General features: G+C 67.0%; 47 protein-coding genes and 1 tRNA gene. 24 read left to right on the top strand and 24 right to left on the bottom strand.

Annotated features, from left to right (window positions below):
- Window positions 1-87, bottom strand: a tRNA-Leu gene (locus ACWIQA_RS05180).
- 150 nt (window positions 88-237) lie between these two features.
- On the opposite strand from ACWIQA_RS05180, the gene ACWIQA_RS05175 reads away from it, so the two are divergent.
- From ACWIQA_RS05175 to gltB, 6 genes are all read left to right on the top strand, one after another.
- Window positions 238-1,191, top strand: coding sequence for a complex I NDUFA9 subunit family protein (locus tag ACWIQA_RS05175; protein WP_448582005.1), 954 nt, complete (start codon window positions 238-240; stop codon window positions 1,189-1,191).
- A gap of 10 nt (window positions 1,192-1,201) precedes the next feature.
- Window positions 1,202-2,008 (top strand): undecaprenyl-diphosphate phosphatase, encoded by an 807-nt coding sequence (locus ACWIQA_RS05170; protein WP_448582004.1) that lies wholly within the window; start codon window positions 1,202-1,204, stop codon window positions 2,006-2,008.
- A gap of 149 nt (window positions 2,009-2,157) precedes the next feature.
- A complete protein-coding gene (locus ACWIQA_RS05165) occupies window positions 2,158-3,609 on the top strand; it encodes an NAD(P)-dependent oxidoreductase (RefSeq protein ID WP_448582003.1) in 1,452 nt (483 codons plus the stop codon).
- Window positions 3,609-4,187 carry a DUF2059 domain-containing protein gene (locus ACWIQA_RS05160; protein ID WP_448582002.1) on the top strand — a complete coding sequence of 193 codons (579 nt, stop codon included), beginning with the start codon at window positions 3,609-3,611 and terminating at the stop codon, window positions 4,185-4,187. The genes ACWIQA_RS05165 and ACWIQA_RS05160 overlap by 1 nt, the downstream gene beginning before the upstream one ends.
- The gene (locus ACWIQA_RS05155; protein WP_448582001.1) at window positions 4,184-4,723 is read left to right on the top strand and encodes a DUF2059 domain-containing protein; all 540 of its coding nucleotides are present in this window, start codon (window positions 4,184-4,186) and stop codon (window positions 4,721-4,723) included. Before ACWIQA_RS05160 ends, ACWIQA_RS05155 begins: the two co-directional genes overlap by 4 nt.
- 11 nt (window positions 4,724-4,734) lie before the next feature.
- The gene (gene gltB, locus ACWIQA_RS05150) at window positions 4,735-9,282 is read left to right on the top strand and encodes a glutamate synthase large subunit (RefSeq protein WP_448582000.1); all 4,548 of its coding nucleotides are present in this window, start codon (window positions 4,735-4,737) and stop codon (window positions 9,280-9,282) included.
- A 216-nt stretch (window positions 9,283-9,498) separates the two neighbouring features.
- On the opposite strand, the gene ACWIQA_RS05145 is transcribed toward gltB, so the two are convergent.
- Genes ACWIQA_RS05145 through ACWIQA_RS05135 form a run of 3 tightly spaced genes read right to left on the bottom strand, consistent with a single transcriptional unit; the run spans window position 9,499 to window position 11,593 of the window.
- Window positions 9,499-9,849, bottom strand: coding sequence for a putative quinol monooxygenase (locus ACWIQA_RS05145; protein WP_448581999.1), 351 nt, complete (start codon window positions 9,847-9,849; stop codon window positions 9,499-9,501).
- Window positions 9,849-10,277 carry an acyl-CoA thioesterase gene (locus ACWIQA_RS05140; protein ID WP_448581998.1) on the bottom strand — a complete coding sequence of 143 codons (429 nt, stop codon included), beginning with the start codon at window positions 10,275-10,277 and terminating at the stop codon, window positions 9,849-9,851. Before ACWIQA_RS05140 ends, ACWIQA_RS05145 begins: the two co-directional genes overlap by 1 nt.
- Entirely contained in the window at window positions 10,268-11,593 is a 1,326-nt protein-coding gene (locus ACWIQA_RS05135) for a cytochrome P450 (RefSeq protein ID WP_448581997.1), read from the bottom strand. Before ACWIQA_RS05135 ends, ACWIQA_RS05140 begins: the two co-directional genes overlap by 10 nt.
- An 81-nt stretch (window positions 11,594-11,674) precedes the next feature.
- Here ACWIQA_RS05135 and ACWIQA_RS05130 point away from each other — a divergent pair, with 81 nt between their 5' ends.
- Window positions 11,675-12,373: a glutathione S-transferase N-terminal domain-containing protein gene (locus ACWIQA_RS05130; protein WP_448581996.1), complete on the top strand. Its 699-nt coding sequence runs from the start codon at window positions 11,675-11,677 to the stop codon at window positions 12,371-12,373.
- 198 nt (window positions 12,374-12,571) lie between these two features.
- Here ACWIQA_RS05130 and ACWIQA_RS05125 read toward each other — a convergent pair whose 3' ends face one another.
- From ACWIQA_RS05125 to ACWIQA_RS05110, 4 genes are all read right to left on the bottom strand, one after another.
- The gene (locus ACWIQA_RS05125; protein ID WP_448581995.1) at window positions 12,572-13,162 is read right to left on the bottom strand and encodes a TIGR02594 family protein; all 591 of its coding nucleotides are present in this window, start codon (window positions 13,160-13,162) and stop codon (window positions 12,572-12,574) included.
- Window positions 13,163-13,225: 63 nt separating this feature from the next.
- Window positions 13,226-13,432 (bottom strand): hypothetical protein, encoded by a 207-nt coding sequence (locus ACWIQA_RS05120; RefSeq protein WP_448581994.1) that lies wholly within the window; start codon window positions 13,430-13,432, stop codon window positions 13,226-13,228.
- A 31-nt stretch (window positions 13,433-13,463) separates the two neighbouring features.
- Window positions 13,464-14,261 (bottom strand): TrmH family RNA methyltransferase, encoded by a 798-nt coding sequence (locus ACWIQA_RS05115; RefSeq protein WP_448581993.1) that lies wholly within the window; start codon window positions 14,259-14,261, stop codon window positions 13,464-13,466.
- Between the two features lie 10 nt (window positions 14,262-14,271).
- Window positions 14,272-14,886 (bottom strand): DNA-3-methyladenine glycosylase family protein, encoded by a 615-nt coding sequence (locus ACWIQA_RS05110; protein ID WP_448581992.1) that lies wholly within the window; start codon window positions 14,884-14,886, stop codon window positions 14,272-14,274.
- 79 nt (window positions 14,887-14,965) lie between these two features.
- Here ACWIQA_RS05110 and ACWIQA_RS05105 point away from each other — a divergent pair, with 79 nt between their 5' ends.
- Window positions 14,966-15,283, top strand: a complete 318-nt coding sequence (locus ACWIQA_RS05105) for a 2Fe-2S iron-sulfur cluster-binding protein (protein WP_448581991.1) — start codon at window positions 14,966-14,968, stop codon at window positions 15,281-15,283.
- Window positions 15,284-15,360: 77 nt separating this feature from the next.
- On the opposite strand, the gene ACWIQA_RS05100 is transcribed toward ACWIQA_RS05105, so the two are convergent.
- Window positions 15,361-15,819: an MmcB family DNA repair protein gene (locus tag ACWIQA_RS05100; RefSeq protein WP_448581990.1), complete on the bottom strand. Its 459-nt coding sequence runs from the start codon at window positions 15,817-15,819 to the stop codon at window positions 15,361-15,363.
- Between ACWIQA_RS05100 and ACWIQA_RS05095 the strand changes: the two genes are divergently transcribed.
- Window positions 15,819-16,517: a DJ-1/PfpI family protein gene (locus tag ACWIQA_RS05095; RefSeq protein ID WP_448581989.1), complete on the top strand. Its 699-nt coding sequence runs from the start codon at window positions 15,819-15,821 to the stop codon at window positions 16,515-16,517. The genes ACWIQA_RS05100 and ACWIQA_RS05095 overlap by 1 nt on opposite strands.
- On the opposite strand, the gene ACWIQA_RS05090 is transcribed toward ACWIQA_RS05095, so the two are convergent.
- The gene (locus ACWIQA_RS05090; RefSeq protein WP_448581988.1) at window positions 16,499-17,908 is read right to left on the bottom strand and encodes a UdgX family uracil-DNA binding protein; all 1,410 of its coding nucleotides are present in this window, start codon (window positions 17,906-17,908) and stop codon (window positions 16,499-16,501) included. The two genes, ACWIQA_RS05095 and ACWIQA_RS05090, sit on opposite strands and share 19 nt — an antisense overlap.
- A 5-nt stretch (window positions 17,909-17,913) precedes the next feature.
- Window positions 17,914-19,137, bottom strand: coding sequence for a putative DNA modification/repair radical SAM protein (locus ACWIQA_RS05085; RefSeq protein WP_448581987.1), 1,224 nt, complete (start codon window positions 19,135-19,137; stop codon window positions 17,914-17,916).
- A 156-nt stretch (window positions 19,138-19,293) separates the two neighbouring features.
- On the opposite strand from ACWIQA_RS05085, the gene dnaN reads away from it, so the two are divergent.
- From dnaN to ribH, 6 genes are read left to right on the top strand one after another with little or no spacing between them, the layout of a single operon-like run.
- The gene (gene dnaN, locus ACWIQA_RS05080) at window positions 19,294-20,406 is read left to right on the top strand and encodes a DNA polymerase III subunit beta (protein ID WP_448581986.1); all 1,113 of its coding nucleotides are present in this window, start codon (window positions 19,294-19,296) and stop codon (window positions 20,404-20,406) included.
- Complete coding sequence (locus ACWIQA_RS05075) at window positions 20,406-20,798, top strand: hypothetical protein (RefSeq protein ID WP_448581985.1); 393 nt, start codon at window positions 20,406-20,408, stop codon at window positions 20,796-20,798. Before dnaN ends, ACWIQA_RS05075 begins: the two co-directional genes overlap by 1 nt.
- 14 nt (window positions 20,799-20,812) lie before the next feature.
- A complete protein-coding gene (ribD, locus tag ACWIQA_RS05070; protein ID WP_448581984.1) occupies window positions 20,813-21,766 on the top strand; it encodes a bifunctional diaminohydroxyphosphoribosylaminopyrimidine deaminase/5-amino-6-(5-phosphoribosylamino)uracil reductase RibD in 954 nt (317 codons plus the stop codon).
- Window positions 21,767-21,775: 9 nt separating this feature from the next.
- Window positions 21,776-22,384, top strand: a complete 609-nt coding sequence (locus ACWIQA_RS05065) for a riboflavin synthase (RefSeq protein WP_448581983.1) — start codon at window positions 21,776-21,778, stop codon at window positions 22,382-22,384.
- 43 nt (window positions 22,385-22,427) lie between these two features.
- Window positions 22,428-23,699, top strand: a complete 1,272-nt coding sequence (gene ribB / locus ACWIQA_RS05060; RefSeq protein ID WP_448581982.1) for a 3,4-dihydroxy-2-butanone-4-phosphate synthase — start codon at window positions 22,428-22,430, stop codon at window positions 23,697-23,699.
- Between the two features lie 11 nt (window positions 23,700-23,710).
- On the top strand, window positions 23,711-24,124 hold the full coding sequence (ribH, locus tag ACWIQA_RS05055) for a 6,7-dimethyl-8-ribityllumazine synthase (RefSeq protein WP_448581981.1): 414 nt from the start codon (window positions 23,711-23,713) through the stop codon (window positions 24,122-24,124).
- A gap of 55 nt (window positions 24,125-24,179) precedes the next feature.
- On the opposite strand, the gene aroB is transcribed toward ribH, so the two are convergent.
- Both aroB and ACWIQA_RS05045 read right to left on the bottom strand, forming a co-directional pair.
- A complete protein-coding gene (gene aroB, locus ACWIQA_RS05050) occupies window positions 24,180-25,289 on the bottom strand; it encodes a 3-dehydroquinate synthase (RefSeq protein ID WP_448581980.1) in 1,110 nt (369 codons plus the stop codon).
- The gene (locus ACWIQA_RS05045) at window positions 25,286-25,840 is read right to left on the bottom strand and encodes a shikimate kinase (RefSeq protein ID WP_448581979.1); all 555 of its coding nucleotides are present in this window, start codon (window positions 25,838-25,840) and stop codon (window positions 25,286-25,288) included. The genes aroB and ACWIQA_RS05045 overlap by 4 nt, the downstream gene beginning before the upstream one ends.
- A gap of 336 nt (window positions 25,841-26,176) precedes the next feature.
- On the opposite strand from ACWIQA_RS05045, the gene ACWIQA_RS05040 reads away from it, so the two are divergent.
- Window positions 26,177-27,610 (top strand): hypothetical protein, encoded by a 1,434-nt coding sequence (locus ACWIQA_RS05040; RefSeq protein ID WP_448581978.1) that lies wholly within the window; start codon window positions 26,177-26,179, stop codon window positions 27,608-27,610.
- On the opposite strand, the gene ACWIQA_RS05035 is transcribed toward ACWIQA_RS05040, so the two are convergent.
- A complete protein-coding gene (locus ACWIQA_RS05035) occupies window positions 27,607-28,059 on the bottom strand; it encodes a nucleoside deaminase (protein WP_448581977.1) in 453 nt (150 codons plus the stop codon). The genes ACWIQA_RS05040 and ACWIQA_RS05035 overlap by 4 nt on opposite strands.
- A 10-nt stretch (window positions 28,060-28,069) precedes the next feature.
- A complete protein-coding gene (gene typA, locus ACWIQA_RS05030; protein ID WP_448581976.1) occupies window positions 28,070-29,890 on the bottom strand; it encodes a translational GTPase TypA in 1,821 nt (606 codons plus the stop codon).
- Between the two features lie 324 nt (window positions 29,891-30,214).
- Between typA and ACWIQA_RS05025 the strand changes: the two genes are divergently transcribed.
- The 3 genes from ACWIQA_RS05025 to tilS all read left to right on the top strand — a co-directional run bounded on the left by ACWIQA_RS05025 (window position 30,215) and on the right by tilS (window position 32,961).
- On the top strand, window positions 30,215-31,042 hold the full coding sequence (locus tag ACWIQA_RS05025) for a helix-turn-helix domain-containing protein (protein WP_448581975.1): 828 nt from the start codon (window positions 30,215-30,217) through the stop codon (window positions 31,040-31,042).
- 66 nt (window positions 31,043-31,108) lie between these two features.
- Window positions 31,109-32,005 carry a tol-pal system protein YbgF gene (gene ybgF, locus ACWIQA_RS05020; protein ID WP_448581974.1) on the top strand — a complete coding sequence of 299 codons (897 nt, stop codon included), beginning with the start codon at window positions 31,109-31,111 and terminating at the stop codon, window positions 32,003-32,005.
- Window positions 31,993-32,961, top strand: a complete 969-nt coding sequence (gene tilS, locus ACWIQA_RS05015) for a tRNA lysidine(34) synthetase TilS (protein WP_448581973.1) — start codon at window positions 31,993-31,995, stop codon at window positions 32,959-32,961. The genes ybgF and tilS overlap by 13 nt, the downstream gene beginning before the upstream one ends.
- Here tilS and ACWIQA_RS05010 read toward each other — a convergent pair.
- Window positions 32,958-34,211: a penicillin-binding protein activator gene (locus tag ACWIQA_RS05010; RefSeq protein WP_448581972.1), complete on the bottom strand. Its 1,254-nt coding sequence runs from the start codon at window positions 34,209-34,211 to the stop codon at window positions 32,958-32,960. The two genes, tilS and ACWIQA_RS05010, sit on opposite strands and share 4 nt — an antisense overlap.
- An 11-nt stretch (window positions 34,212-34,222) precedes the next feature.
- Between ACWIQA_RS05010 and rsmI the strand changes: the two genes are divergently transcribed.
- From rsmI to ACWIQA_RS04985, 5 genes are all read left to right on the top strand, one after another.
- Entirely contained in the window at window positions 34,223-35,107 is an 885-nt protein-coding gene (rsmI, locus tag ACWIQA_RS05005) for a 16S rRNA (cytidine(1402)-2'-O)-methyltransferase (RefSeq protein ID WP_448581971.1), read from the top strand.
- Window positions 35,100-35,486: a YraN family protein gene (locus tag ACWIQA_RS05000; RefSeq protein WP_448581970.1), complete on the top strand. Its 387-nt coding sequence runs from the start codon at window positions 35,100-35,102 to the stop codon at window positions 35,484-35,486. The genes rsmI and ACWIQA_RS05000 overlap by 8 nt, the downstream gene beginning before the upstream one ends.
- Window positions 35,483-36,301: a SirB1 family protein gene (locus ACWIQA_RS04995; RefSeq protein WP_448581969.1), complete on the top strand. Its 819-nt coding sequence runs from the start codon at window positions 35,483-35,485 to the stop codon at window positions 36,299-36,301. Before ACWIQA_RS05000 ends, ACWIQA_RS04995 begins: the two co-directional genes overlap by 4 nt.
- Before the next feature lie 113 nt (window positions 36,302-36,414).
- Complete coding sequence (gene gshB / locus ACWIQA_RS04990; RefSeq protein ID WP_448581968.1) at window positions 36,415-37,386, top strand: glutathione synthase; 972 nt, start codon at window positions 36,415-36,417, stop codon at window positions 37,384-37,386.
- Entirely contained in the window at window positions 37,383-38,792 is a 1,410-nt protein-coding gene (locus ACWIQA_RS04985) for an aldehyde dehydrogenase family protein (protein WP_448581967.1), read from the top strand. The genes gshB and ACWIQA_RS04985 overlap by 4 nt, the downstream gene beginning before the upstream one ends.
- Here the strand turns inward: ACWIQA_RS04985 and dapE are convergent.
- From dapE to ACWIQA_RS04945, 8 genes are all read right to left on the bottom strand, one after another.
- Entirely contained in the window at window positions 38,776-39,915 is a 1,140-nt protein-coding gene (gene dapE, locus ACWIQA_RS04980; protein ID WP_448581966.1) for a succinyl-diaminopimelate desuccinylase, read from the bottom strand. The two genes, ACWIQA_RS04985 and dapE, sit on opposite strands and share 17 nt — an antisense overlap.
- Before the next feature lie 162 nt (window positions 39,916-40,077).
- On the bottom strand, window positions 40,078-41,013 hold the full coding sequence (locus ACWIQA_RS04975; protein WP_448581965.1) for an acetyl-CoA carboxylase carboxyltransferase subunit alpha: 936 nt from the start codon (window positions 41,011-41,013) through the stop codon (window positions 40,078-40,080).
- Entirely contained in the window at window positions 41,010-44,720 is a 3,711-nt protein-coding gene (locus ACWIQA_RS04970) for an SDR family NAD(P)-dependent oxidoreductase (RefSeq protein WP_448581964.1), read from the bottom strand. Before ACWIQA_RS04970 ends, ACWIQA_RS04975 begins: the two co-directional genes overlap by 4 nt.
- Window positions 44,717-50,248 (bottom strand): AMP-binding protein, encoded by a 5,532-nt coding sequence (locus ACWIQA_RS04965; RefSeq protein ID WP_448581963.1) that lies wholly within the window; start codon window positions 50,246-50,248, stop codon window positions 44,717-44,719. Before ACWIQA_RS04965 ends, ACWIQA_RS04970 begins: the two co-directional genes overlap by 4 nt.
- A gap of 273 nt (window positions 50,249-50,521) precedes the next feature.
- Window positions 50,522-51,694 (bottom strand): alpha-hydroxy acid oxidase, encoded by a 1,173-nt coding sequence (locus tag ACWIQA_RS04960; RefSeq protein WP_448581962.1) that lies wholly within the window; start codon window positions 51,692-51,694, stop codon window positions 50,522-50,524.
- Window positions 51,691-52,587: a polysaccharide deacetylase family protein gene (locus tag ACWIQA_RS04955; protein ID WP_448581961.1), complete on the bottom strand. Its 897-nt coding sequence runs from the start codon at window positions 52,585-52,587 to the stop codon at window positions 51,691-51,693. The genes ACWIQA_RS04960 and ACWIQA_RS04955 overlap by 4 nt, the downstream gene beginning before the upstream one ends.
- The gene (locus ACWIQA_RS04950; protein ID WP_448581960.1) at window positions 52,584-53,456 is read right to left on the bottom strand and encodes a polysaccharide deacetylase family protein; all 873 of its coding nucleotides are present in this window, start codon (window positions 53,454-53,456) and stop codon (window positions 52,584-52,586) included. The genes ACWIQA_RS04955 and ACWIQA_RS04950 overlap by 4 nt, the downstream gene beginning before the upstream one ends.
- Before the next feature lie 50 nt (window positions 53,457-53,506).
- The coding region (locus ACWIQA_RS04945; RefSeq protein ID WP_448581959.1) for an N-acetylmuramoyl-L-alanine amidase family protein at window positions 53,507-54,511 on the bottom strand (1,005 nt) is incomplete at its 5' end.

Genomic DNA, 54,511 nt, shown 5'->3' with positions numbered 1-54,511 from the left:
TGGTGCCCAGGAAAGGACTCGAACCTTCACGGCCTCTCGGCCACTGGTACCTGAAACCAGCGCGTCTACCAATTCCGCCACCTGGGCATCGGCGCGGCCGGGCCGGACCCCGGGAAGGCGCGGGCCTACCGCTCGCGGCTGCTGCCGTCAACGGCCAAGCGCGCATCGGAAAGACGCGGGTGGCGATGCGGCACGGGCATTTGCCGGGCGCGGGCATGATCGCTAGAGCCTGCGCCCATGCAGCTTGTGACCATCGTCGGAGGGTCCGGATTCGTCGGCCGCGTGCTCGTTGAGCGGCTTGCCCGGCGCGGGACCCGGCTTCGCATCGCTGTCCGCAACCGCGCGCGTGCCATGCGCCTGAAGCCGCTCGCCGATGTCGGCCAAATCGAGATCCGCGCTGCCGATCTCCTCGATCCGCCATCGCTTGCGGCGGCCATGGAAGGGGCGGATGCCGCCGTCAATCTTGTCGGCATTCTCGCACCTTCGGGCCGCTACGGGTTTGACGCGGTGCAGGCCGAAGGCGCCGGTGCTGCCGCGCGCGCTGCGGCCGGGGCGGGCGTGCGCGCTTACGCCCATGTCTCAGCAATCGGCGCAGACCCGGCCTCGCCTTCGGCCTACGGGCGCAGCAAGGCCGAAGGGGAGCGACAAGTGCGCGCTGCCATTCCCCATGCTGCCATCCTGCGGCCCAGTCTCATCTTCGGGCCCGACGATGGCTTCACCAACCGCTTCGCCGGGCTGATTGCAGCGGTCCCGGTCGTGCCCGTGATCGCTGGCAAAACCCGCTTCCAGCCAGTCTATGTGGTCGATGTGGCAGACGCGATCGTCGCTGCCCTCGAGCGCCAGCTCGATGGCACCGCGCCCGCGACGGGTGAAACCTTCGAGCTCGGCGGGCCGGAAATTCTGACAATGCACGAAATCAACGCCTGGCTGAACGCCGAGACTGGGCAGAACAAGCGCCTGGTCAGCGTGCCCGACTCTGCCGCGCGGCTCTTGGCCGGGTTCGAGTTTCTGCCGGGTGCGCCGCTTACGATGGACCAGTACCGGATGCTCAAGCGCGACAATGTCGCCAACCCTGAATTGCCAGGCCTTGCTGCCCTTGGAATTACGCCCACGCCGCTTGCTGCAGTCGCACCGCAGTGGCTCGACCGCTATCGCCCGGGCGGCCGCTTCGCAGCAACGGCCGCCCGTTAGGCTCGTCCCCTTGGACCAGGGCACCCTCTTGCAGGCAATCCTGCTTGGCCTTCTTGAAGGCTTGACGGAATTCCTCCCGGTCTCCTCAACCGGCCATCTCATCCTCGCCTCCGAGCTCATCGGATTTACGGGCGAAGGCTCGGTTGCCTTCAAGATCGCGATCCAGTTCGGCGCCATCCTCGCTGTCATTCTGACCTACTGGAGCCGCTTCTGGGGGGTCGCCGCCGGGCTCCTTGCGCTCGAGCGCGGCGCCATCGCCTTCACTCGCAATATCCTCCTCGGCTTTGCGCCAGCCGTGGTCGTCGGAGTGCTTGCCTATGATGCGATCCGGGCGCTGCTTGAGAGTCCGCATGTGGTCGCTGGCGCCCTCATCCTCGGCGGAGTCGCCATTCTCCTCATCGAGCGAATGGTGAAAACCGTCCGCGCCACGTCAGTTGAGACCATGCCAGCTGGCCTCGCGGCCGGCGTGGGCGTGGTCCAGTGCCTCGCCATGGTCCCAGGCGTCTCCCGCTCGGGCGCAACCATCATGGGTGGCCTGCTGATGGGCCTCGACCGCCGCACCGCTGCCGAATACAGCTTCTTCCTCGCCGTCCCGACCATGCTTGGCGCCGCCGTCTATGCGCTCTGGAAGGAACGCGACCGCCTCACACTCGACGATCTCAGCCTCATCGCTGTCGGCTTCGTCACCGCCTTTCTTGCCGCGCTCGTCGTAGTCCGCTCGCTTGTCGCCTTCGTGAGCCGGCACGGCTTCGCCCCCTTTGCTTGGTACCGGATTGCTGTGGGCTCCGCAGCGCTGCTGTGGCTCCTCGCAAGATAGGCCCAAGACGGAACCAACGGCGCACTGGTGACGAGCCTGGTGGCGCCCCTCCCTCTTCAATGGCTCAGGGAGTGGCAGCAATACTGACTTTTCCGGTGGAAATCTGTGCTTGGCCCTGATAGGGCACGCGCCGGAAAGGTTGACCGCCCATGGCTGAATCGTCCATGCTTGCCTTCATCCACCGCGACCAGGCGTATCCGGCAAAGCGGGCAGCAGCCGAGCGGGCGCATGACTTTGCCGAGATCAGCAGCGCCTGGGCCGAGCCGGAGGCCTTGGCGCAGGCTGCGCGTTGCTCGCAGTGTGGCGTGCCTTTCTGCCAGGTTCATTGCCCGCTGCAGAACAATATTCCTGACTGGTTGCTGCTTGCAGCCGAAGGCCGCCTTGAGGAAGCCTATCAGCTCTCGGCCGCCACTTCGACCATGCCCGAGATCTGTGGCCGCATCTGCCCGCAGGACCGGCTGTGTGAGGGCAGCTGTGTTATCGAGCAGTCTGGCCATGGCGCCGTCACCATCGGTGCAGTCGAGAAGTTCCTGACCGACACTGCCTGGGAGCGGGGCTGGGTCGCGCCGCTGGTGCCGGGGGCGCCGAGCGGCCAGTCGGTCGGAATCATCGGTGCGGGGCCTGCTGGCCTGACAGCCGCCGAGCTCCTCCGCCAGCAAGGCCATGACATCCACGTCTATGATCGCCACGACCGCGCCGGTGGCCTCCTCACCTATGGAATCCCGGGTTTCAAGCTTGAGAAGGCAGTCGTGATGCGGCGCATCGCCCGGCTCGAGGCGGGCGGAATCCGCTTCCATCTCAGAACGGAGGTCGGCCGCGACGTCGGCTTTGCAACGCTCCGCGCGCGCCATGACGCCGTCTTGATTGCAACCGGGGTCTATCGCGCCCGCGAGGCTGGCGTTCCCGGCGCGTCGCGGCCCGGTGTTGTGCGTGCGCTCGATTATCTCATTGCGTCCAACCGCAAGGGCTTCGGTGACAAGGTGCCCGGCTTCGATTCGGGCGCGCTCAACGCGACCGGCCGGCGTGTGGTGGTGGTCGGCGGCGGCGACACGGCGATGGACTGTGTCAGGACCGCCGTCCGCCAGGGTGCCAGGTCGGTCACCTGCCTCTACCGGCGCGATCGCGCTAACATGCCCGGCTCTGTGCGCGAAGTGGCCTATGCGGAAGAGGAGGGCGTCCTGTTCGAGTGGCTGGCAGCGCCCGTCGCTTTCGAGGGCGACGGTGCCGATGGACCGGTCACTGCCGTGCGCGTCCAGCGCATGCGGCTGGGTGCTGCCGATGCGTCGGGCCGGCGCCTGCCCGAGCCCGAGGCGAACACCCAGTTCACGCTCGCCGCTGACCTTGTCATCGAGGCGCTCGGCTTTGATGCTGAGGATCTGCCAACCGCTTTTGCCGCACCCGATCTTGCGGTCACCCGCTGGGGCACCATCCGGACGGCCGGCGGTTTCAGGACGAGCCTTCCCGGCGTCTTTGCAGCCGGCGACATCGTCCGCGGCGCCAGCCTGGTCGTCTGGGCGATGCGCGAAGCGCGTGACGCAGCGGCCGAAATCCAGCACTATCTCGCTACCGCCGCCTCCCGCGGCGCAAAGGAAGCTGCCTGATGCCGTCCCCTGCCCTTCATGCTGCGGCCATTGCTGTGATCGCGCTCGCTGCCGCCAATCCCGCCGCCGCCCAAGATGCCACGGCGGCGGCCACCACGCTTGTCGATCTCATCGCGCCCCTGCCTGCTGCCCAGGCGCAGCTGGAAGCGCAGCTTGGCGAAATGCGGAAAGGCGCCGCCGTACGCGCCATGCTTGGTGGCAATCCGCGCTATCAGATGGAGGCAGCCAAAAATCAGCCCACTTTCAACCAGGGGATTGCCCGCATTGGCGCAATGCAGGCTGACACGCTTGGACCCATCATGCGCGAGATGGTGCCAGCAACGCGCAAAGCGACGATCGCGGCCTATGCTGCCGCCTTCACCCCCGCCGAACTTGCCGCCATCACCGCCTTCTACAAGTCATCGGCCGGCCAGAAGCTGCTGCGCCAACAGCCCCAGCTCCAGGCGCGAGTCAATCAGCAGATGGCGCAGCAATTCGGGCCGCGGATGACGTCTGCCCAGCAATCGCTGGCACCCAAGATCGATGCCGAGCTGCGCAAGCTGTTTCCGCCCGCGCCGGCAGCGGGTGCGCCAAAGTGAGGCGCGCCGTCGTCGCTGCGTTCCTCGCTGTCGCCCCGGTCGCGGGTGCCGGCAGCGCGATGGGAACCCCGGCGGCCGAGCGGCCGAAGGAGATGGTCAATGACCTTGCCGAGCGCCGGGCGCTGGCTGACCGGCTGAATGTCCTGACCGGTGCCGAGGCGCTGACCCGCGACGCCATGCGGATCCAGGTCGAGGCAACCATTCCCGTCTTCCTCAAAGGCAATGCGGACCGGATGGACGAGGTCCGCCGGATCGTGACCGAGGAGCTGATGGCGGAAATGGACAAGACCGTTCCCTTCCTGCTCGCGCACAGCCGCGACCAGCTCGCCGCTGCCTTCTCAGTCGCCGAGCTCGCCGAGATCATCCGCTTCTATGAAAGCGACGTGGCGAAAAGGCTCGTCGCAGCGCTTCCGCGGTTTCAGCGGGAGGCCGCCGAACTCGGGGCCAAGCTGGGGCTTGCCGCGGTGCAGGCCGCAATCCCGCGTATTATCGACCGGCTCCGCACCGCCAACCTCGCCACGCCAGAGAAGCTCTGAAGGGCCCGCCCATGTTCGACCCCGTGCAGGAATCCGCCCGTTCCCGCCTTGCCCGCGATGGCATGTACCGTCCCGAGTTCGAGGGCGATGCCTGCGGGGTCGGGCTGGTGGCCGCCATTGACGGTGCCCCCTCGAGGCGGGTGGTCGAAGCCGGGATCGAAGCACTGAAGGCGGTCTGGCATCGGGGGGCAGTCGATGCCGATGGCAAGACTGGCGATGGCGCAGGGATCCACCTCGACCTGCCCATTGCCTTCTTCCACGATTGCGTGGCGCGGGCCGGGCAGAAGCTCCGGCCAGGTCTCACTGCAGTCGGCATGGTGTTCCTGCCGCGCACCGATCTTGCCGCCCAGGAGACATGCCGCACCATTGTCGAAGCCGAGATTATCGCTGGCGGCCACGCCATCTATGGCTGGCGCCAAGTGCCAGTCAATGTCGCCGTCATTGGCCGCAAGGCAGCGGAAACCCGGCCCGAGATTGAGCAGATCCTGATCGCCGGGCCGGAAGACACGAGTGCGGCTGGCCGCGACGCGTTTGAAAAGCAGCTCTACATCCTGCGCCGGCGGATCGAGCGGCGGATCATCGAGGCCCAGATCCAGGGCTTCTACATCTGCTCGCTGTCGTGCCGGTCGATCATCTACAAGGGCCTGTTCCTGGCTGAGAGCCTCTCGGCGTTCTATCCCGACCTCCTCGACCCCCGCTTCGAGAGCCGATTTGCGATCTACCACCAGCGCTATTCCACCAACACCTTCCCGCAATGGTGGCTCGCCCAGCCGTTCCGCTGCCTCGCCCACAATGGCGAGATCAATACCATCCGCGGCAACCGCAACTGGATGAAGAGCCACGAGATCAAGATGGCAGCTGACAATTTCGGCGAGGCTTCCGAAGACATCAAGCCGCTCATCCCGGCTGGCGCTTCTGACACCGCCGCCCTTGACGCCGTGTTCGAGGCCCTCGTCCGCGCTGGCCGATCGGCGCCGGAAGCAAAGGCGATGCTGGTCCCCGAGGCCTGGGCCAATGACAGCGCCATGCCCGAGGCCCACCGTGCCATGTATGCCTGGTTTGCAAGCGTCATGGAGCCTTGGGATGGCCCAGCTGCGCTTGCCATGACCGATGGCCGCTGGGTGGTGGCCGGCATGGACCGCAATGCGCTGCGGCCCATGCGCACCCTCGAGACGGCCGACGGCCTCCTGGTTGTCGGCTCTGAGACCGGGATGGTCCTCCTCCCCGAAGACCGCATCCGCGCCAAAGGCCGGCTCGGCCCCGGCGAAATGATTGCTGTCGATCTCGAGGAAGGCCGGCTCTACCGCCATCGCGCCCTCATCGACCGGATTGCGCGCTTGCACCCTTACCAGCAATGGGTGGGGGACTTCACCGACATGGCTGCCATCCTGCCCGCCGGTGGCCCAGTCCATGCGCCCGCGCTCGCGCCCGAGACGTTGCGCCGCTTCCAGGTCGCCGCCGGCCTCACGCTTGAGGACATGGAGCTGATCCTCGCTCCCATGGTCGAGGATGCCAAGGAAGCGGTCGGCTCAATGGGAGATGACACGCCGCTTGCCGTCATCTCGGCCAATCCGCGCTGCATGAGCCACTTCTTCCGGCAGAATTTCAGCCAGGTGACAAACCCGCCGATCGACTCTTTGCGCGAACGGCGGGTGATGAGCCTGAAGACCCGCTTCGGCAACCATGGCAACATCCTCGACAGCGAGAACGGCCAGCCAGGCGTGATGGTGCTTGAAAGCCCGGTCCTGCTCAACGCGGAATGGACAGCGCTCAAGGCCCATTTTGGCGCCTCGGCGCAGGAAATTGACTGCAGCTTCCCAGTCGCCGATGGGCCTTCGGGCCTGCGCGCGGCAATTGCCCGCGTGCGCGCCGAAGCCGAGGAAGCCGTGCGGCGCGGCAAGTCCCAGCTGTTTTTGACTGACGAGCACCAGTCGGCAAGCCGCGCCGGCATCACCATGATCCTTGCTGCCGCCGCTGTCCACACCCATCTCGTGCGCAAGGGCTTGCGTACCTTCGCCTCGATCAACGCGCGCTCAGCGGAGTGCCTTGACCCCCACTATTTCGCCGTCCTCGTCGGGATCGGTGCGACCACGGTCAACGCCTGGCTTGCCGAGGAAGCTATCCACGCCCGCCATGCCAAGGGCCTCTTTGGCAGCCGCAGCATCGCCGAGTGCCTCGAGCGCTACCGCACCGCCGTCAATGACGGCCTCTTGAAGATTATGGCCAAGATGGGAATTGCCGTCATTTCCTCCTATCGTGGCGGCTACAATTTCGAGGCCGTCGGCTTGTCCCGGGCGCTGGTTGAGGATTTCTTCCCTGGCATGCCGTCCAAGATCTCGGGCGAGGGCTTCGCGTCCCTCTTCCAGTCCGCCCGTGACCGCCATGCCCTCGCCTTTCGCGAAGGCGCCGTCAGCTTGCCCGTCGGCGGCCTCTACCGCTACCGCGCTGGCGGCGAGCCCCACGCCTGGGAGGCCGGCCTCATCCACACCCTGCAAGAGGCGGTGGCAACGGACAGCTATTCTGCCTACCGCCGCTTCTCCGAAGGCGTGCGCCAGCTGCCGCCCATTTATCTTCGCGACTTGCTCGACTTCCGCCCTGCAGCCGAACCCCTCCCCGTCGATGCTGTCGAATCGATTACCGAGATTAGGAAGCGCTTCGTCACCCCTGGCATGTCGCTTGGCGCGCTCTCGCCTGAAGCGCATGAGACGCTCGCAGTTGCCATGAACCGCATCGGCGCCAAGGCCGTCTCGGGCGAGGGTGGCGAGGATTCGGCCCGCTTCCGCCCCTATCCCAACGGCGACAATGCCAACTCAACAGTCAAGCAAATCGCCAGCGGCCGCTTTGGGGTGACAGCGGAGTATCTGAACGCGGCAACCGAGATCGAAATCAAGATCGCCCAGGGCGCCAAGCCCGGTGAAGGCGGCCAGCTTCCCGGCTTCAAGGTGACCGACATGATCGCCCGCCTGCGCCACGCAACGCCAGGGGTGAGCCTCATCTCGCCGCCCCCCCACCACGACATCTACTCGATCGAGGATCTGGCCCAGCTCATCTACGACCTGAAGCAGGTGAACCCGGATGCCCGCGTGTGCGTGAAACTCGTCTCGCAGGCCGGGATCGGCACCGTCGCCGCCGGAGTTGCCAAGGCCCATGCCGATGTCATTCTCGTCTCCGGCCATGTCGGCGGCACGGGCGCTTCCCCCCAGACCAGCATCAAATATGCGGGAACGCCCTGGGAAATGGGCCTGACCGAAGTCAATCAGGTGCTCACCTTGAACGGTCTCAGGCAGCGGGTGCGCCTGCGGGTCGATGGCGGCCTCAAGACTGGCCGCGACATCGTGATCGCCGCCATCCTCGGCGCTGAGGAGTTCGGAATCGGCACGCTCTCCCTCGTTGCCATGGGCTGCATCATGGTGCGCCAGTGCCATTCCAACACCTGCCCGGTTGGTGTGTGCACCCAAGACGAGCGGCTGCGCGCTCGCTTCCGCGGCACGCCCGACAAGGTCGTGAACCTGATGAGCTTCATCGCCGAGGAAACCCGCGACATCCTTGCCCAGCTTGGCGTGCGCTCGATTGACGAAGTGATCGGCCGCACCGAGCTGCTCACCCAGGTGTCGCGCGGGGCCGAGCATCTCGACGACCTCGACCTCAACCCCATCCTCGCCAAGGTCGACGCGCCGGACCATCTGAGGAAGCCCCCCGCCGACTTCACGCGCAACCCCGTGCCCGACAGCCTGGATGCCGAGATCCTGAAGGACGCCCGCGCCCTGTTCGAGCGCGGCGAGCGGATGCAGCTCACCTATACGGTCCGCAACACCCACCGGGCGGTCGGAACCCGGCTTTCGGCCGAGATTACCCGCCACTTCGGCATGACTGGCCTCAAGCCCGGCCATATCGAAGTGCGGCTGCGCGGCTCCGCTGGCCAGTCGCTTGGCGCCTTCGCAGTCCAGGGGGTCAGGCTCGAAGTGTTCGGCGACGCCAATGACTATGTCGGCAAGGGCCTCTCCGGTGCCACGATCGCAGTCCGGCCGATGGTCTCCTCGCCGCTCGCAACCAATGCAAACGCAATCATTGGCAACACGTGCCTCTACGGCGCAACAGCAGGCGAATTGTTCGCAGCCGGCCAGGCCGGGGAGCGCTTTGCCGTCCGCAATTCGGGCGCGGTCACCGTGGTCGAAGGCTGTGGCGCCAATGGTTGCGAATATATGACCGGCGGCATCGCCGTTATCCTCGGCCCGGTCGGTGCCAATTTCGCCGCAGGGATGACGGGCGGCATGGCCTTTGTCCTCGACGAGGACGAAAGCTTTGCTGGCCGCGTAAACCCGGAGTCCGTCGTCTGGCAGCGCCTTGCCTCGGCGCACTGGGAGGAGGTGGCCCGGTCGCTGATTGCCCGCCATGTGGCGGAGACCGGCTCGCGCTTCGCCGAGAGCCTCCTCCTCGACTGGGAAGGAACGCGCGCGAGGCTCTGGCAGGTGGTGCCGAAGGAAATGCTCGCCCGGCTCGAGCACCCGCTCGACGATGCCGCCGCGGGGAGGGGACCTGAGCTGGTGGCGGCCGAATGATGTGCCAGCTTGCAGCCACCCTGCTGCTGGCCCCGGCCGGCCTTGCTGCCCCAAAAACATAGGCAAGGGCGGCGCTGCCGCGCGCCGCAAGAGAGCAATCCCCCGGTCATCGCCCCACAAGCCGACTGACGCCAGGTCCGCCACGGTCTTGAGGCGTGGTGGCGATGCCGGAGAGGCATCGCTCGGCCCGCCGCTTCTGATCGGGGGCGCTACTGCTCAGCGCAGCTCGTCGCCGAAGCGCGCCGTTGCAACACCATCGGGCCCATAGACCGGCTCGGTGCGGTCGAACCGGTATTTCCGCGTGACCGCATGCGCGATCCCGATGCCGGAGAGATGTTTGAGCATTCCGAAATAGGAGGGGGCATGAAAGTGGGCGGCGAGCGTTTCGGCGTCCTCCCATTCCTCGAACACATGGATGCGGTCGGGCAGATAGGGGTCGGCGGCCCAGCTGTAGTGGCGGCAGCCAGGCTCGGCGAGCGCTTCCTCGATGAGCGCCTTCGCGCCAGCAAGCGCCAATTCGCGCGTTCCCGGCGCCATGTCGATCTCGCCCGTGATGATGATCCCCATCAGCTGCTCCCCTCGATTCTCCGGGTGGAAAGCGCCGCCCGCATCCCATCTTCCATGCCGTCGCGGTGCACCATCACACAATGGGCAAGCGCGATTGCCCGCCCCGCCTGGAACAGCGCCAGGGCCAGGCGATAGCTGCGGTTTCCCAGCGCCTCGACACCAACGCCCGCCTCGACCTCGCCGGGGTACTTGCCTTCGGCCAGATAGTCGATGCGGATATGGGCAAGGAGCACGCCTGAGGGATCAATGGCGCTCGCCTCGGCTCTCGCAGCCATGTGGAACCTGAGGCGCGCTTCCTCGAACAGCCTTGCAATCGCGACATTATTGAGGTGCGCATTCGCGTCCATATCGCCATAGCGGGTCTGGAGCGTGGTCCGGAACGGGTAGGCGGCCAGATCATGCCGCCACGCCTCGGCCTTCAGGCCCACGCGACTCGCACCGGCAATGTCTTCAAGCCGCTCACGAAATTGGCAATCGAAAGCTTCGGTTCGCCGGCAAGCTCGACCGATGCGAGCTTCGGCAGCAGCTCCTCCCACAAGATCCGCATCTCGAGCCGCGCTAAGTGCATGCCAAGACAGATATGGACTCCATGGCCGAAGGCGATGTGCGGATTGGGATCGCGGTCGGCACGAAAGACCATCGGGTCGGCGAAGACCGTCTCGTCGCGATTGCCCGACCAGTAGAACATGGCGAGGCTCTCGCCCTTGCCGATGGTGCTGCCACCGACCTCGGTATCGGTGGTGCAGGTCCGCATGAAGTGCTTGACCGGAGTCGTCCAGCGGATCGACTCCTCGACGAACAGCGGGATGAGCCCGGGGTCGGCCTTCAGCTTCGCCAGTTCCTGCGGGTTGCGCGCCAGCTCGCAAAAGCCGCCCGCAGTCGAGGAACTGGTCGTATCATGGCCGGCAGTGGCGGTGATCACATAGTAGGAAAGCGCTTCGCGCTCGGGAATGGGCGCGCCGTCGATAAGACCATTGGCAATCACGCTTGCCACATCGTCCCTGGGGTTCGCGCGCCGGTCAGCCAGCACCTTGCCGAAATAGTCGAAGAAGATGGCGGCGATCTTGAAGAGATCGACCTGGGCGTTGCCAGAGCCACCCCACAGGCCGGCGGCCTCGGTGATGTTGCGCGAGCGCGCCACCACATCGGGATCGATGGCGCCGAACAGCTCCTGCGTCAGCTTGAGCATCAGCGGCTCATCCTCAGGCGGCACGCCCAGGATCATCATGATGACGCGCAAGGGATAGAACAGCGCCACCTCGTTCACGAAGTCGAGTTCGCTGCCTTTTGCGCGCATGCGTTCGACATGCTCGCGGGCAATGGCGCGAATCTTGCCTTCGAGATTCTGCCGCACCGCCCCAGGCTGGAACCAGGCGTGGGTGATCTGGCGGAGCTTGCGGTGCTCGGGGTCGTCGAGGTCGACGAGGGTGCGGAACAAGTGGGTGTCGCCCGAGACCTGGAGCGTCCACTGTTCCCCTTCGATGGGCGAAAGATAGGTGCGCTCCCGGTTGATGAACCGGTCATTGGCCTTGGAGACGGCCGTGATGTCGGCGTGTCGAGTGATGGCCCAGAACGGCCGGTAGCCCTTGGGCTGCGCGAAATAGAGGCCGGGGCGGCGACGCAGCTCGGCATAGTCAGCGAACAGCTGCTCGGGCTCGGCATAGAGGTGGGGATTGACGATCCGGTCATCGATCGTCGCCGTCGACCAGCCGGGAAAGGGAACATCTGCTGCCGCTGTCGCCATGGGCCCTCCGCCAAATTCCGCTTGCCTGCCACGCTGCCACCGGCTTCAGGCTTCGTCACCCCCTTTTGCCGGAGCCTGCCGATGGCCAACCCGCGCTATGATCTCCACTACTGGCCGACACCCAATGGCCACAAGGTCACATTGTTCCTGGAAGAGCTCGCGCTTCCCTATCGCCTTGTCCCCGTCAACATCCGCGTGGGTGACCAGTTCCGGCCCGAGTTCCTGTCGATTGCGCCCAACAACCGCATTCCAGCGCTGGTCGACCGCGAGACAGGAACCCATCTCTTCGAATCCGGGGCAATCCTCCTGTGGCTTGCCGAGACGCATGGCGCCTTCCTGCCCGAGTCCGGCCAGCCGCGGGCAGAAGTTCTGCAATGGCTGTTCTGGCAGATGGCGGGCCTGGGGCCGATGCTAGGCCAGGCCGGCCATTTCCGAAACGCGGCACCCGAGCCCCTCCCCTATGCCATCGAGCGCTACACAAACGAGTCCCTCCGGCTCCTCAAAGTCATGGACAAACGGCTGGAGACCCGCGCGTTCCTCGCTGGCGACTCCTATTCGATCGCCGACATGGCGGCCTACCCCTGGGCGGCGATCGGCCATCGTCTAGTCGAGAACGGGCCTGACATGCCGCACCTTGCCCGCTGGATTGCCACCATTAAGGCCCGCCCAGCGACGGAACGCGCCTATGCCAAAGCCAAGGACCCGATGTTCGAGGTGGGCGAAATGACAGAAGAGCAGAAGGCGATGCTCTACCGCCAGTCGGCCGCGACGGTGCGCTGACGCCCTCGCCGCATCGGCCCGGGGGCTTCAGGCCGGGAGCTGCGGCCAGGGCAGCCTTGTGGTCGCAAGGTCGAAATGGTCACGCCCGGCCGGATGCGTTTCGCGACCTTCAATCGTCCCTTCTTCTTGCCTCGAGCTGGCGCTCCCACCGGGCTACGGCAAAAAGGCAGAAGCCCGTCACCAAGGTCTGGAGGAGAATCAGGCCTCGTCCTCCGAGACGGGACCCCTTGCCGTCAAGACCACGCGCCGCGCGCCAGCCGGGCGCTCGCGATAGGGCGGTCGGCGCACAGCGTAGATCCGGTCGGTCCGGAAGCGGGCGATGTTGACCCGGTCCTGCTGGTTGCCGCCGAGCCCCATGAACTCATTGCCATCGGCGGTGACGCCGACGGCAAGGGTGACATGGCCGCCGCCCTGGCGGGTGAGCACAACCACGTCGCCGACGCAGATATCGGTGCGATCGCAGGAGACTCCCCAGTCCGACCAGGCAAGGGCGGCGAGATATTTGTTCGGCGGCAGCCGCTCGGGCCGGCCCTGGGCGGAGCGGACCGCGACGACCGCCATGAACAGGCCGCACCAGGGGATGCTGTCGGCATTGTAGAAGTCCGCCGCCCAGTTGTCATAGGGGCGTCCGGTTGCACTGGCGACTTCATCCGCCCAGGCGAGAATGCGCGGATTATTGCCTGCGCCCGGCACTTCGGTGGTGCCGAGGAGATCGAGCGCGACCCGCACCATCAGCGGCGCGATCGGTTCCTGCAACAGGAATACATAGGGTGCCGGAACGGCAGGCATGAACTTTCCCCCTCTGGTTCGCCCATGATACTAACCGAGATTGACCAATGGGACAAGCCGGCCCTATTCTGACCGGTTGCGCGTGACCGTGCCGGCGCCTTCATCCTCGGTCACAACAAAGGGGCTGTCGTCGGTTTCCGGGATTCCGGATTGGCCCAGGGCTTCGTCGGCGGGGCCTGGCACGCCGTCCACGGTGCCGGCCGGGCGAAGCAGGAAAGCTGCAGCGATCGCGGCGCCGACGAGCAGAAGGGGGAGGAGCCAGCGCCACATGCCGCGGCCATAGGCAGCTGCGCGGGCCCTGTCAGCCGCTTTCCTGCCGCCTGAGTGCCTCGTAGAGGAGGAGGGCGCCGGCGATGGCGACATTCAGGCTGTCGGCCCGGCCGCGCATGGGTATCTGCGCCAGCTGGTCGCAGGCCTCGACGAGGGGCGCGGGCAGGCCTTCCGCCTCGTTGCCGAGGAGGAGGAGGGCCGGGTTCCCAAAGTCGAGGGCGCGATAGTCCCATGCGGCCGGATGGAGCGCGGCGCCGGTCAGGGTTGCGCCATGCGCCGCTTTCCATGCCAGAAGCTCCTCGACGCTGGCGTGGACCACCGGCACCGTGAAGATGGCGCCCATCGAGGCGCGCACCGCCTCGACCGAATAGGGATCGGTGCAGTCGCCCAGAAGGATGAGGCCGGCGCCGCCGGCGCCGTCCGAAGCGCGCAGCAGGGTGCCGAGATTGCCAGGATCGCGCAGCCGCTCGGCGGCAAGGAGGCGCTGGCCCGGCGGCAGGTCGGCAAGACGGCGCTGTGGAATCGCGAAGGCAGAGACCACGGCCTGCGGGTTGTCCTTGCCCGAAAGTGTTGCAAGCACGGCGGGAGTGACTGGCAGCACATCGCCACGGCAGGCGCGGACGAGGCGGCGGACGAGCGGGTGGTCGGCGCGGTCAGCAGCAAAGGCAACCGCCTGCGGTTCCCAGCCGGAATCGAGCGCCTCGATTCCGATCCGGAGGCCCTCGGCGAGGAACAGGCCCTCGGCGCGGCGATATTTCTTCTCGCGCAAGGACCGCAGCCGCTTCACCCGCGCATTGGCGGCCGATGCGATGGTCTCGGGGATCTTCATCGGGTGTGCATCAGACGGGCGGGGCGCTGTAGGCGTGCCAGAGCAGGAGGGCGGCGGCGCCCCGGTGCGGCCGCCAGGGCTCGGAGCGGGCCCTGAGCTGCCGTTCGGACGGGCGCTCGCCAGCGTGGAACAGCCGGCCAGCTGCAATGCGGAGCGCAAGATCCCCAGCCGGGAAGGCATCCGCGCGCCCCTCGGCAAAAAGCAGGTAGATTTCGGCCGACCAGCGGCCAAGGCCTCTGACTGCCGAGATGCGGGCGATCGCTTCTTCATCGTCCGCTGGCAGCCGGTCGAGCGCCAGGCGGCCGTCGCTGACATGGGCAGCAAGGCTCTCAACATAGATGATCTTCTGGCGGGAGAGGCCGGCCGCGCGCAGCGCCTCGGGGCTGGCCCGTGCGATCACTGCCGGGTCATCGAGGTTGCCAAGCGCTTCCAGGCGGTGCCAGATGGCAGTGGCCGCTGCCGTTGAGACATGTTGGGCAACGATTGTGCGCAACAGCGTGCCAAGCCCGCGCGGCTGCAGCCGGGGCGGCGGCATGCCATGGCACGCCAGCACGTCGGCAAACGCCGGCTCCATGCGGGCGAGTGCGCGCACCCCTTCCTCCAGTCGTGCGGCGTCGAGCCCCATCCTCTTCATCCTCGGCAGCTTGCGTGGCTGCTCGGCGCCGCTATGGACCGCGCGACCAGCGTTTCCAATGGGAGTGTCCATGCCCACACTGATTGTCGTTGACCGCAAGGGGAACGAGCGCGCCGTCGCGGGCGAGGCCGGGCTGTCCGTCATGGAAGTGATCCGCGACAACGGCTTTGACGAGCTGCTCGCGCTGTGCGGCGGCTCGTGCAGCTGCGCCACCTGCCATGTCCACGTGGACCAGGCCTGGGCAGAAAAAGTGGGCGGGCCCCATGCCGACGAGGCCGACCTGCTCGACAGCTCTGACCATCGCACCGCGACCTCCAGGCTCTCGTGCCAGATCAAGTTCTCAAACGAGCTCGACGGCCTCCGGGTCACGATCGCGCCGGAAGACTGAAGGCGGCCGCAGCAAAGCGAAGCTTTGCCGGCGGACTCGCCGCTAGTCCGGCGGGCGGACGGCGCCGCCAGCACCCGTCACCGGGCAGCGAACGCCGCGAAGCCGGGATCGGCGAGGCGGTGGACCCGTTCGGCCGCGGTGCGGGCAAGCGCAAGCGTCACGCTTCGGCGGCGGGCGGCGGCGAGCGGCCGCGCGACCGGTGGGCGAACGAGCGCGGCGGCGTGGCTGTCGGCGACGATGAGCCCGGCCTCGGCAGGTGCAAAGGTGGGCGCTTCGAGAAGCGGCGCCAGCGCCTCGGGGACCGCCCAGAGGAAGGCGTCACAGAATTCGCGATAGTCGTGCCATTTCCGGTCCCCCAGAAGGTCGGAGCGGGAGACCTTCACTTCCGCGAGCCAGATCTCCCCGCGGGCGTTCACGCCGATCACGTCGGCGCGGCGGCCATTGCCGAGCTTGACCTCGCAAACGCAGGCAAATCCGTGTAGCCACAGCAGGCGGCACAGGCCGCGCGTCACCTCGCCGGTCAGGGAACCCGCCAATGCAAATCCTCTTCCTTCTCTATCCTGATCTGACCCAGCTCGACATGACCGGGCCGGCGCAGGTTCTGGCGCGGATGCCAGGCGCCAGGGTCGATTTCGCCTGGAAGCAGATCGAGCCGGTGATGTCAGACTGCAGCCTCGCCCTCCTGCCGACAGTCACGCTCGCCGATGCCCCGCAGGCCGACATCCTGTGCGTGCCCGGCGGCTATGGCTGCACCGACATGATGAACGACCCGCATGTGCTGGCGTGGCTCCGCCGCCAGGCGGCTGGTGCAACCTGGGTCACGAGCGTGTGCACAGGCTCGCTGGTGCTCGCAGCAGCCGGGCTCCTCCAGGGCGTTCGCGCCACATGCCATTGGGCCTGGGGCGCACAGCTTGCGAAGTTCGGCGCCATCTTCGTGAGCGAGCGCTGTGTCATCGATGGCAAGTTCATGACTGCAGGCGGAGTGACCTCGGGCATCGACTTCGCCTTCCGGCTCGTTTGCGAACTCTTCGGGGCGGATGTGGCAGAAGCGATCCAGCTCGCCCTGGAATATGACCCACAGCCGATCGGCGGCGGAACGCCAGCCACGGCGCGGCCAGAAGTACGGGCGCTCTATGAGACAGCCATTGCACCGCGCCTTGCTGCCCGCATGGCCGCGATTGACTCGGCTGCAGCAGCGATCGGGTCCCAGCCCCTTCATGCAGCAAGCGCATAAGCCGCCGAAAGGTCGGCGACAAAGCGAGCGCGCTCGGCAGCAGCGGCGTCCGGGTTCGCGATACGGAGCAGATAGCTCGGGTGGACAGTGAGGAAGCCGGTGCTGCCGCCGGGGAGCAGCAGCGGGCGGCCCCGCTCGCGCCCGACAGTGACCGGGCGGCCGAGAAGCGCACGACCGGCCGAGGCCCCGAGCATTACGACGAGCGCCGGGCGGACGAGGGCCAGCTCTTGGTCCAGCCACCAGCGGCAGGCCTCGATGTGGGAAGCCTCGGGGGACTGGTGGATTCGCCTGCGGCCGCGCTGCTCGAAGCGGAAGTGCTTGACGGCATTCGTCACATAGGTGCGATGGCGATCGATCCCGGCTTCCGCGAGGCACTCGTCAAGCAGCTGGCCGGCAGGGCCGACGAAGGGGCGGCCTTGCAGATCTTCCTGGTCTCCGGGCTGTTCGCCAACCAGCATCAGGCGGGCATCGGCTGGGCCTTCCCCAAAGACCGTCTGTGTGGCCGGGCCGTGGAGCGGGCAGCGGGTGCAGGCCGAGGCGGCTTGCGCGAGTGCAGCAAGCGTCGGCCTCGCCGAAGCGCCTGCACGGCCGGCCGCTGCGGCTTTGCCGCCGAACGCGGACCCGTCTGATGCGTCGCGCATGGCGGCGGTGCGTGCGGCGGCGGTGGCAACAAGTTCGGGAATGGCAGCAGCCTCGGGGAGGTTGTGCCAGTATTTCCTTGGCATCTCGCTCGCCATGGCGGCGGGTTTCAGGCGCGCCGGGTTGAAGATCGCGCGATAATAGCTGCTCCACATGGCTTCCAGCGGATCCCCAGCCGGAGCCTCCACCTTCGCAGCGCCGGGGAGGATGTGGAGCGCAGCACCGTCCCAGTGGGCTGAAGCTTCCGGTGTCAAGATGGTCCAGCGCTGGTTGGCAAAGCGACGGATGAAAAAGCCGCAGTTGGCGCGAAGAATATGATGCTCCGGCTCGAACCAGGCCACGAAATGCGGACCCGCTTCATCATGCAGCTCGCGGAAGCGGACAAAGGCCCGCATCTTGTGCAAATCGCGGCCAACTGCCTTCTCCAGCGCCAGCAGTCGGTCGGTCAAGGGGTCGGCGCGGTCATCGAGAAGCGTGCGCACTTGGCGCAACCGCAGCAGGGCTTCGTGGAGCAGGGCAAAGCGTGCTGGGTCCGAATGGCAGACGACCTTTTCGGCAAGCTCGGCGTAGCGGCGCGGAACCGCAAGTGGCGCAGCAGCCGACGCTTGGACGGGCTCGGCAAGGGCCAGGCCCTCAGCTCCGGCCACCTCCCACAGCACTTCGCAGGGCGAAACTCCTTCTGCAACAAGGGCGCGCAGTGCCTGGCGAAAGCCTTCAAGATCCGCCGCATGGGCGAGGACTGCACGCCGCATCCGCTTCAGCCAAACAAGGAAAGCTGGCGCGGCGGAACCGGCTCGACTCCATCGAGCAGGCGGGTCGGCCGCCAGTCGGGCGTTGCAACGAAGGGCCTCACCTTGGCTGGCGAAGCAACAAGGCGGGCAAGATCGGCCCAGCGCAGGCGTCGAGTGCGGCGGCTTGCAAGGATGCGGCCGACAACCTTGGGTCCAATACCGGGAACGCGCAGCAGCATCTCGCGCGGAGCGCGATTGACGTCAACGGGAAAGAAGTCGCGGTTCGCAAGCGCCCAGGCAAGCTTGGGGTCGCGATCGAGGGGGAGATAGCCTTCAGGCGCCGTGGCCCGCAGATCCGCGAGCGTAAAGCCGTAGAAGCGAAGCATCCAGTCGGCCTGATAGAGCCGGTGCTCGCGCACCAGCGGCGGCGCAGCCGGCGGCAGCGCCGGGCTTGGATCCGGGATCGGGCTGTAGGCCGAGTAATAGACACGGCGCATGGCGTGACGGCGGTAGAGGCCGGCCGCCCTGTCGAGGATGACAAGATCATCGGCAGCATCCGCCCCCACGATCATCTGGGTGGACTGGCCGGCAGGGGCAAAGCGCGGGGCGTGGCGAAAGCGGCGGCCAGCGTCACGCGCTTCCGCGATAGCCGCGCCGAGCTCGGCCATGCTGCCCTCGATCCGCGCCGCATCTTTCTCTGGCGCGAGCGCGGCAAGCGACTCTGGCTTGGCAAGCTCGATGTTGATCGAGAGCCGGTCAGCCCACAGCCCGGCCTCGCGGACAAGCTCGGGCGCAGCATCAGGAATGGTTTTCAGGTGGATGTAGCCGCGGAAGTCATGCTCTTTGCGCAGCGTTTTTGCCACCCGCACCAGCTGCTCCATGGTATAGTCGGGCGAGCGGATAATGCCCGAGGAGAGGAACAGGCCTTCGATATAGTTGCGGGCATAGAAGCCGAGGGTGAGCTGCACCACTTCCTCAACCGTGAAGCGCGCCCGCCGGACGCGGCTTGACCGGCGGTTGATGCAGAAGGCGCAGTCGAGCTGGCAGAAATTGGTGAGGAGGATCTTCAAGAGCGAGATGCAGCGGCCGTCGGGCGTGTAGCTGTGGCAGATCCCCATGCCTTCGGTAGAGCCCATGCCCCTGCCGCCGAGCGAATGGCGGCGGCTGGTGCCGGAAGAGGCACAGGAGGCATCATATTTGGCGGCGTCCGCGAGGATCTCGAGCTTCTGGCGGAGCGAGAGCTGAGGCATCTGTTCTTTCTATGTTCCGAGCCAGGCTTGGGCAAGCCGGGGGCGATGCAATGCCGCGCTTACAGCCAAAGGCGCTTGCCCCTTTGCGAGGGCGCGACAGCGCTGTAGTGGCACATGAACATGACCGGCGGATGTCCGGTTCCCGGGGAGACAGGCATGAAACTGGTTGTCGAGCGCGCAATCCTCTTGAAGGCCCTCGGTCATGTCCAGTCGGTCGTCGAACGTCGCAACACCATCCCCATCCTCTCGAACGTGCTGCTGACAGCAGACGCCGACGGCCTGCGGCTGATGGCGACCGACCTTGACATGCAGATTGTCGAAACCGTCGAAGCCGCAGTCGAGTTGCCAGGCGCTACGACGGTCTCCGCCCATACCCTGTTCGACATTGTCCGAAAATTGCCTGATGGCGCCCAGGTCGCGCTCGCCCAGAGCGACCGACGGGTAACCGTGACGGCTGGCCGGGCGCGCTTCCAGCTGCAGACGCTGCCGCGCGAGGATTTCCCCGTCATTGGCGAGACCGACTTGCCGGTCAGCTTCGCACTTCCAGCCGAGACTCTGCGGGCACTCATTGACCGGACACGCTTTGCCATTTCGACTGAGGAAACCCGCTATTACTTGAACGGTATCTTCCTCCATGCGCCGGCCGGGCAAAACCCGCGGGTGCTGCGCGCGGTGGCAACCGATGGCCATCGCCTGGCCCGCTTCGAGCTGCCGCTCCCTGAAGGTGCTGCCGACATGCCCGACGTCATCGTGCCGCGCAAATGCATCGCCGAAGTCCGCAAGCTTCTCGACGAGCGCGACGACAGCGTCAGCATCGCGCTCGCGGCGACCAAGATCCGCTTCTCGATCGGGGCTGCCGTTCTGACTTCCAAGCTCATCGAGGGGAGTTTCCCCGATTACAGCCGCGTCATCCCGACTGCGAATGACCGCTTGCTTCGGATTGACCCGCACACGCTCGCCGAAGGGGTGGACCGCGTGACGGCCATCGCTTCCGACAAGACCCGGGCAGTGAAGCTGAGCCTCGACCATGACCGCGTGACGCTTTCGGTCACAAGCCCTGAGAACGGCACGGCATCCGAGGATCTACCTGCCGACTATGGCGCACCCGGCTTCGATGTCGGCTTCAACAGCCGCTATCTCCTCGACATCCTGGCGCAAGTGGAAGGCGACCAGGTGGAAGTGCATCTGGCCGACGCAGCTGCCCCCACCCTCATCCGCGAGGGCGAAGGCGCAAGCGCACTCTACGTCCTCATGCCGATGCGGGTCTGATGTTCCGGAGCTTGCGGCCAAAGAAGCTGGAGCCGTTGCCGCTCCCGTTCCGCGATCGCCGCGCTGAGCGCGAGGCCGAGCGGCGGCGGCGGGTCGAGCGGTTCGCAAATGTCGAGCTTGACCGAACCCCGGGCTTCAGCTGGAACCGCGGGCGCGACCCGGAGCCCTTGGCGAATCGGCTTCGCCGGCTGCTGCGCGGGCAAGTGCCAGCACTTGGCTTTGCAACCCTCATGGGCGCCGTGCTGGTGGCCGGCTTCCTGGCCCTAGCGCGAGTCGGTCTGATGACGCCGGGGCCAACCATCATCTATGTCGAGAACTGGTCGGGCCAGCCCGATCTTGCAAAGCCAGCCCAGCCGGATGCGGGCAAAGGTCCGGACGCGCCCGCCGAGTGACGGATTGGCGGCACATGGCCGCAGCACTGACGCTCGCCCGGCGTGCGGCCGGCAGCAGCAGCCCCAATCCCAATGTCGGCTGCATCCTGGTGCGCGAGGGCCGGGTCGTCGGGCGCGGCTGGACTGGCCCTGGCGGCAGGCCGCATGCGGAAGCGCAAGCGCTTGCGGCCGCCGGCGCCCAAGCGGCGGGAGCCACGGCCTATGTGACCCTCGAGCCCTGCGCCCATGTCTCGCCCCGTGGTCCGGCCTGTGCCCAGCTCTTGGTTGAAGCTCGGATTGCCGAAGCCGTCGTTGCCATGCCCGACCCAGACCCACGCACTGCCGGCCGCGGCATCGCACGGCTGCGGGCAGCGGGAATTGCCGTGGTCGAGGGCGTCATGCGCGCCGCAGCCGAAGCTGAGCTTGCCGGCTTCATCCAGCGCGCCACCCGCGCCCTTCCGGAACTCACGCTGAAGCTCGGCCTTTCGCTCGATGGCCGGATCGCGCTCGCAGACGGGCAGAGCCAGTGGATCACCGGCGAGACGGCGCGCGCCTTCGGCCACCTTGAGCGGGCGCGGGCCGACGCCGTGGTGGTGGGGCGGGGCACCTTCGCTGCAGACTCGCCCCGGCTCGACGTGCGGCTTCCAGGCTGGCGAGGCCACCAGCCAGCACGCGTCGTGGTGGGACACGGGGCTGCGCCAGAGGGATGGGAGACCGTGACGGACATCGAAGGCTTGCTGGCGCTGGCCCGCACGCGGCAATGGCTGCGGCTGCTGGTCGAAGGGGGCGGGACGCTCGCCGGGAGCCTTCTTGCCGCCGACCTTGTCGACCGGCTCGTGCTCCTGCGCGCGCCCATCCTCCTTGGCGAGGGACTAGGTCTTGCCGGCTTTGCTGCAACCGACCTTGCGGCCGCCCATGGCCGCTGGCGGCGTGTACACACGCGGTTGCTTGGTCGAGACCTGCTCGAAATCCTGGTCCGCACCCGCTAGGCACACGCCATGTTCACAGGCATCATCACCGACATCGGGACCGTCGCCGAGGTGGAGGCAAGACCAGGCGCTGACCTTGCCGTCACCATCGCCTGCACCCTCGACCTTGCGGATGTCGCCCTCGGTGCGTCGATCGCCTGCTCGGGCGTGTGCCTGACCGTCACAGCAAAAGACCAGAACTGGTTCCGGGTTGATGTGTCGGCCGAGACGGTTGCGCGAACTGTCCCTGGCATGTGGGCAGCCGGGCGGCGGCTCAATCTTGAGCGCGCGCTCAAGGTCGGAGACGAGCTCGGCGGCCATATCGTCACCGGACATGTCGACGGCATCGGCACACTCGTCGCCTGCAAGCAGCACAACAGCAGCCTCGCCCTCACAGTGGCAGCCCCCCGCGCGCTTGCAGGCGCCATTGCCGAGAAGGGCGCAATCGCTGTTGATGGAGTCTCGCTTACCGTCAACGCCGTCCGCGACAGCGCCGATAGCTGCCATTTCGACCTCAACATCATCCCTCACACAGCCTCTTGGACGACCTTGGGCGCAGCTGCAGTCGGGGATCGCGTGAACCTCGAGATCGACATTCTCGCGCGCTATCTGAAACGCATGCTCGACACGAAAGTGTGATAGTCACACTTGCTTCTCACACTAAAATGTGAGAACCGAGGGCATGGCGACTGCGATTCTCACCCGCATTCGTGATCATGTGCTCCGCAGTGGCATGAGCCGGGCCGCAGTTGCGCGGGCCGCCGGGCTTCATCCCAACAGCCTACGCGCGCTCGACCGCCCGGACTGGAACCCGACTGCAGAGACGCTTGCCAAGCTGGAAGCCTTTCTTGACCAGGCGGCGGGCTCGCCGCTGGCGGGCATCGAGGCCATCATCGACGAAGCGCGCAATGGCCGCATGTTCATCCTTGTCGACGATGAGGATCGCGAGAATGAGGGGGACCTTGTCATTCCCGCGCAGATGGCAACGCCGGATGCCATCAATTTCATGGCCCGCCATGGCCGCGGGCTCATCTGCCTTGCACTCACTCGGGCGCGCGTTGAGCAGCTTGGGCTCCCCATGATGGCACGCGCCAATGGCAGCCGGCACGAGACAGCCTTCACGGTCTCGATCGAAGCAAAGGAGGGGGTTTCGACTGGCATTTCGGCCGCCGACCGGGCGCGGACCATTGCAGTTGCCATCGATGCCGCGCAAGGGCCAGACGCGCTGGTCACACCCGGCCATGTCTTCCCGCTTGTCGCACGCGATGGTGGCGTGCTGGTGCGGGCCGGCCATACCGAGGCGTCGGTCGACATCGCCCGCCTCGCCGGCCTCAATCCCTCGGGCGTCATCTGCGAGATCATGAAGGATGATGGCACCATGGCGCGGCTTGATGATCTGGTGCCCTTCGCCCGGGCCCATGGCTTGAAGATCGGGACCATCCGCGACCTTATCGCCTACCGCCGCCGCCACGACAATCTGGTGGCCTGTGTCGCCGAGACACGGCTCATCTCTCGCTATGGCGGGGAGTGGACGGTCAAGACCTACATCAACAAGGCGGAATATGCCGAGCATCTGGTCTTGCAGAAAGGCCGGGTGGACCCAAGCCGGCCGACTTTGGTCCGCATGCATGTCCTCTCGCCCTTTGCCGATATTCTTGGCGAAGACAGCCCGAGGACTGGCGTGCTGCAGCGGTCGATGGAGATCATCGGCGAAGAAGGTGCAGGAATCGTCGTCATCATCCGCGACAACCGCCCCGACCGGCTCTCGCGCCTGATCGCCGCGCGCGAAGCGGGCGTGCGCGAGCCGCTGGAGCAGCGCGACTATGGGATTGGCGCGCAGATCCTGGTCGATCTCGGTGTGACAGATATCGAGCTCTTGTCGAACGCGCACCGGAGTTTCGTCGGTCTTGCCGGCTATGGACTCGAGGTGGTGGCCGAACGGCGGATCGACTGAAGGGGGAGGAGATGGCGCATGTGCTGATCGTGGCGGCGGGCTTCTACGCCCATATCCATGCCGCCCAGCTCGAAGCTGCGCGCCAGGCAATCGCAGCCGCCGGCCATTCACACGAGCTGGTCGAAGTTCCCGGCGCGCTCGAGATTCCGCCTGCAATCGCGCTTGCCGCCGGGACAGGGCGGTTCGACGCCTTTGTCGCGCTGGGGTGTGTCATCCGCGGCGAGACCTATCATTTCGAAGTGGTCGCCCAAGAAAGCGCGCGCGGCCTGATGGCGCTCGCGCTCGATGGTCTGGCCATTGGCAACGGCATCCTGACAGTCGACAATGAAGCCCAGGCGCTGGCGCGGATTGCAAAAGCCAAGGAAGCCGTCGCTGCAGCGCTTGCGCTTTTGCAATTGCGTGAGGGCTTCGGGATCGCTGGCTGATACTAGGCCTGGCAGCCGGCGTGGAAACTTGCACATCCCGCTTGGGCGGTTTTCTTCAGCAGGATGTGGCTCGGGCCCGCGCTTCCGCCTCGAGAAAGGCCTGCACGCGTTCGCGCGGGACATCGTGGGCAACAAAAGCCTTGCCGATTCCGCGCACCAGGATGAAAGTGAGCCCAGTCTCGGTCTTCTTCTTGTCATGGCGCATGTGGCCGAGCAGCCGGTCGGGCGGGAGCGGCAGAGCAACTGGCAGGCCGACGGCCGCAAGATGGGCTTCAACTCGTGCTGCATCCGCTGGCGGGCAGAGGCCTTCTGCGACCGAGAAGCGAAACGCCTGGGCCATGCCGATTGCGACTGCCTCGCCATGGCGCAGCCGGTCGGAATAGCCGCATTCCGCCTCGAGGGCATGGCCAAAGGTATGGCCGAGGTTGAGGAGCGCGCGGATGTCCAGCCGTTCTTCCGGGTCGCGGACGACGATCGCAGCCTTGGCGCGGACGCTTGTTGCAATGGCGTGGGCAAGGGCAGCGCTGTCTCCTGCAAGCGCGGCTGCTCCATGGGCTTCAAGCCAGGCGAAGAAGCCAGCATCGCCCAGGAGGCCATATTTCACCACTTCGGCATAGCCAGCCAGGCGTTCGCGGTGCGGCAGGGTGGAAAGCAGCGCTGTGTCGGCCCAGACGGCAGCCGGCTGGTGGAAGGCGCCGACGAGGTTCTTGCCGGCCGTCGTGTTGATGCCCGTCTTCCCGCCGACCGACGAATCGACCATCGCAAGAAGCGTGGTCGGCACCTGGACGAAGGGGATGCCGCGCTTCGTGATCGCAGCAGCAAAGCCAGCAAGGTCGCCCACCACCCCGCCGCCGAGCGCAAGGATGAGCCCGCTGCGGGCAACCCCGCTTGCAATCAGCGCATCGACAAGCCGGGCAAGCTCGGCAAAGGACTTGGCTTCCTCGCCGGCTGGCACAACGATCGGCTGCGCTGCAATCCCGGCAGCGGCCAGACTTTCGACAAGGGGGGGCAAGTGAAGGCACGCAACATTGGTGTCGGTGATCACTGGCAAGCGCGTGATTGCCGGCCGCAGCGCACGGACGCGCGCACCGGCCTCGGCGAGCAAGCCATCGCCGATGCTGACGACATAGGTCTCACCGGCAAGCGTGACGGGAACTTCGATCATGCGAGCTCCTGCCGCGGGAGGGCAGCGAGGATGGCAGCGACCGTTTCCTCGTGGGGGCCGGAGCCGGTTGGGATGCGCAGATGCGCTTGCGAATAGGCCGGCGCCCGCAGGGCAGCGAGTTCGCCAAGGACGCTGCGCGGGTCACGCCCCTCGAGCAGCGGGCGGTGGTTGCGGCGCGCAACGCGAGCAACGAGCGTATCGAGGTCAGCATCAAGCCAGATGACCAAGGCACGCTCGAGCGCCAGGCGGCGGGTGTCCGGATCGACAAAGGCCCCGCCGCCGGTTGCGATGACGCAGCGGCGACCGTCGAGAAGGCGGGCGATCACCCGGCGCTCGCCATCCCGAAAATAGGCTTCACCAAAGCGCCGGAATATCTCGGAGATGGACATCCGCGCTGCCGTCTCGATCTCGGCATCGGTGTCGACAAACGGGAGATGGAGCGCGGCAGCGAGCCGCCGGCCAATCGAGGTCTTCCCCGAACCCATGAGGCCGACGAGCATGATGGGGCGCGTTGCAAGGCCAGGGACTGCTGCGGCTCTTCCCGTCGCCATCCTGGCCGCTATAGGGCGGGCGTGCGCGCGATGGCAAACTGGTTGCTGCTGCTCCTCGCCATGCCAGCTGTGGCGTCCGCCCAGGAGGTCGCGCCAGAGCCACCGCCGGCGGCAGATGCACCAACATCGCTTCTGCCCGAATCCTTCGATGACGTCCCAGCCCGGCCTGCCATGCCGCCCCCGCCTTCCGGGGCGGCAACGCCGGCGGCGCGGCGTCCAGCAGCGTCTGCACCTGCTGCCACCCCGCCTCCCACCGCTCCCGAGGCCGCAAGTGCGCCAGCAACGGCTGCACCCGAGCTTCCAGGTCCGGTTCGGCCGGCTGCATCTGCAGGGCTGGTGACAAGCGCCACCATTGGCCTTGCGCCTGACCTCTTTGCAGGCTCGGACGGCCGTTTCCTCGCCGGGCTCCTCAACCGGCTGGATGGGCCGCTCGCCAGCCGCTGGGGCCAGATCGTCGTGCAGCGGGCGCTCCTCACCGAAGCCGACCCACCGCCCGGCATCCACCCCGGTGACTGGCTGGCAGCACGCGCACGCGCACTGGTGGCCCTTGGCAGCGCAGCCGATGCGCACCGGATGCTGATGCGGGTTCGCCGAGCCGACTATTCGCCGCGTCTTCTGGCCTCTGCAGCGCACACGGCGCTTGCTGCAGGCGACCCGGTCGGTCTGTGCCCGCTGGTAGCCGACGGGCGCGCCGCCTCTGACGACAATCCGGCCTTCGTCCTGGCAGACGGCTGGTGCTCGGCACTCGCTGGCGATCCGTTTGGCGCCAACCAGCTGTTCGACCAGGCCAGGCGGAAGCGGATCGCCGAACCGCTCGATATCCAGCTTGCCGAGCGCGTCGCGTCAACGCTCGCCGCCACCCGCTCAGCCGGCAACCCGGTCTGGCGCGAAGTAACGCAGCTTTCCCCTTGGCGGATCGGCCTGGCAGCCGCGACTGGCACTGCCATCCCGCCGGAACTTGTGGCCACTGCTGCACCTGCCATGCGCGCCTGGTTGGTGCGTCTGCCACGCGTCACCCTCGACGTCCGCGCGGCCCTGGCACCAGAAGCCGCAGCGCTTGGTGCGCTGAGCGCTGCCGAGGCAGGCCGCATCCTTGCCCTCGATGCGGCCCTGGCACCGGCTGGAGAAGCAACTGCGCGCCCGGGGGAGCAGCTGCGGCTGGCAGTCGGAGCAGCCTCGGGCGCACAGCGCTTGGCGGCCATCCGCGCCTTGTTGCAGCGCGGCGCAGAAGGCTCGGCCGAACGCCATGGCTGGCGCGTCGTGGCAGGCCTGGCGGCAGCGCGCGTGATGCCCGCCCAAGAGCTCGCAGGCGACGCACCGGCGCTCATTGAAGCCATGCTGGCGGCAGGATTCGTTGGCAATGCCAAGGCCTGGTGGCCCGTTGCCGAGGAAGCCGGCGGCGACGTGCGCGCGCGCGTTGCTGGGTTGCTTGCACCAATTGATGCGGAAATTCCCTTCGACCTCGACGATTTCGCCAATGCTACGAGCGCTGCGCGCGCGGCCCTGGTCCAGGCCGGTCTCGAAGGGCTGGGCCGGAGCCCGGAGGGCGCGACTGCGCGCCTTTCTGACAGCTGGACGAAAGCAATGGATGCAGCACTTTCTGGCAATCGGCGCGGCGAGGCACTGGTGCTGGTGGCAACCGGCATGCAGGGCAGTTTTGCCGACCTTGCACCCGATCATTTCCGGCGCATCGTCGCAGCGCTGGTGGCAGCAGGCCATGCCGATGAAGCCGCCCTGATGGTGGCCGAGGCGGCCATGCGCGGCGGCTAGCGCCGCGCGGCAAAGAAGGCGCGCAGAAGCTCGGCAGCTTCGTCCTCGCCGACGCCTGCCACCACTTCTGGTCGGTGATGGCAAGTGGCGTGCGCGAACACCCGGGCGCCATTGGCAACGCCGCCGCCCTTGGGGTCGGGCGCAGCATAGACGAGGCGCGCAAGGCGGGCATGGGCAATGGCGCCAGCACACATGGCGCAAGGCTCGAGCGTGACCCAGAGCGTGCAGCCCGTAAGCCGCGCGCAGCCGAGCACGGCGGCGGCAGCGCGAATGGCGAGGAGCTCGGCATGCGCAGTCGGGTCGCAGTCGGTGCGCGTGCGGTTGTGGGCCGTGGCGACGATGGTCCCAGCAGAATCGGTGATGACGGCACCGACGGGAACTTCGCCCATTGCTGCGGCCATGCGCGCAGCAGCAAGGGCTGCCGGCATCGCCGAGCGAAAGCCCGTCATCCGGTGCTTCTCAGCCAGCACGCGCGGCGCGGGCCTGACGCTTGCGCTCGTGCGGGTCGAGGATACGCTTTCTCACCCGGATCGACTTCGGCGTGACTTCCACACACTCGTCCTCCGCAATGAAGGCGATCGCCTGTTCAAGCGTCAGCCGCCGCGGCGGGGTGAGGCGCAGGGCATCGTCCTTGCCTGCGGCGCGGAAGTTGGTGAGCTGCTTCGACCGCAGCGGATTGACTTCAAGATCCTCGCTGCGTGCATTCTCGCCAATGATCATGCCCTGGTAGACGGGCTCGCCCGGCGCAATCATGAGCACGCCCCGCTCCTCGAGGCTGCCCAGCGCATAGCCGACCGCCGCCCCCGTCTCCGTCGAGACAAGGACACCGTTGGGACGGCCGGAAATCGGCCCCCGCCACGGCGCATAGCGGGCGAACTGGCGGTTCATCACGCCCGTGCCGCGGGTGTCGGACAGGAACTCCGAATGATAGCCGATAAGGCCACGAGTCGGGCCGAAGAAGCTGAGCCGGAGCTTGCCGCCACCGGAAGGCGCCATGTCCACGAGGTCTGCCTTGCGGAGCGCCATCTTCTCGACCACGATCCCCTGCCAGGCCTCGTCGACATCCACAATGATGGTCTCGTGCGGCTCGAGCCGGTGGCCGAGATCGTCCGTCAGCTGGATGACTTGGGGCCGGCCGATGGTGAGTTCAAAGCCCTCCCGGCGCATGGTCTCGATCAAGATCCCAAGCTGGAGCTCGCCACGCCCGGCAACCTCGAAGCTGTCCTTGCTGTCGCTCTCGGTCACGCGGATCGCGACATTGCCTTCGGCCTCGAGGAAGAGCCGGTCGCGGATCATCCGGCTCGTCACCTTGCTGCCCTCGCGGCCAGCAAACGGACTGTCATTGACCGAGAAGCGGATCACAAGGGTCGGCGGGTCGATCGGCTGGGCCGCAAGCGGGGCAGCAGCTGCCGGGTCGGCAAGGGTATGGGCAACGGTTGCCGCCTGCATCCCGGCAATCGAGACAATGTCGCCGGCCTCGGCAGCATCGACTGGCACCCGCTCGAGCCCGCGGAAGGCGAATATCTTGGTCGCCCTGCCCTCCTCGATGAGGTGGCCCGAAGGATCAAGGGCGCGGATGGGCATGTTGAGCTTGAGCCGACCGCTGGCGATCCGTCCCGTCAGCATACGGCCGACGAAGGCGTCGCGATCAAGGAGCGAGACGAGCAGGCGGAAGGGTTTGTCCGGGTCCGCCGCCGGCGCTGGCACATGGGCGAGGATGCACTCGAACAGGGGCTCGAGCGTGCCGGAGCGGATTGCCGGGTCTGTCCCGGCATAGCCGGCGCGGCCAGAGGCATAGAGCACAGGGAAATCCAGCTGCGCATCACTGGCGCCAAGGGTGACGAAGAGGTCGAACACGGCGTCGAGCACGGCATGGGCGCGAGCATCGGCGCGATCGATCTTGTTGAGGACGACAATCGGGCGAAGACCAAGCGCCAGCGCTTTGGAAAGGACGAACTTGGTCTGCGGCATCGGCCCCTCGGCGGCATCGACAAGGAGGAGGACGCCATCGACCATGGAGAGGATCCGCTCGACCTCGCCGCCGAAATCGGCATGGCCGGGCGTGTCGACAATGTTGATTCGCGTGCCATGCCAACAGACACTCGTGCACTTGGCAAGAATGGTGATTCCCCGCTCGCGCTCGAGATCGTTCGAATCCATGGCGCGCTCGACTACCCGCTGGTTGACGCGAAACGTGCCAGATGCCTTCAACATCTGGTCGACAAGCGTTGTCTTCCCGTGGTCGACATGGGCGATAATCGCCACATTGCGGAGCGGCATAGAAGACTTTCCGGGTCGGCGCAGCGCAGCAGGGCCGCCTGCTGCTGCCCTAGCTTTCCCACCTGGTTTCAGCAAGGGTTATTGCTGGGTTGGCAACGAGTGGTCGCAGCCATTGGCCTTTCATTGACCTTTCACCAAGTTCGTCTAGTTTGACAGCTTGGGTCGGCAAACGAGGAGGGGTCCGTGACGTCGCCTGGGGAAAGGCGGTCTGAGGAGGCGGTGCCCCGCGATGCCGAAGGCGCAGAGCCGGTGCAGGCGTCTGCGGCCCCGGGTCGGGTGGAAGACCCGCGGCCGGTGTCGTCCGTTTCTGGTCGCGGAGACTCGTTGCCAGACAATGTTCACCCGTTTCCAACGCCAGAGCCAACAACGCTTGGCGCTGACCTGCGGCGGGCGCGCGAACGGGCCGGGCTCACGCTCGCCGATCTCGCACATCGAATCAAGGTGCGGCCGGGGATCCTTTCAAGCCTTGAGGCAGACGCCCATGACCGGTTGCCAGCGATGACCTACGCGCTTGGCTTTGTGAAGGCCTATGCCCGGACTGTCGGGCTCGACCCCAATGAAGCCGCCGAGCGTTTCCGGCGCGAGAGCCGCCGCGAAGAGCCAGCGCCCTCCATCCTGGCCGTCGAGCCCATTGCGCCTCGCCGCCTGCCCGGGCGGCGGCTGGTGGTGGCAACAACAGCGGGCGTGCTTTCGGTCATTGGTGTTCTCTTGGCGCTCGGGCTGTTCGAGCGCCCGTTTCCAGAGCCTCCTGCGGGGCCTTCGCTTGCCCGCCCTCCGGCAGCCGCGCCGACTCTCTCGACTGCCGCACCGGCGCCTGGCAACGCATTCGGCAGCAGTGCAGCCAACACCGACGGGGCAGTGAAGCTGGTAGCGCGCGACGATGTCTGGATCCGCGTGCAGGAGGGCCCCCGGGGCGAACGCCTGTTCGAAGGCACGCTTGTCAAGGGCCAGGCACTCGACATTCCGCCCGGCCGGCCCTGGCTTCTTCGGGCCGGGCGCGCTGGCGCGCTCCAGGTCCTCATCGGAGACGAGATGCTTCCGCCGCTTGGAGGCGATGGCGACGTGCTTGCGGCGCAGTCGCTGCTGCCAAGCGATCTTCGCGCCCGGGCGGCGCCTCGCGGCGGCCTGGCAGAGGGGCCACCTGCGCCCTAGCCCTTCCGATTCAGCGTAAGGTCAGGCAGGACGTCCTTCCAAGGCGGCAGCAAGCCGGAGGACTTCATGCGCGCGTCCATCTTGATCGCGTTTCTGGCCTTGGGCCTCGTTGCTACCAACGCGCGTGGCCAAGGCGTGTCGGTTGCAACCGCCGAGCAGTTCCGCAGTGTCGAGAAGCGGGTTTCAACGCTTGAGAGCCAGATGCGCGCTGTCCAGCGCCAGGTATTTCCAGGAGGCGACCCGCGCTTCTTTGCAGCTGAACCCGGGCCGCCTCCGGCACCGGCCGCTGAGCCACCAACCGCCGAAAGCGCGCCAGAGCTGTTTGAGCTCCTGCAACGGGTCGACCGGCTCGAAGCCCAGCAACGCACGCTAACCGGCCAAGTCGAGGAGCTGCAGTTCCGCCTGCGCACACTGGAGGCAGCGTTCGAGCGCGCCCGTGCAGACAGCGAATTCCGGCTCGATGCGCTCGAGGGCAGGAAGCCGAGCGCAATCCCGCCTGCAGCTGCTCCTGCCCCCGCAGCCCCAGCGCCGGCCAAGCGCAGCCCGGAGAGTCCGGCAGCATCGGCCCCAGCCGACCCCGAAGCCCGCTATCTCGCTGCCTACGGGCTTTATACGGCGAAGGATTTCACGCGAGCGGCAACCGAGCTTGAAGCCTTTGCCAAGGCCAATCCGTCGCATCCGCGCGCATCCAATGCGCAATATTGGGCCGGACGTTCCCTGATGGAGCTCGGCCGGCACGCCGAAGCGGCGAAATTGTTCCTGGCTGGCTACCAGCGCTGGCCCAAGGGCCAACGCGCGCCTGAGAGCCTCTTGTGGCTGGGGAAAGCGCTCACGGCCATGAAGCAGCCCAAGGCGGCCTGCCAGGCGCTCGACCAGCTGCGCACAGCCTATCCCGAGCGCGTGACCGGAGCGCTCGCAGCCGAAAGCCAGCGCGCGCGCGCGCAAGCGCAATGCGGGGCCTGACCCCGGCGGATCTTGCTGCAACCACGGCCGCGCTCCTGGCGCCAGCTTCGGCCCATGCAGCGCGACTTGCGCTTGCCGTCTCCGGTGGCGCCGACTCCCTTGCCCTTCTCGTGCTGGGGGCATCAGCTTTTCCGGGCCGGGTTGTCGCTTTGACCTTCGATCATGGTCTGCGGGCCGAAAGCCGGGCCGAAGCTGAGTCCGTGGCGCTGGTCGCAGCAAGGCTCGGCGTTCCGCACTGCATTCTCGCGCCCGACCGTCCGATCGCCGGGTCGAGCCTCCAGGCTGCCGCGCGCGATGCCCGCTATCAGGCGATGGCCGCCTGGTGCCGTGGCGAAGGCTTCGACGCGCTGCTGACCGCGCATCACCAGGACGACCAGGCCGAGACTCTGCTGCTCCGGCTGGCCCGGGGCAGCGGGATTGCCGGGCTTGCCGGCGTGCGGGCCGCAACGGCGATTGCAGGCGTCCGGGTGCTGCGGCCGTTGCTCGCCTGGCCAAGGGCAGCGCTCGCTGATGTGACGGCCGCAGCCGGGCTCACGCCCGTCGACGATCCTGCCAACCGCGATCCCCGCTTTGATCGCACCCGCGCCCGGGCTCTGCTGGCCGATACGAAATGGCTTGACCCGGCGCGGCTGGCGGCAAGTGCGCATCACCTCGCTGAAGCCGAGGAGGCGCTGTCCTGGGCAGCAGCGCGGGCGAAAGAGTCCCGAACCGAACGCACAGGCGATCGGCTCTTTCTTGATCCCGAGGGGCTTCCTGCCGAGCTCCGGCGCCGGCTGCTGGCCCAGGGGCTGGCAGAGCTCGGAGCGCCCCGGCCGGCAGGGCCAGCACTTGCCCGGCTGCTCACAGCACTCGAAGCCGGCAAGACGGCGACCCTTGGCAGCGTCAAGGCACGGCCGCTGGCCAATGGGCGCTGGGCCTTGGCCCCGGCGCCGCTGCGCCGGCGGCCAGCAGCTTAGAAGCTCGCGGGCGCAGCCGACTCCGCAACAGGCCCGCCTGCCGTGATCCGCCGCACTTCAAGGCCGCGCTCGACGACATTGCCACGGAAGCGGAAGATGCCATCGACTCCGGCAAACCCCTTTGGATCCTGGAGCAAGGCGGGCGGGAAGGGTGTTCCCATCTCCCACCGCCCGGCCAGGCCGATGGCGAGCAGGGTCGCGTCATAGGCAAGGCTGGACAAGCGCGACGGGTTGGTCCCAAACCGGTTGCGATAGCGCTGCGCGAGGGCTTGGAAGCGGCTGTCTGGCACGGCTGCAAACAAGGCTCCGTGCAGCGCCGGCACTCGCGCAAGGCCAGGCTCGGCAGCCCAGAGTTCGGTGCCGAGCAGCGTGACCTCTGGCCGCCTGGCACCATATTGGGCAAGCGCGGGCGCAAACGCGCCTGCCATCATCCCCGAGTCCGCAATGAGAAGCGCGTCGAAGCGCAAGGGCGCCGGGTTGCCCGGAGTTCCCGCCTTCACCCGCGCATCATAGGCGGTCACGCGGCGCGCCGCCGCTGGCAGCTGATCGCGCGCGCGGGCAAAGGTGGTAACAGCTGCAACATCGCCGCCTGCTGCCTGGACAGCGCGCGTGAAGGCGACAGCCGCGCGTTCGCCATAGGCGCCATTGGGAACCAGAGCTGCAAACCGGGTGATGCCACGCGCTCGGGCATGGCTGACCACCCGCTCGACTGCCTGCGATGTCTGGAAGCCCAGCACATGCACATTCCCGCCTGCAAGTGCGCCATCGTTCGAGAAGGTCAAAACCGGCACGGACCGGGCGGCAGCGAGACCAGCGACGGCGCGCACATCGGCAGCAAAAAGCGGCCCCAAGATGAGCTTGGCGCCTTCCGCCAAGGCCCGGTTGGCAGCAGCACTGGCGCCGCCGGCGGCGGCCGTGTCGTAGCTTGTGATCCTGACCAGCCTGCTGCCGGTGTCGGCGAGGGCAAGATTGGCGGCATTGGCAAGGGACTGGCCGACGGCCGCATTGGCGCCAGTCAAGGGAACGAGGATCGCAACCTGGTGACGGCGTTCAGGGGGAGGCGGAGGCGGTTCCGGCTTCTCCTCAACAACGGGCGGCGGCGGAGCTGGAGCCGGGGGCGGCGTGCGGGGGGCACAGGCTGCCACCACCGCGAGGGCAAGAAGGGCGGACAGGCGGGCACCCCAAGGCATTTCCCCCTTGCGCAAGGCCAGACGTTTCGTCGCTTGCGCCTTGCTCACCATCGCCGCCATAACCCCCTCCCGTGCCTGTCGAAGCTGCCAGCGCGCCGTGCCAACCCGCTCCTGCCCTTGCGCCGGGGCTCTATATCGTCGCCTCGCCCATCGGCAACCTCGGCGACTTGTCCCTTCGCGCTGCCGACGTGCTGCGCCGGGCTGACCTCATCGCCTGCGAGGACACGCGCGTGACAGCAACCCTGCTTCGCGCTGCCGGCAGCACCCGGCCGATGCTGCGCTTTGACGATCATGTCGCACGCGCGCGTGGGCCTGCGCTCATCGAGCGCATGGCAAGCGAATCGGTGGCGCTTGTGTCAGATGCCGGAACGCCGCTCATTTCGGATCCAGGCCAAGAGCTTGTTCGCCAGGCACGCGCGGCCGGAGTCCGGGTGACAGCCGTGCCTGGTCCCTGCGCTGCCATTGCTGCCCTCAGCATCGCTGGCCTGCCAAGCGAACCCTTCTTCTTCGCTGGCTTCCTGCCTGCACGCGCCACTGCGCGCGATGCCGCAATCGGGCGGCTGGTCGCCGTGCCTGGCACGCTCGTCTTCCACGAGTCGGCGCTGCGTCTTGCCGCAACGCTCGAGGCTCTTGCGCGAATCCTCGGCAACCGGCCGGCAGCAATTGCCCGCGAGCTCACCAAGCGCCATGAGGAGGTGGCAACCGGCCGGCTCTTGGAGCTTGCGGCGCGCTATCAAGCTGCGCCCCCGCGCGGCGAGATCGTGGTGCTGGTCGGCCCCGGCGAGACCGAGGTTGCGCGCGAGGCCGAAGTCGATGCCGCCCTCCTGCGCGCGCTTGCAACCATGGCGCCAGGGCGAGCAGCTGCAAGCGTGGCAGCCGCCTTCGGCTGCGCCCGCGGGCCACTCTATGAAAGGGCGCTGGTGCTGGCCGCCGCGGCACCAGACCGCCGTGGCTGAACGGCGGGCCTTGGCAGACCGAGTCGCAGCCGAGACGCGCGGCCGCTGGGCAGAGGCCGTGGCAGCGCTCTATCTGCAGCTGAAGGGTTACCGGATACGGGGCCGGCGGATCCGCCGGCCGCCGATTGAAATCGACCTTCTGGCAAGCCGGGGCGACACCCTCGTCGTCGTTGAAGTGAAATACCGGTCCACGCTCGATGAGGCCGTGCGCGCACTCCGGCCCGAGGCGCTCCGCCGGCTCGAGCAGCTGGCCGGCCAGCTCGCAGTCGAGTTCGGCTGGAGCCAATGGCCGCGGCCGGTCGCAGCAAATGTCCGGATCGACCTCATTGCACTGGCGCCCTGGGCCTGGCCGCGCCATATTGAGGGCATCCGCTCATGACCAGCCTGCCCATTCCGGATTCGCTTGCTGCCATTGGCCTTCTTGATGAGGCGGACATCGCCCTTGATGATTCGGCCCTGGTGCTGGCAGCAGCGGATCGGCCGCGGCCTGACCTCGGCCGGGCTCGGGCGCTTCTTGCCGGGCTTGCGCATCGGCTCTCAACCCTCGCCGAAGGGGCGAGCGGAACGGCCGCCCGCGCCGAAGCACTTGTGACCCTGCTTGCCCAAGACGAAGGTTTCTCAGGCGACACTCTGACCTATGACGCACCCGAGAATGCGGATTTCCTGGCGCTCTTGAAGCGCCGGCGGGGCCTGCCGGTCACCCTTGCCATCCTCTATGTCGGGCTTGCCCGCCGGTTGGGTTGGACAGCGACACCAGTCGCCCTTCCCGGCCATGTCATTGTCCGCCTTGGCGGAACCGCCGATTCCGTCCTCCTTGACCCCTTCGCCGGCGGGCGAACACTCGGGGCTGCCGGCGTTGAAATGCTCATCGCCCGCGCCCTCGGGCGCCAGGCGCGGCCCGAGTTGCGGCACCTCGAGCCGCTGTCGAACCGCGACACGCTGGTAAGGCTGGTCTCCAACCAGGCAGTCCGAGCGCGTAAGGCCGGAGACCTCGCGCGCGCCCGGACTCTGGCGGAAAGGCTCACTCTCATCGCGCCAGCCTCGGCCGACTTGTGGTGGGAGCGCGCGCGCCTGGAACAGCTCGCCGGCGACAAGGCAGCCGCACGCCGGTCCCTTTCGAGCATGCGCGAGACCACGCGTGACCCCGCCGTCTTGAAGCGGATCCGCGCAGCCGAAGACGCGCTCGCACGCTAGGCAGGAGGCACGCTAGGCAGGAAGCACCCTGGGCAGCAGGCACCCTAGGCAGGGGGCACCCTGGGCAGGAGGCACCCTAGGCAGGGGGCACCGGCAGGGCTAGGGGCAAGGGCATGGCCCGGCCCTTGCGGATTGCTGTCCAGATGGACGCCATTGAGACCATCCATGTCGCCGGCGACTCCACTTTCGCGCTCATGCTCGAGGCGCAGCGGCGCGGGCACAAGGTCTCCCACTATCTCGCCCCCGATCTCGATTGGGTGGAAGGCCGGGTCGAGGCAATGGTGCGCGACCTGGAAGTGATGCGGCCGCGTGCACCAGGCGAAGCCCATTTCCGCTGGCTCGGTGCGCCGCGCCGGGTGGCGCTGGCAGACGCCTTCGACGTGGTGCTGATGCGCCAGGATCCGCCGTTCGACATGGCCTATGTGACCGCAACCCACTTGCTCGAGCGCGCGAAGGCCGAAGGACTGCTCGTCGTCAATGATCCCGTTGCCGTTCGCAACGCACCGGAGAAGCTGTTCGTCCTCGAGTTCGCCGACCTCATGCCGCCAACTCTCGTCACCCGGTCGCTCGAAGCGGCGCAAGCCTTTCGCGCCCGCCATGGCGAAGTGGTCGTAAAGCCGCTCTACGGCAATGCTGGCGCTGCCGTCTTCCATGTGGCGAGGGCTGACGCCAATCTCGCCGCCCTTGTCGAAATGTTCCACCATGTCTGGCGCGAGCCCTTCATGGTGCAAGCCTTCCTCCCCGAAGTCGCAGCTGGCGACAAGCGGATCGTCCTCGTCGATGGCGAGGCGGCCGGCGCCATCAACCGCTTGCCGCGGGACGGCGAGATCCGCTCCAACCTCGCAGCCGGCGGCTCCGCCCATCCAGCGACCCTCTCGCCGCGCGAACAAGAGATCTGCGACCGGCTTGGCCCCCGGTTGCGGGATCTCGGCCTCCTCTTCGTCGGAATCGACGTCATCGGCGGCTATCTGACCGAGATCAACGTCACTTCCCCCACAGGAATCGTCGCCATCGACAGCTTCAACGGCACCAATACGCCAGCACGCATCTGGGATGCGATCGAGCAGCGGCACCGGGCGCGATGAAGGTCCGAAACCCGCGCACCGGCGCCTTCGACCATGCGATTGCGCCCCTCGATGGCGCAGCGCTTGCCGCAGTAGCTGCCGATCTCAGGGCCCGCCAGCCGGCATGGGAGGCGCTGGGGCCGGAAGGCCGCGCTGGGCACCTGCTGGCGCTCGCCGCGGCGATCGCGCAGCACCGTCCCGCCCTCCAGGCCGCACTCGAGGCGGATACCGGCCGCCGGGCACTTGCCATACGCGAGATCGATACAGTGACGGCAAGCCTCAGGCGCTGGGCAGAGCGCGCGCCCGCTCTTCTCGCCGCAGCGCAAGTTGAAGACCAGCCCAGCGCCATGCCAGGCGTCACCTTGAGCGTCACACTCTCCCCTTACCCGCTGGTCGGTGCGATTTCGCCCTGGAACTTTCCGCTGCTGCTCGGGCTTGCCGATGCCGTGCCGGCACTTGCGGCCGGCTGTGCAGCGCTCGTCAAACCGTCAGAATGGACTCCGCGCTTCATTGCGCCGCTGATGGCGGCTGTTGCCGAGACGGACGTGCCGCTCGCCGTCGTCGAAGGGGATGGCGCAACTGGCGCTGCACTGGTGCCACTCGTGGATTTCCTGGCCTTCACGGGCTCGGTTGCAACCGGACGCAAGGTTGCAGAAGCGGCAGCGCGCGCTTTCGTTCCTGCAAGCCTCGAGCTCGGCGGCAAGGACCCGCTCCTCGTGCTCGCCTCAGCAGACCCGGAGCGGGCGGCCATGATCGCGCTTTCTGCCTCCTGCCGAGCAAGCGGCCAGGCCTGCCAGTCGATCGAGCGGATCCTGGTTGCCCGGCCCCTGTACGACAGCTTCGTCGAAAGGCTGGTCACAGCCGCCAGCGCCGTCACCCTCAACTGGCCAGACATCGACCATGGCGACCTTGGCCCCTTCATCTTCGCGAAGCAGGCCGAGATTGTGGCCGGGCAAATTGCCGAGGCCCGCGCCATGGGCGCCAGGGTGCTTACCGGAGGCGAGATTGAAACGCACGGCGGCGGGCGCTGGCTGCGGCCAACCGTCATCGTCGATGTCACCCCCGACATGGCGGTCTGGCGGGAGGAGACGTTCGGGCCTGTCATGCCCGTCATGCCGTTTGACACTGTCGAAGACGCGATCGCGCTCGCCAATGGAAGCGCCTACGGGCTTTCGGCTGCGGTCGTGGCCGCAAGCCTCGCCGAAGCGCAAGCCGTGGGGCGCAGGCTCGCAGCCGGCGCCGTCTCCTTGAATGACGGCGCGCTGACCGCACTCCTCTCCGACGCAGCCAAGACCAGCTTCGGCCTCTCGGGCATGGGTCCGTCCCGAGCTGGTGACGAGGGCCTGCTGCGCTTTCTGCGCCGCCGCGTGCTCTATGCCCAGCATGGTGCGCCGCTGCCGCTTGCCGCCTTCAGCGAGGGGCACTGAACACCCGCTTCAGCACTTCGTCATAGATATCAGCGAGTGCCGCGATGTCAGCAAGTGCGGCCGCCTCGTCCACCTGGTGCATGGTCCGGCCCGGCAGGCCGAACTCGACCACCGGGCAAAGGCGGCGGATGAAGCGCGCATCCGATGTGCCGCCGGAAGTGGAAAGCACCGGCCTTGTGCCCGTCACTGCCTCGATGGCATCCTGGACCAGTGTCGAGAAGGGCCCCGGCATGGTCAGGAAGGCTTCGCCAGAAATGCGGATCTTGACCTCCGCAGCAGGCGCATGGCTTGCCACCACCTGCTCGATCCAGCCAGCAAGCTCGGCGCCGCGATGGCAATCGTTGAACCGGATGTTGAGCCGAGCGGACGCTTGCGCCGGGATGACATTGGTGGCGGGATTGCCGACTTCGAGGTCGACCACTTCAAGGTTCGAGGGGGCGAAACTGGGCGTCCCTTCGTCAAGCGTGCGGGACTGGAGCTCGGCCAAGATGCGGATCAGGCGGCGCACCGGGTTGTCGGCGCGGTCGGGGTAGGCGACATGGCCTTGCGCGCCATGGACCGTAATCCAGGCGTTGAGGCTACCGCGCCGCCCATTTTTCACAACATCGCCAAGGCTGCGGACGGACGTCGGCTCGCCGACAAGGCAGAAATCGGGCACATGGCCGTGCGCTGCCATCCAGTCGAGAAGGCGATCGGTGCCGAAGGTGGCCGGGCCCTCCTCATCACCAGTCACGATGAAGGAGAGCGAGCCGGGCGCACCGCGGCCGGCATGGCGGCGGGCAGCCTCGACCATGGCGGCAAGCGCCCCCTTCATGTCGGCAGCGCCTCGGCCGACGAGAAAGCCATCGGCGACATGGCCAGCGAAGGGATCAGCCGACCAGCGCTTGAGGTCGCCTGGCGGCACGACATCGGTGTGACCAGCGAAAGCGAAATGCGGCGCGCCATCACCGAGACGGGCAAAGAGATTCTCGACTGGGCCATCAGGGGGGCTTCCGAAGGCAAGCCGGAAGGTCTGAAAGCCAAGCGCCTTGAGCTCCGCCTCAACGAGCGGGATGGCACCCGCATCGGCCGGAGTGACACTCGGGCAGCGGACAAGGGCGCGGGCGAGTTCAATCACCTCCATCGTGCGAGCCCTAGCGGATGGGGCGCCAGCAGCAAGGATGGCGGGTGTCGCGGTCAGAACTCGCCAAAGGAAGCCATGGCCTGCGAGTTCCTCTGTCCGTCGCGCCATCACCCAAAGGAGCAGGCCTGCTTATCATCCCAGCGCGACGCCGCCTTCCACCGCCTAGAGGGCGCCCATCTTCAGGAACTTCGCCCGCCGGCTTTGCCGCAGCTGCTCGCGGTCCTGGTGCTCGAGCCCGGCCAGCTCTTCCTCGAGTGCAGTTGCAACGCGCGTGAGCGTCAGCGCATGGTCGCGGTGGGCGCCGCCGACCGGCTCGTAGATGATCCGGTCAATGACTCCGAGCCGGAGCAGGTCAGCTGCTGTCACCTTCATGGCCTCCGCAGCCTCGGCAGCGCGGCTGTTGCCAGTGCTGCGCCAGAGGATCGAAGCACAGCCTTCAGGCGAGATGACGGAGTAGATGCTGTGCTCGAGCATGAGCACACGGTTGCCGGCGGCGATGGCAACGGCACCGCCCGAGCCGCCTTCGCCGACGACGAGTGCGACCATCGGCACGCCAAGGGCAAGGCAAGTCTCGGTGGTGCGGGCAATCGCTTCGGCCTGGCCGCGTTCCTCAGCATCAATCCCCGGAAAGGCGCCAGGCGTGTCAACGAGCGTCACAACCGGCAGGCCGAACCGGTCGGCAAGCTGCATCAGGCGCTGCGCCTTCCGGTAGCCTTCGGGCCTGGCCATGCCGAAATTGTGGCGAATGCGGCTGTTGGTGTCTTCCCCCTTGGCATGGCCGATGACGACCAGGCTTCGCCCGTTGAAGCGGGCAAGCGCGCCGGTGATCGCCATGTCCTCACCATAGAGGCGGTCGCCAGCCAAGGGCATGACATCGGTAAAGAGGCCGGCGAGATAGTGCGGGATGTGGGGGCGCGCCGGATGGCGGGCGACCTGCGTGCGCTGCCACGGAGTCAAGCGCGCATAGAGGTCTTTGAGCTGCCGCTCCGCACGCTCGCGCAGCTGCGCTGCCTCGACGGCATTTCCCGCAGCCTCCGCCTTCGCAGCGCTGGTTTCGAGCGCTGCGACACCGGCCTCGAACTCAAGATAGGTCGTCACACCGTCATCGACATGCCGCGATAGATGCGGGCGCGGTAGCGGGAATCCTCGGCATCGGGAAGCGGGGCGCCAGCAAGCAGGACCGCGCGGGCGAAACGCTTCACTTCTTCGAGATGCTCATCGAGGTTGCGCGGCTCCTCCGAGCGGACCCGGCGAGTCATATTGATCTGGTTGACCGGCACATCGTGGACCAGGCGCTCATTCTCGACTGCCAGCGTGACGGTGAAGGCATGGAGCGTGGTCTTCAAAAAATTGGCAAGCGCGAACGCCGGGCCGGCCGTGCCCATCGGGACATCAGGCGAGGCCATGACGAGCTGGCAGCCATCGTAAAGCGAGGCCTTGCGGGCGATTCGGAAATGATGCGTCAAATGATGGTCGATCATGTCCCGGAACTCCGTGGGCAGAAGCGGCTGATCGGGCTCGAACAGCCGGTCCGGGAGCGGCTTGAACGGGGTTGAGACAACGGTTGTCGGCCGGCCCCAGCGGGCAAGCGCCGTGTCCATCGCAGCTTCCACTCCAGGCGCGCACAAGAGGTATTCGAGGCTGCCCTTGGGCACGCCCTGGAGCTGGTCACAAAGCGCCTGCACGCCCTCCTCTGACCGGGCCAGGAAGACGACTCGGGCAACATGGCAGTCCTCGATGAACTGGCGCGCGGCCTCGGCCAGATAGTCGGTCAAATGCTCGCCAATCAGCCAGACCGTCTTGCCCCGCATCATGTCGAGCCGTTCCTGTTTGGGGCTTCCGAAAAGCTCACGCTCGGTCGTGGAGCGCTCGACCGAAAGCCCCCCCGAGGGCATGAAAGTCTCGCCCGAGACAGCGCGGTCGGCAAGGAAGAAGACGGTCGCCTGGGCGACATCGGCCTCGGTCGGCATGTTGCCGAGGTGGAGCTGGGAGAGGACTCCGGAGCGCACCTTGCGGGCCTCCTCCTTGATCCGCTCGGTCGGAAGCCAGGGAATGTCATCTGGCGGCACACGCAGCAGCCAGCCGGAGTCGGCCTCGGGCGTTGCCGGCCGGTCGGTCCAGCCCGGCGCATCGAGGAGATAGCCGCCAAGACGCAGCCGGCCGACGAGGCGCGCGGCGACCTTGGGGGTCAGCAGGAACCGGTCCCAGGTGCAAATGCCATCCCCTTCGCGCGCACAGGCGAGTGCCAGGTCGCGAAGCTCGCGCGGCGCGTTGGGGTCGTGGCTCATCTGGGCCGTGTCATTGCGGGCAAGACGTGCCAGGACCGCTTCCACCCGGGCGCCACGGCGAATGGCCTTGACGACCGCCGCATGGACAGCGTTCAGCCGCTTGTTCTCAAGGATAAGCCGGCCGCGCCGCTCGAACAGGCCCGGCTTGCCGCCCGTGCCCTGCAACCGGTCGCCGTCGACTGGGCCGGGGGCGATTGCGTTGAACTGAATCTCCGGGCCGAGGTAGCGCGCAAGGCTTTCAACCATCGCGCGCTGGCCCGCCTTGGAAACGGCATAGTCCGCCCGGTTCGGGTAGGCGACGGCCAGGAACTTCTCGCCACCGAAATAGCTCGAGACATTGAGGATATAGCCCGAGCCCTGGGCCTTCATGAGCGGCACGACATGGTGCATGAGGACATAGTTGGAGACGAGATTGGCATCGAGCGTCTTCGCCCAGGCCTCTGGGTCCATGTCAACGACCATCTCCTCAGCGCCGGCGACGCCGGCGTTGTTGATGAGATAGTCGATCCGGCCGAAGGCCTTCACCGTCTCGTCGACAGCGCGGCGGAGCGACTCGAAATCGCCGACATCGATTCCGGCCAACGTGCGCACCCGCCGCTCGACGCCTGCAAAGCCCACGTCCTCAAGCTCGGAGACGATCCTGGCCCGGGCAACCGCAAGCTCGCTCTCGCGCCTTGCCACCATCATCACCTTGGCGCCCGCAAGCGCCAGCAGCCGCGCCACCTGGCCACCGATGCCGGCCGAGCCCCCGGTGATCAGCGCGACCTTGCCGAGGTGGAGGCCGGTGATGTTCTCCGAAAAGCCCGGCATGGCCTTCCTGGCACCAGTTGCCTCGCCGATCTTCTGCGGCAAATAGAGCGTCACCTCCTGGATGCGGCTTTCCTTGAGAAGAATGCGCGCCGCATGGCCGGCGGCGAAGCGGAGATTCTCCTGCTCATCATTGCTGAAGCGAATGAGCTGATTGCCCCACTCGGCCTGCCGCCTGCGGCCGTATTTGACGTCAAGCTCGGACTCATCGCGCCACACCCGAATGAGCTGCTCGATGGCCGCACGCAGCAGGTTGGCCGCGATGTCGCCCTTGCCGTCGGTCGGGTTGGAGAGGAAGACGAAGCGCGGATCCTGAACGAGGGCGTCGTGGCGTTTCCAGTAGCGGCTCAAGGTCCGGGCAATCGCGATCGCACCCAGAAGCTCGACATCCATGAAGGCCGCCACATCAGCGTCGGTTGCATCGACAAGCGTTCCTGCAAGCACGCCCGGCCCCTTGGCCGGCATCACCAGCGCCGAAGTGACCGGGAGCGCCTCGGCAGTGAATTCCGCCAGCGCCTTTTCCATACCGGGAAGGTCGGTGCGGTTGAACCGGACGATCGAGAGCCGGTCAGTTGCACCTTCCGCCCGCGCCCTTGCCTTGGCGAGTGCGACATCGGCCTGGCGGGAGAGGCCAAGGAGCACATGGGCGCCGGCTGCGACTTGGACTTTCGCAATCTCGAGCGCATCTTCCCACTGCTCGCCACCGGCAATGAGGACCGCAAGGCCGGTCCCATCCATCGACCGCATGGTCGGCCGCGAAAGATAGGTGGAGCGGCTTTCCTTGCGCACGGTCATGCCGTGTGTCACTTCGATGTCATGGCCATTCAAGGCTGCGCTCTCGTCCGAGCCCAGGAAGAGGATGGTGGCGGCAACGTCTGCCGGCGTGGGGAAGGCCTTCTCGCCATCGGTCCGGGAGAGGTCGCGGTTCAAGGACATCATGGCGGAATATTGCTTCGCGGTCGTGCCCGCCGGGTCGCCGCGCATCTTGTCCATGGCTGCAAACACGGTCCGGATCCGGTCACTCTCGATCGGGCCGGGGTAGACGAGGTTGACGCGGATGCCCTTGGGTCCGAGCTCGAGGCTGAGCTCGCGCGAGAGCGCATTGAGCGCGGCCTTGGGGACAACATAGGCCGTGCGGCCGAAATAGGGCGTGCGCGAAAAGATGGTGGAAACATTGATGATGCTCCCGCCCGCGGCCATGTGCGGGGCGGCAGCGCGCGCCATGTTCCAGGCAACCCCCAAGATGTTGCGAATGGCAGCCGGCACCGACTCGTCGTCGGCAAGACCGCGGGCCTTGAGGTCAGCCAGCTCCTCCTCGGTGATGGGCACATTTTCAAGCGGCTGCTTGGGGCCCGCCGAGCCGGCATTGTTGACAAGGATGTCGATACGGCCAAAGCGGGCCACCACCTCGGCAATCCCGGCCCGGGTGGACTCTGGGTCGGCACCGTCGAGCACCACGGTATGAACCTGCCCGGGGTGCGCGCCGGTTGCCTCAAGCACCGCCTCGCGGGCCGCCTCGATACGGGCGCGGGTCCGGCCGGTCATGACGACGATCGCACCCTCGCGCAGATACTGACGGGTGATCTCGCCGCCGATATTGCCAGCCGCACCGGTTACAACTGCGATCTTGCCGGCGAGCCGGCCGGTGAGCTGGGGCAAGGGGCCAGGCGTCTTCGCCGAGCGCTTGCGAGCAGCCGCCATGGTCGTCATTTGCTTGCTCCCTGCAATCCGGCCGGACCAGGCGTCACGCCCGCAGCCCAGAGTTCGAACAGCTCGTCGCGGCTCCGCAATCCAAGCGCTGGCAGCGCGTGGTTGACGACATAGGTCGCCCCCGTGTGCCGGTTCTCCCACATCGCCTGATGGGCTTGCGGCAGGCCATCCCAAGGCACGACTGTCGGCTCGGTCACATCGAGAAGGCCGGCGGCGATCATGTCGTTCATGCGCGCCACTTCATAGGCGTTGCACAAGTGGGTGCCGAGGATCGAGGCGGTCGGCATCAGGATCTTGCGCTGCCGGGTCCAGACCTGCGGAGCGTAGAAGGTGAAGCGCCGGCCCTTCAGCGCCTCGGCATAGAGCACGCGGCCCTGGAAGGGCTTCACAAGCGCCGTTGAGACTCCAAGCGAATCTTGGTGGGCCCGCTCGAAAATGAGATCGGGGCTGCCGCGCGGATTGTCCGCTGATCGCAGGATCCGGCCAATCGCATTGCCAAACGGCTTCAGCGTCCGTTCCTGGTAGTCGCGCACACCCGCCCGGAACTGCTCGATATCCTGCTTTGCATCCACAAGCCGCGGCATGGTCGCGGGCCAGTAGAAGGCAGCGCCATGGCGCCGGGCGATGTCCTCGAGGCTGACAAGCCCCTCGAGCGCATCTTCAAGGCCGAGCCCGGCAAGGAAGGCGCGCTGCCCTTCGGTTGCGGTGGCCACCACGGTCTTGAGCGCAAAGCGGCGGGCCGCCTCGATCATCTGAAGCCCGGTCTCATCAAGGAGTGCGCCTGCTGGCGTGCCATAATAGATGAGAAGCGCTTCGCCGCCGCGCGCCTCGGCCCGGCGCAGCATCTCCTCCGGACTTGCCGTGCCGGCCTTGCCCATGAAGGAGAAATGATAGCCGGAAGAAGCGCCATAGAAGGCGAGCTTGCCGCCTTCCGCGAGCAGCTGGAAGGTGCGGGGGAAGGCCGTCTCGCCGGCGTGGCTTACGGCATAGTCGGCAAGCCGGCCGCCGTTGATCGCGCGATAGGCCTCGACGATGGGTTCGCCGGCGGCTTCCCATGCCGCCCACTCCCCCGGGTCTTCCGGAACAGGGGTGAAGGCCGCAGCCCAGCGGGGGTCGCAGCGGTTGATGGTGCCAACTGCGCCCTTGCTCGCGACGAAGGCGGCGCGCGCGTCCGAGGAGACGAGACCGGTGGTGCGAAGACCCGAGCGGATGGCAGACTTCAAGGCATCAAGCCCGGTTCCGGTTGCAGCACCTTCGACGAAGATCGTGCGGTCAGGCTGGATCCGGAGTGTCGTGAACAGGCAGCGGGCAACGGTGCCGAGATTGAGGATATAGCTCCCCGCCTGTTCGAGGGTGAGGTCGCCTGGCACAGAGTGGAGCTGCGGCGCCTGCACCTTCAGAAACTGGGCGTGGCTCCCCGTGTCCGTCTCATAGCCCTGGATCGCAAAGTCGGCGAACATCGGGTCGAGCCCAACCATCGGCGAGAGGAGATCGTTGGTGCCGGAATAGACGGCGACGAGATCGCCGACCTTGAGCCGGCCTTCGGCTCTGGCTTCCGACCCAAGCTTGGCCACAAGCCCGATCCCGCCCGAGCCCGTGGTCTGGAAATCCTCCTCATGGTTGTCGAAGGGGGAGACGGGAATGCCGGTCAGCGCCCAGATGTCGTTGAAGTTGACTTCGCTCGTCAGCATGTAGACGAGCGCTTCATTGGGGCCTGGCTCCGGGACCGGGACGACGAGCTCGCGCTCGTGGCTTGCCGGCGGGCCGAAGCGCGGGGCCCCCGTCTCAGGATCGCGCGCGACACCATGGGCAAGCTGGAACAGCGGCACCGGGGTCACGCCGGGGAAGAAGGGCGCACCGACGGGCAGAAGCTTGCCTTCGGCCACGAGCGCCTCGGCCCGTGCCTTCTGGGCGGCATAATCATAGACCCCGTCGCGGCGGACTGGGAGCGGCGGGCTCGTCTTCTCGACGAACTGGCGGATCCCGGTCTTGCCACCTTCAGGGTCGACGATGGCTTCAGCGAAGTGGCGGGCTTCGGCCGCAAGCCCAGCTGCCATCCCCTCCCGCCAGCCGATGCGGATGGCATAAAGCGCACGAGCGCCAGCTCCCCCCCGACCAGCCCAGTCGAGCTGGCGGCGGATGCGAACAATGTGCGTGTCCGCTTCCGCCTGGGCGAGGTCGGCCGTCGTCGCCGGCGCCTCCCAGCGCGCCGTCATCGCCCGGCGTTCAGCGAAGGCCTTGCCGAGCGCGCTTTGGCCCCCGTCCTGCAGGAAATCCCGCACCAGCGCATGGGCCCGGCTCAAGGCATCATCGCTGCTTGCCACCACCTCCTCAACAAGGCCCATCGCATGCGCCGCCTCGGCGTCGATGCTGCGCCCGCCAAGGATGAGCTCAAGCGCGTCAACAAGCCCCGCGGTGCCGCGCCGCTCGGCAAGAAGGCGCGGGAGCCGCTGGGTGCCACCATAGCCGGGCAGGAGCCGCAAGCGGATCTCGGGCTGGCCGAAGCGTGCCGTCGGCTCGGCAACGCGATGGTGGCAGGCGAGCGCGAACTCCATGCCACCGCCAAGCGCCACCCCCTGGATTGCGGCAACGCAGGGCTTTTCCATCCGCTCGATCTTCGCAAACACCAGCTGGGCATTGTTGGGAAGAACGCGAGCTTCCTCAACATCATGAATCTCATCGAGCATCTGGCGGATGTCGGCGCCAGCAACGAACGAAGCCGAGCCTTCGCCCGTGAAGACGACTGCGGCCACCTCATCGTTCCTGGCCAGATGCTCAACGACGATGACGAGCTCGTCGATCGCCCGTTCGTTCAACGCATTGACGGGCGGGTTGGTAACTGTGACGGTTGCCACCTTCCGGCCCAGCACAGCATTATACTGGACGCGGAAATAGCGGTAGCGCTCGAAGATCTGCTGCGCGTCCGAAAGCTGCTGGCGGCGCTGCCAGGCAGCGATTGCAGCCTTCAGCTCCTCGAGGCTCTCGGGGTTGCGCAAGGTCGTCGCATCCCCGATTGCGCCGCCCTCCACGAGGGCGCGTACCATCCGGCGCATATATTTGCCCGAGCGAGTCTCTGGGAACTGCGAGACCTCGAGGAAGTCCTGCGGCACGGCAACTGCGCCCTTCTCCGAGCGCACCAGCTCGGTGAGACGCTTCCTGTCCTCGTGGGTCAGCTTGCGGCCAGGTGCCGGCACCACGAAGGCAAGCGGGGTGAGCCCCTTCTCGCGGTGCGGTGCACCGACGACGAGCACATTGCCAACTGGCGAATCCGGGTCGAGCACCTTGTCGCGGAGGATCGCGCCCTCGATCTCCTCGGTGCCCATCCGGTGGCCTGAGACGTTGATCACATCGTCCGAGCGGCCGTGGAGCGAGAAGCTGCCATCGGCGTGGCGGATGGCGAAATCGCCCTGGGTATAGGCATAGCCGCCCTGCCAGCGAGTCCAGTAGTTGCCAGCCCAGCGTTCCGCATCCCCCTTCCAGCCACCGGCAACACGGCCGTCTTCTACCCGGAAGTTCGCTTGATCGCCCCAGACGGTTCGGGCGAGATAGGGATAGGGCATGGTGAGGACGATTTCGCCCTTCTCGCCATCCGCCGCGCGGCGGAACGGGACGCCGCCATCGCTGCGGGCAAAGGGCAGGGGCTCACCGGCGCCGCCTGCATCCTCGACGAAGACGTCGCCGACCACCCACGGGAGCGCCCAGGTGTGGGCATCGGGCCGAAGCGGGAAATCGGTGTTGCCGAACATGTGGGCAAAGGCGATCCCGCCATGCTCGGTTGCCCAGTAGCTGTTGATATACCAGGGCGTGACTTCGGCCATGGCAAAGGCCTGGACTGCAGGCGAAGTCGGCTCGGCACAGAAGGTGGCAACGCGCAAGCGCGAGAGATCGTGGCGGCGCAGATCGGCAAGGTTTGCCGGATCGGCCATGATCGACTTCAGAAACGTGACGCCGGCCTTGAAGATGGTGACACCATGGCGCTCGATCATCGCGGCAAAGCGGCCAGCATGGGGGAAGACGGGCGAGCCTTCGGCCACCAAAGTCGTGACCCGAGTCAACAGGGGGGCCGAGATGAGATAGCTCTGCCCCGTAATCCAGCCCGGATCGGCAACGACGAACAGCGTATCGCCCGGCCGCGCGTCGAAGGCAACGGCCATGGTGTGGGCGATTCCCGCCGTATAGCCATGGACATGGACGATGCCCTTGGGCTTGCCCGTCGAGCCGGAGGTATAGATGAAGAACAGCGGATATTCAGCGTCTACCGCAAGCGGCGGCACGCTCGCCCAGATGGCGCGGACGAGGTCGCAGTCGGGAAGGGCGAGAAGCTCGGCCTCGCTTGCAACTGCAAATCCGGCGGACCGCGCGTTGGCGAGCAGGGTCTCAAGCGCCCGGTCGGTCAGCTCATGGGCCCAGAGGTCGCGGCCCTCGCGCCAGACGAGATCGGGGACGGCGACATGGCGGCAGACGATGACCGCTTCCACCCGAGGAGGCGTTGCAACCAGCGCCGAGGCAGCCGCGATCCGGACCTTTGCGGCGCCGGCGCTGTCCAGCCGCCCCTCCTTGCCAAGAGCCGCAAGAGCACGGCCCACGCCGCGCATGGCATCGGCCCGCTCGACCGTCACTTCGCCGGCGAGCGTTGCCGCGACCGTCTCGACGATGCGCCCCCGCTCCTCGTCGCCGAGCGCGAGGGCGGGATCGGCAAGGGCGCGGCCAAGCGTTTCGAGGACGACGGCCACAGGCACGAAATTGTCGAGGGCCGGGTCGGTGTAGGCGGTCTTGAAGGGGACCACCTGGGCGTTCCGGTAACCGCCGTCGGCGGTGATCACGACCCTTGCACCGGCATCGGCGATGCGGTCGGAAAGGGTCTTGTCGGAGAAGCCGCCGAAGACAGGCGTATAGAGGATGCCAAGCCGCTTCGCCGCCTCGGTCCAGAAGATCTGCGCCGGGATCGACGGCATGTTGAGCGCGATCCGGTCGCCTGCCGCGAGCCCGAGCGCTTTGAGCGCAAGCGCACATTTCGCAGTCTCAACCAAGAGTTCCCGGCGCGACACGCGCCAGCAATCAACTGGCCCTCCCTTGCCGCCATCAAGCGACATATCCCAGCGATCGCCCTCGAAGATGAGCGCAGTCTCGGCGCCGAAACCGGCCAGCACATGGCGGTCCACCTCGTTCATGCAGGCATTGGTGCGCCCGCCCTCGAACCAGCGGAAATGGGGGGGCTCATCGGCATTGAAGGCGCGCTGCCAGGGGACAGCATTTGCCGGGACGTCGGCCACGATGGGCTCAAGCGAAGCGGCATCCCAGCCAGTCCAGCGCCCCATCTCCTCATCGCGCGTGAGCCAGGCGCCTGCTGTGCCCACCTCAGGCCAGAACCAGTGGAGGAGACGCGCAGCGATTGTCCCGTGAAAGGCGCCAGGATCGGCGAGGACGGCAGCGCGCGCCTGCTCCCAGTCGGCCCGGGTGCGTACTGGGTTGACTTGGGCGAGCGGCACGGTGTCCGTCACACGGCGCGGATCAGGCTGATCGGCCATCAGGCGGCTCCCCCGCGAAATGCCGTTGCGAATCGGCTATGGCTGGCATGCAGAACGCGCATCCGGAGGCGATTCCACAAAAGCCGGCGCGCTGCCAGCCTCTCCGACACGGGAGACACGGCGATTCCGGACAGGGTGATGCTGCGCTGCGTCACAGCCAAGAGCCTGGTCTTGCGCCAGCAAATCGGAAACACCGCAACGCAGGCAATTCCCACAGCCGGCGTCCCGCCTCAGGCCTTTGAAAACGCGCCAGGCAATTCGTCCACCGGCAGCTCAGCGCCAGCGCAAATTGTCGCGAGAGAGATCCGCCACGCAGCGCTTTCCCATCAGCTTCATGTCGCGCTCGATCTCCGCCCGCAGATTGCCGAGCGCGCGGCGGACTCCAGCCTCGCCACCGGCAGCAAGCGCGTAGAGGTAGAGCCGGCCGCCCGAGCAGGCCCGAGCGCCGACCGAAAGCGCCTTTAGCACATGGGTGCCGCGGCGGATGCCGCCATCGCAGATGACCTCGATCCGGTCACCAACGGCATCGACGATTTCCGCAAGCTGGTCGAAGGGCGCGCGCGACCCGTCGAGCTGGCGGCCACCATGGTTTGAGACCATGATGGCATCCGCGCCGATGGCGACCGCCCGCTTCGCATCGCCAACACTCATGATCCCCTTCAGGCAGAAGGGCCCGCCCCAGGCATGGCGGATGGCCTCGGCCTTGGCCCAGTCGAGCGCAGGATCAAGCATGTGGGTGAAATAGTCACCGATTCCCATCGCGGTCCGGCTGCCCTCTCCCACATGGGTGTCGAGGTTGGGCAGGCGGAACTTCTCGCGGCCGAAGAAGTCGAACAGCCAGCGCGGGTGGGTCGCATAGGAGAGGAAAGAAGACGGGGTGATCCGCGGTGGCGAAGTAAAGCCGGTCTTCAAGCAGCGCTCGCGGTTCCCTCCGACCTGGGTGTCGACGGTGACGGTCAGCGCATCAAAGCCGGCCGCCTTCGCCCGCGCAATCAGGCTGGCATTGAGGCCCTCGTCCTTGTGGACGTAGAATTGGAACATCTTGGGTGCAGCAACGCTTTCGCCAATCTCCTCGAGGCTGACGGTTGCCAGGCTCGAGATCCCGAAGAAGGTGCCAAAGGCCGACGCCGCCCGGCCGACAGCGCGCTCGCCTTCATGGTGGAACAGCCGCTGGAGCGCGGTCGGCGAGAGGAAAAGCGGCATGGCAAGCCGCTTGCCAAGAAGGGTTGTCGAAAGATCGACCTCGGCAACGCCCTGGAGCACGTCCGGCACCAAATCGCAGGCCTCGAAGGCTTGCGTGTTGCGCTTGAGGGTCACTTCGTCATCGGCGCCGCCGTCGATATAGTGGAACACCGGGGCGGGCAGGCGGCGCCGGGCAAGCGCACGGAAGTCGGCGACATTGTGGCAGTCCGCAAGGCGGCGCGGCGACCCCGCCGGGTTGGTCATGCCGTCTGCTGCTGCCAGTGGGCGAGGATCGCGCTTGCTGGCGCAAACCAGGCGCGCGGAGCGAGATGGTCAAGGAGCGCCTCGAAAGCAGCGATCCGATAGGGAAGGCCAATGATGTAGGGGGTGAGCTCAAGCGCAAGGATACGCCCGCCTTCAGCAGCAAGACAGTCGGCAGCATCCTGGATCTGTTCGGCATAGCTTGCGACCGAAGCCTGGCAGACATTGAGGATCTGCCGGTCGGAGAGCTCGTGATTGAGCGGCAGGTTCCAAAGACCGTTGGCAAAGCGCCAGGGCTGGTCGTCGTTCCCCCAGTCGAGCGTGAAGGTGAAGCTGTGGCGCAGCAGCAGGTCGGGGGTCCTGAAGCTTTGTGAGCGGGCGATGGCGTGGAAGCCTTGCGGCCGCTCGCCGAGCGCTTCCCACCGCGCGCGGGTCTCGGCGATCAGCGCAGCCTCGGCCTCGGCTGCAAGGCTGCCGTCGATGGTGCCGTTCATGTCGGTCGAATGGGCCACCAGCTCATGGCCCTCGGCGCGGATGGCGTCGAGCAGCGCCGGCGCGCGCTCGGCGAGCGCCACGTTCATCGCGACCGAGGCAGCAAGGCCCCGCGCCCGGAACGCGTCAAAGAGGCGCCAGATGCCGACCCGGTTGCCATAGTCGCGCGCGGTATAATGGCGGTAATCGGGGAAGGCGGTCTGCATGTGGCCCGGCGCGCGAAACGGCGTATCCGAAGGCGTGAGCGGGAAGAATTCCGCCTTGATGATCGCCATGACGGCAAGCGGCTTTCCTTGCGGCCATTGCACCCGGGGCCGCAGATGCGCCGCCGACCAGGGGTAGAGATCATGGTCATAGCCGTAGCGCCGGCGCGGGTAGGCAAGATAGGCGGGCCCCAGCGTCATGGGCGGACCTGCGCTGCAAAACTGTCGACAATTGCCCCCGCAGTCGTAATCCAGGCCCGCCCATCCTTGGCGATATGGCGGAGCGCATCGCGGAACGGGCCGATCCGGTGGGGCTGGCCAATGAGATAGCTGTGAAGAGGCACGCACATGACTGTGCCGCCCGCCTCACCTTCGGCAGCCAGGCGCTCATATTGGCGGATGAGCGTCTCGGCATATTCGCGCGGGCTCATGTTGTAGACGAAGAAGCCGTAGTGATCATTGACTTCAAGGCTGTAGGGGATGGCAACCAGCGGGCCGTTGCGCGTCGTCACCCAGGTCGGCTGGTCGTCGTGATAGAGGTCGCAGCTGTAGGCAAGCCCCGCCTCGGCGATGAGATCGAGCGTGTTGACCGTGTGCGTGAGCGCGGGCGCGAGCCAGCCGCGGATGGTCTGGCCGGTGGCGGCGCGCACGGTTTCGATCGAGTCGCGGATAATCGCCCGCTCCTCGTCCTCGCTCATGTCATAGGCGTAGCGGGTGTTGTAGACTCCATGGCTGAAGAACTCCCAGCCGCGGGCGGCGGCATCTGCCACCACTTCGGGGTGGTGCTGGCACAGCGCAACCGAAAGCGAGACGGAGCCGGGGAAGCCGAATTCGCTCATCGCGTCCGCCATCCGCCAGTGGCCGACGCGGTTGGCATAGTCGCGGTGGGCATAGCCGACGACATCGGGATGCGGCCTCGCCCAGGACTTGCGCTTGGGGTGGGCCGGCGGGTCGATCTCATAATATTCAAGGTTGGGCGCAACCCAGACTGCAACTGGCCTGTCACCGGGCCAGCGCAGAGGCGCGCGCGCACGCCAGCTGCGATAGGGATAGAGGCCGGGATCATCCATGCAGCAGGCCTATGACCGCGCACCGGCCCGGCTCGCAAGTCTCCAGGCGTTCAGTTGCCGACAAGCCAGGCCTCGGCCGCCCTCGCGATTCCCTCGCCCAGCTTGCGCTGCCCATCGGCGGAAAACAGGAAGTCCGCATCCTCGGCGTTGGAGAGATAGCCACATTCGAGGAGGACAGCAGGCACGCCCAGGTTTCTTAGCACCTGGAAGCCAGCGAAGCGGTGGAACTGGCTTCGGAAGCGGATCCCCTCGGGCTCCATCCGGCGCTGGAGCGCTTGCGCAAAATCGGCGCTGGCGTTCATTGAATCCCGTAGCGCCAGGTCGATGAGGACGCCCTGCGCCTCGCCATCCACGTGCGAAAGATCGCGGCCCGCAATCGCGTCGGCGCGGTTCTCCTTGGCAGCGAGGCGCGCCGCTTCCCGGTCGGACGCGGTCTCCGAGAGCGTGTAGACGCTCGCACCGCGCGCCTCGGGGTTGGGGGCGCTGTCGGCATGGACCGAGATGAAAAGCGCGGCCCCCCAGGCGCGGGCGAGCGCCACGCGCTGCCCCAGGGTGAGGAAGCGGTCGTCCGAGCGGGTCAGCCGCACTTCGACCTTTCCCGAGCGCTCGAGCACGCGTGCGGCAGCGCGGGCAACGGCGAGCGTCACATCCTTCTCATAGCCGCCGGTCACCGCAATCGCGCCCACATCCTTGCCGCCATGGCCCGGATCGATGACGACGACCGGCCGGCCGCGCGCCCGCCGCACCGCTTCGGCTGGAACCACGGCGGGCGTGGATGTGGGCGGAGCGTCGAGCAGGGCGGCGATCTCGGCGAGCGGCCCCGGCGCGGCCAAGCCGGAGTCCGGCCGGCTGAGCGCGAGCGTCGAGCGCCCCTGCCGGACCGCGGCGGCAAAGGCGGCGGCACTGCTGGCTTGCATCTCAAGCTCGAGCACCGGTCCGCCGCGCGGCGCCTCCACGAGGCGGGCGCTCGCAAGACGCATGGGCGCAGCTGCTTCAAGCACCAGCCGGACCGTCCTACCATCGAACTGGGCAAGGCGGGCGGACCTGACCGGACC

The sequence above is a fragment of the Thermaurantiacus sp. genome, assembly GCF_053487655.1.
The sequence above is the reverse complement of the archived record's forward strand: the minus strand, read 5'-3'. Positions and strand labels throughout refer to the sequence as shown.

What these genes read in the sequence shown, in the direction of transcription:
- gltB (WP_448582000.1), top strand. Translation starts at nt 4,735, where the DNA reads ATGTTCGACCCCGTGCAGGAATCCGCCCGTTCCCGCCTTGCCCGCGAT.
- ACWIQA_RS05165 (WP_448582003.1), top strand. Translation starts at nt 2,158, where the DNA reads ATGGCTGAATCGTCCATGCTTGCCTTCATCCACCGCGACCAGGCGTAT.
- ACWIQA_RS05065 (WP_448581983.1), top strand. Translation starts at nt 21,776, where the DNA reads ATGTTCACAGGCATCATCACCGACATCGGGACCGTCGCCGAGGTGGAG.
- ACWIQA_RS05135 (WP_448581997.1), bottom strand. Translation starts at nt 11,593, where the DNA reads ATGGCGACAGCGGCAGCAGATGTTCCCTTTCCCGGCTGGTCGACGGCG.
- ACWIQA_RS05095 (WP_448581989.1), top strand. Translation starts at nt 15,819, where the DNA reads ATGCAAATCCTCTTCCTTCTCTATCCTGATCTGACCCAGCTCGACATG.
- ACWIQA_RS05035 (WP_448581977.1), bottom strand. Translation starts at nt 28,059, where the DNA reads ATGACGGGCTTTCGCTCGGCGATGCCGGCAGCCCTTGCTGCTGCGCGC.
- ybgF (WP_448581974.1), top strand. Translation starts at nt 31,109, where the DNA reads ATGCGCGCGTCCATCTTGATCGCGTTTCTGGCCTTGGGCCTCGTTGCT.
- ACWIQA_RS04965 (WP_448581963.1), bottom strand. Translation starts at nt 50,248, where the DNA reads ATGGCCGATCAGCCTGATCCGCGCCGTGTGACGGACACCGTGCCGCTC.
- ACWIQA_RS05125 (WP_448581995.1), bottom strand. Translation starts at nt 13,162, where the DNA reads ATGCCTGCCGTTCCGGCACCCTATGTATTCCTGTTGCAGGAACCGATC.
- gshB (WP_448581968.1), top strand. Translation starts at nt 36,415, where the DNA reads ATGGCCCGGCCCTTGCGGATTGCTGTCCAGATGGACGCCATTGAGACC.
- ACWIQA_RS05010 (WP_448581972.1), bottom strand. Translation starts at nt 34,211, where the DNA reads ATGGCGGCGATGGTGAGCAAGGCGCAAGCGACGAAACGTCTGGCCTTG.
- ACWIQA_RS05110 (WP_448581992.1), bottom strand. Translation starts at nt 14,886, where the DNA reads ATGGGGCTCGACGCCGCACGACTGGAGGAAGGGGTGCGCGCACTCGCC.
- ACWIQA_RS05045 (WP_448581979.1), bottom strand. Translation starts at nt 25,840, where the DNA reads ATGGCGACGGGAAGAGCCGCAGCAGTCCCTGGCCTTGCAACGCGCCCC.
- ACWIQA_RS05105 (WP_448581991.1), top strand. Translation starts at nt 14,966, where the DNA reads ATGCCCACACTGATTGTCGTTGACCGCAAGGGGAACGAGCGCGCCGTC.
- tilS (WP_448581973.1), top strand. Translation starts at nt 31,993, where the DNA reads ATGCGGGGCCTGACCCCGGCGGATCTTGCTGCAACCACGGCCGCGCTC.
- ACWIQA_RS05145 (WP_448581999.1), bottom strand. Translation starts at nt 9,849, where the DNA reads ATGGGGATCATCATCACGGGCGAGATCGACATGGCGCCGGGAACGCGC.
- typA (WP_448581976.1), bottom strand. Translation starts at nt 29,890, where the DNA reads ATGCCGCTCCGCAATGTGGCGATTATCGCCCATGTCGACCACGGGAAG.
- dapE (WP_448581966.1), bottom strand. Translation starts at nt 39,915, where the DNA reads ATGGAGGTGATTGAACTCGCCCGCGCCCTTGTCCGCTGCCCGAGTGTC.
- ACWIQA_RS05175 (WP_448582005.1), top strand. Translation starts at nt 238, where the DNA reads ATGCAGCTTGTGACCATCGTCGGAGGGTCCGGATTCGTCGGCCGCGTG.
- ACWIQA_RS04970 (WP_448581964.1), bottom strand. Translation starts at nt 44,720, where the DNA reads ATGACGACCATGGCGGCTGCTCGCAAGCGCTCGGCGAAGACGCCTGGC.
- aroB (WP_448581980.1), bottom strand. Translation starts at nt 25,289, where the DNA reads ATGATCGAAGTTCCCGTCACGCTTGCCGGTGAGACCTATGTCGTCAGC.
- ACWIQA_RS05115 (WP_448581993.1), bottom strand. Translation starts at nt 14,261, where the DNA reads ATGAAGATCCCCGAGACCATCGCATCGGCCGCCAATGCGCGGGTGAAG.
- ACWIQA_RS04955 (WP_448581961.1), bottom strand. Translation starts at nt 52,587, where the DNA reads ATGACGCTGGGGCCCGCCTATCTTGCCTACCCGCGCCGGCGCTACGGC.
- ACWIQA_RS05085 (WP_448581987.1), bottom strand. Translation starts at nt 19,137, where the DNA reads ATGCCTCAGCTCTCGCTCCGCCAGAAGCTCGAGATCCTCGCGGACGCC.
- ribH (WP_448581981.1), top strand. Translation starts at nt 23,711, where the DNA reads ATGGCGCATGTGCTGATCGTGGCGGCGGGCTTCTACGCCCATATCCAT.
- ACWIQA_RS04985 (WP_448581967.1), top strand. Translation starts at nt 37,383, where the DNA reads ATGAAGGTCCGAAACCCGCGCACCGGCGCCTTCGACCATGCGATTGCG.
- ACWIQA_RS04960 (WP_448581962.1), bottom strand. Translation starts at nt 51,694, where the DNA reads ATGACCAACCCGGCGGGGTCGCCGCGCCGCCTTGCGGACTGCCACAAT.
- ACWIQA_RS04950 (WP_448581960.1), bottom strand. Translation starts at nt 53,456, where the DNA reads ATGGATGATCCCGGCCTCTATCCCTATCGCAGCTGGCGTGCGCGCGCG.
- ribD (WP_448581984.1), top strand. Translation starts at nt 20,813, where the DNA reads ATGGCCGCAGCACTGACGCTCGCCCGGCGTGCGGCCGGCAGCAGCAGC.
- ACWIQA_RS05090 (WP_448581988.1), bottom strand. Translation starts at nt 17,908, where the DNA reads ATGCGGCGTGCAGTCCTCGCCCATGCGGCGGATCTTGAAGGCTTTCGC.
- ACWIQA_RS05160 (WP_448582002.1), top strand. Translation starts at nt 3,609, where the DNA reads ATGCCGTCCCCTGCCCTTCATGCTGCGGCCATTGCTGTGATCGCGCTC.
- ACWIQA_RS05130 (WP_448581996.1), top strand. Translation starts at nt 11,675, where the DNA reads ATGGCCAACCCGCGCTATGATCTCCACTACTGGCCGACACCCAATGGC.
- ACWIQA_RS05075 (WP_448581985.1), top strand. Translation starts at nt 20,406, where the DNA reads ATGTTCCGGAGCTTGCGGCCAAAGAAGCTGGAGCCGTTGCCGCTCCCG.
- dnaN (WP_448581986.1), top strand. Translation starts at nt 19,294, where the DNA reads ATGAAACTGGTTGTCGAGCGCGCAATCCTCTTGAAGGCCCTCGGTCAT.
- ACWIQA_RS05120 (WP_448581994.1), bottom strand. Translation starts at nt 13,432, where the DNA reads ATGTGGCGCTGGCTCCTCCCCCTTCTGCTCGTCGGCGCCGCGATCGCT.
- ribB (WP_448581982.1), top strand. Translation starts at nt 22,428, where the DNA reads ATGGCGACTGCGATTCTCACCCGCATTCGTGATCATGTGCTCCGCAGT.
- ACWIQA_RS04995 (WP_448581969.1), top strand. Translation starts at nt 35,483, where the DNA reads ATGACCAGCCTGCCCATTCCGGATTCGCTTGCTGCCATTGGCCTTCTT.